Here is a 42,143-nt window from a genome sequence, read left to right as displayed (position 1 = left end):
GGGCGTGTTTGGGGGGGGGGGGGTGCCTTTTTTGGGGGGGGGGGGCGGGGGGGGGGGGCGGGGGGGGGGGGGGGGTTTTTTTTTCCCCCCGGGGGCCCCCCCCCCGGGGGGCCCCCCGCCAACGGAATAGCGAGCAAAGCGATAAAGGCCCGCGGCACCTCCGCGAGCCACGTCCGCTTCCGACACGTTAAGCGAACAGAACCAATTGCATTACAACAAAGAGGAGCGCGTCATGAGCAACAAGCTTCCGCCTGGAGATTCCCACGACGCTACTCCGCAATCGGGCAGTGGAATGAAACGCCGCGATCTCTTGCTGAGCGGGAGTTCTCTTGTCGCCGCCTCGGCACTCGCCGCGGTCGGGCTGACAAGTTCCGCGCAGGCGCAGCAGCCAACACCGTCACCCGCGCCAGCGGGGCAGCGGCCGAACATCGTCGTCATCATGGGCGACGATATTGGGATGTGGAATATCGGCGCCTATCACCGCGGCCTGATGGCGGGGCGGACGCCCAATCTCGACAAGCTCGCCGCCGAAGGCATGCTGTTTACCGATTACTATGCCGAGGCAAGTTGCACGGCGGGTCGCGCCAACTTCATCACCGGTGAATTGCCAATCCGCACCGGCATGACCACGGTCGGCCAGGCCGGCGCAGCGATCGGGATACCCGCGCAGGCCGTGACCATCGCCACGGCGTTGAAAGGAATGGGCTACGCCACTGGCCAGTTTGGCAAGAATCACCTTGGCGACAAGAATGAATTCTTGCCGACGATGCACGGTTTCGACGAGTTCTTCGGTTATCTCTATCACCTCGATGCAATGGAAGACCCCGCGCACCCCAATTACCCGCAGGACCTGCTGAACGTCGTTGGTCCGCGCAACATGCTTCATACCTATGCGACCAACGTGGATGACCCGGCGGTCGATCCGCGCTGGGGCAAGGTCGGTAAACAGAGGATCGAGGATGCCGGAACGCTCTATCCCAAGAGGATGGAAACCGTAGATGACGAAATTCGCGACCTGGCGATCAAGTTCATCGAGAAGGCCAAGGCCGACAACAAGCCGTTCTTCCTGTGGCTCAATCCCACCCGGATGCACATCGTCACCCACCTCGCCCCCAAATACCAGGCCCTACGAAACTCCAAGAACGGCTGGTCGATACATGAAGCCGGCATGGCGCAGCTCGATGACGACGTCGGCCTCGTGATGCAGAAGCTCAAGGATATGGGCGTGGACGACAACACCATCGTGGTCTTCACCACCGACAACGGCACCGAGGTCTTCACCTGGCCTGATGGCGGACAGACGCCCTTCGCGCAGAGCAAAGGCACCGTCATGGAAGGTGGCTTCCGCGTACCCTGCATGATCCGTTGGCCGGGCAAGGTGCCGGCCGGCAAGGTCGAAAACGGCATCATTTCCGGTCTGGACTGGTTTCCGACTTTCCTGGCGGCGGCCGGCAACCCGAACATTGCAGAGGAACTGAAGAAGGGCAAACAGATCGGTGACACGACCTATAAGTGCTATCTGGACGGCTATAACCAGATGGACATGATTACCGGCAAGGGACCGTCGAACCGGCACGAAATCTTTTACTTCGGCGAGAGCGAACTCGGTGCCGTTCGCATCGACGACTTCAAGTATCGTTTCATCGACCAGCCCAGAGGCTGGCTCGGCGAAAAGACCAAGGCTGACGTGCCGTACCTGACCAACCTTCGCCTCGATCCGTTCGAGCGCACGGGCTGGCCCGACAATGGGACCAAAGAAGGCGCGCAACAGTACTTCGACTGGTTCAAATACGAATTTTGGCGCTTTGTGTTTGTTCAGCAGCAGGTGGAAAAGCTGGCGATGACGGCGATCGAGTTTCCGCCGATGCAAAAGGGCGCGAGCTTCAACCTCGATGCCGTGAAGGCGAAAATCGAGGCGGCCCGGGCGGCAGTGAGTAGGTAGTCGCCAGGGCTTCGACTGATTTATGGCCGGCGCGCCGAATTTCCGTGCGCCCGCTGGGCAATGGAAAGGTGTCGACCATGAAGCCGATCATCCGTTTACCTGCTATCGATCGTCGCGTCCTTCTCTCGTCCCTGGCGATGCTTCCGGTACTGTCCGTTTCACTCCGTTCCACCTCCGCGGTGGCACAAGGGCAGAGCGATCCTCTGCCGTCCTGGAACGAGGGAGCGACCAAGGCTTCGATTCTTGACTTCGTCGCCCGCATCACGATGCAAGGCGGGCCCTTCTTCGTACCGGTCGACCAACGCATCGCGACCTTCGACAACGACGGGACGCTTTGGATCGAGCAGCCGATGTACGTGCAACTGGCCTTCGTACTCGACCGCGTAAAGGCTATGGCGCCAATGAATCCGGAATGGAAGACCAAGCAACCGTTCGCGGGGGTGCTGGACGGTGATCTGAAGGCGGTGATGGCATCCGGCGAAAAGGGATTGGTCGAACTGATTGCGGTGACGCATGCTGGCATGACCACGGCGGAGTTTGAGAAGATTGTCACGGATTGGCTGGCGACCGCGCACGATCACCGCTTCAAGCGGCCGTATACCGAACTGGTCTATCAGCCGATGCTCGAACTGCTCGCTTATCTCCGGGCCAGCGGCTTCAAGACCTTCATTGTGTCAGGAGGCGGCATCGAATTCATGCGGCCCTGGACCGAGCGGATCTACGGAATACCGCCGGAACAGGTTGTCGGATCGTCGATCAAGACCCGATTTGAGATCAAGGACGGTGCGCCAACGCTCTTCCGGCTGCCCGACATCAATTTTATCGATGACAAGACGGGAAAGCCGATCGGCATCAACGAGCACATCGGCCGGCGTCCGATCGCCGCCTTCGGCAATTCCGACGGCGATCTCGAAATGCTGCAATGGACGACGCTCGGCGCCAGTGGCGCGCGGTTCGGCCTGATCGTCCACCATACCGATGCGGAACGCGAATATGCCTACGACCGCGACTCGCATTTCGGGAAACTCGACGTCGCGCTGGACGCCGCGGCCGTCAACAAGTGGACCGTCGTCGACATGAAGAAGGACTGGAAGCGCATCTTTGCCTTCGACTGACATCCTCTAAGGACCCATAAGCGCTATCTGGACGGCTATAGCCAGTGGACATGGTTGCCGGCATGAGGCACGCAACGCATTCCGGATTTGCACACCGACCATCTTTGTCGCCTGCGGCACCGCGTTCGAGGCGCGGACGTCCGCTGTTAACGCAAGGCGGACATCAGCAGGACGTTGGGCGCCCCTTGGGCGGCACCACGGTCGGTGGCCAATAGGGTTTGGAATCCTTGGCATCCATATTGATCGTTCCGCCGAACGGCGCGGGCGGGTTTGGGATATATTTGCCGTCTATCGTCGTCGTGGCGCTGGGTGAGCCCGGCGCTCCCGAGGTCTGCTGGGCGAAGGTCGGACCAATTTTGAGAGCCAGAACGGAGGTCGACCATACCAATGCGCGCATGGTGGGAGTGATGTTCATGGTCAGACTCCCTCGAATTGACTATTCGAAGCTAAACCTGCGAACAGCATTCGTCATACGCTTCAGGATGGCCGCATCGTCATCGACCACAATCACGAAGCGCCATCATGTCCGTGTCGCCCCGGTACGGGCGCGCGTCAAGGGTCTTGGCCGACCGTTGATCCAGATCAATGGAAGAGTCCACCGTGAGCACAATGAAGGGTCGTTGTTAGAAAGGCGGGCTTTGCCGACGGGCGCTGAGAATGTCTGGTGATCGGGACCGACCGGACGCGGCTGGCCCGGCGGTGGGTTGCTGACGAGGCGACGACGTCTTCTTCTAAAAGCGAACATTTCCGGACTAGTGATCAAAGAAGTCTGCACGATGTCGGTTCGCGAACCCATTCTCAAGCCCGTTGCGATCGCAGACCTGCGCCCGACCCAGATGACGGTCGGCATTCGGGAGGTCAAGGAGAAGCGCAAGCGCTGGCGTGACGAGAGTAAAAACAAAGGAGCCGAGTTCTTGGGCAAGCACATGATCCCGGTCGTGCTTGGCCCGAAGGACCGCCACTACGTCATCGATCATCACCACCTGGCGCGTGCGCTCCATGAAGAAGGGGTCGAAGAGGTACTGGTTACCGTGGTGAAAAACCTCAGGACGCTGGAGCCCGATTCGTTCTGGTTCGTCCTGGACAATCACAGCTGGATGCATTCGTACGACGACGAGGGCCGTCTGCGCCCTTACAAGGATTTACCGAAGACCGTGGCCGGGCTTGTTGACGATCCGTTCCGCTCGTTGGCGGGAGAACTGCGGCGCGCCGGGGGGTACGCCAAAGACACGACGCCGTTCAGCGAGTTCTTGTGGGCGGACTTTTTGCGTCGACGGGTCAAGCGCAAAACCGTAGAGACCCACTTCGAGGCCGCGCTCGAGCAAGCCCTGGAATTGTCCAAAAACGAGGAGGCGAGCTACCTGCCCGGCTGGTGTGGTCCCGTCCTGGAGGATTGAAGGCATGCCTGGCCCGCTCGAAAAATCCGCAAGCCCGCCGAGGACCCGAGGAGCCGTGCTGGCCCGGTGCGAGAGGCTAACGGACAGCGGCATCGACCAGAGGAAAGAGCAATCATGGCGCAAGCAGAGGCCGACAGAGCACTGAGCCATCTGGATCACGAGCTTGTCGCATCGCTAAACGACTTCCACGATCCGAGCCAAGAGTGGCGCCGCCTCTTCTCGGAGCTGCTCGGAACGTTCTTCCTCGTCCTCGTGGCCGCCGGTGGCGGCATGATGGGGCAGGCCTTTCCCGGCACGATCAGCCGTGCCGCTGCGGTCGTCGCACCCGGTCTGATGGTGATGGCGATCATCCTCTTCATGGGCAAGGTGTCCGGCGCTCACCTCAATCCCGCGGTCAGTATCGCGTTCTCGCTGCGTGGCGACTTCCCGTGGCGTCGCGTGCCGGGATACATCGCCGTGCAGTTGATCGGGGCGACGCTCGCGGCACTGTTCCTGCACGCCGTGATCAACGTGTCGGCCAGCTACGGGTCGAACTATCCCGCGTCGGGATACTCGGCGTCCGATGCGTTCCTGATGGAGGCCGTGCTGACCTTCGGTCTCGTCAGCGTCATTCTCGGCACGGCGTCCGGCGCCCAGAACATCGGGATATTGGGCGCGATCGGCGTCGGCGCGTACATTGCGCTCGCCGGGCTGTGGGGGAGCCCTATCTCGGGAGCGTCGATGAACCCCGCGCGCACGTTCGGCCCGAACTTAGTCGCAACCGACTTCATGAGCTACTGGGTGTATGTCGCAGGCCCACTCGTGGGTGCAGTTCTCGCAGTGGGTGCGGCATGGGTGCTCCGCGGTGCCGGCGGCGGCCGCGCAGGCTCAGGCGCCGCCCAGGGAAGCCTTTTCACCGAAGTCGAACACCCGGGGAAGGGGTGAGGCGCAGGCATAATGGGTCATGAACTCTCGCTGTTCGTGGGTACGTTCGCGACATTGCTCGCGATAATAAATCCGTTCGAGGTCCTGCCGGTCTATCTGAAGATGTTGGAAGGCAAGGACGCCGCCACGCATCGCCAAGTGGCATGGAAAGCCTGCCTCTATGCGCTGCTCCTATCGCTCTTTTTTCTGATCTTCGGAACGCTGATCCTACGCTTGTTCGGCGTGCCGCTGAGCATGGTCCGCATCGTCGGCGGGATCATCCTGATGAAGATCGGCTTTGAGCTATTTTCACCATCCGCTTCCGGTGGCGTGATTCCAGCCAGCGGTGCGGATCAAAGCGGCAACATAGCTTTCGTGCCGCTTGCGATGCCGCTCATGTGCGGACCAGGCGCCATCGCCACCATCCTCGGCATGACTGCCACGATTAAGCGATCATCAGCGGAACTGGCCTCTTTCGTAGCGATCGTCGTGGCTATTTTCGCGACGATGGTCGTCACCTACCTGTGTCTGGCATATGCCGGGAAACTTTTCGACAAGCTCGGCGCAATGGGGATCGATGCTATCACCCGAATAGTTGGCTTCTTCGTCTCTGCGATGGGCGTTGCGCTGATCTTCGACGGTATCATCGAGGCATTGCAGACGCATGGTGTGACGATTCTGCGTTGAACTAGCTGTTGGTGGCGCCACGCAAATTCCGGGGCGATCTTGACCTCGGATGTATTCTGCCAATCGGAGATTTGTTCTGAACCGAACCGAGTCCGAGGTGGACCGTATTACGCGGCGTCGGGAAGTTGTCGGCCCACAGTACAAAGGACGCGATCATCCACTTCGGACACCGAGACACAAGTCTCGTTGCGCGCCAGGTTGCCGTGTCAATTAACCGGGAACAGCAACGCGACAGTAGTTCGCAGGGACCAGGCCGGAGCGCCGGTCGGACGTATCACGTTGTAATAGGCTTGAATCGATGCGTTGATCGGTTGATCACCCACTCTGAAAACCCGACCGATACCGCCGCCGACCGGCACTGTCCACCGCTCCCCCGACGCCGCGAGCCAATCCGCGGTGATGATGGGTGATGTGTTCAGGTACCAGCCGTGCGCCATGTTGTAGTTGGCGAAGGGCTGGGCGAGGAAGGCGTTGACGGGCGGTCGCAGTGGATTGCCGCCGACCGACCACTGGTTATTTAGCAATACACCGATCACCCAATGTGGCGGCGTGACCACTAACACGGCCGTTGGGCCGAACAAGAATTTACCGGTCCCGAGGATGGGATCGTTTGCGGACGGAACGGTGAAGACTGGTCCCACGCCCCAGATCAGCGGCCCGGGATGCACGGGGGACACAAACAACGATTGAGTAATGTCGCCAATCCCGTTGGTGCTACTGTCGAAGAACGGACTCGGCTGGCTCACCAACGGAATGATGGTACGTGAGATTACGTTCCAGTCATCGTTTAAATGCATGGGCACGACGGGTTGAATGTTGAGTACTTCCTGGGTGCGATTGAATGGTCCGGTATTGAAATTGGTGTTGCTCTGAAACGGCACGCTGACCAAATCCGCGATCGGGTTTTGTGATTTCTTCTGTAGATCTTCGTCGTCTGAAGGCTCGTGGGAATGCTTCGGCGCCTCGGCCACCGCAGGAAGGCCGCTTTCGAATTTATAATTGATGCCAGCTTTGACCATTTGTAGGTCGCGGTTCAAAGCGACCGAGGGGACGGTGGGAGAACTCCAGTTCGATAGCCCAAGATAATCGTATTCGAGTTTGACGGTCCAATGCGACTTGAAGCCGTATTCGATGCCAGCGCCCGCCAACCAGCCGGTGTTCGTGCTGGTCCCGTTCCAAGCGGCGCCGGGGAGGTTCAAAGTAGCGCTGCTGTTGACCCAGCCGCCGCCAAGCTTGGCGAATACGAGCCATCGATCATCCACGAGGCCGACACGGCCCGCCACGGTGCCGATCCAGTGTTGATCTACAAAGGCTAATGTCGGAGCAGGAAAGACCGGATGACCGAAGCCGGCTCCATCGAACTCACCTTCGACACCAAACAGAAAGTGGCCGGCCTGGAAGTTATAGCCCGCCTGCACGCCTCCAACGAATTCGGTCAGGCCGCCATACAGATTGTTGCCGGGAATGTTCAGGCTGCCGTTGGACCATCCCCCACCGAAGTTGGCACCAACATAAAACCCTCCCCAATTATACAAAGGTGCCGCGATTGGTGCTTTGTATATCGGAGCTTTGACAGGCAGGTCGGACGCAAGAGCGGGTCCGCTCAACAATCCTGCCGCGATGCAAATGAGGAAAACTCTCTGCACTGTCGCCTCCTCAAGGTCGGCCACAACTCGCAAACATATGACCAAGAAGGTCTCTGACCAATCAACTTGTTTGATCTGCATCAAGCCTAGCTTGCAATGTCGATGCAGGTGACATTTCGGTCACAACGAAATTGAGGATCTTCGTGCCGCTTCGTGTTCTTTAAGTGAACATTGTTGTCTGACTTTGCGATCGTCTCCTGTTTGAGAACGCGCTGGGCGATCTGGCAGTGAAGCATCGGAATTTGTGCCCATGGCGGTCATCAGCACCGCAATAGAAGTTTCGGCTAGCGGGGAGGTTGCTGCGTAGCCGGCTTCCCCATGCCTTGGCCGTACAGGGCCTTGGCGTAATCGCCTCTGGCGTGAGCATCGACGGCATCCTCGAATAGGCCAGCGGCCACAGGTGCGGCGAAGACTGACGCTAGAACGACGCCGACGAGCGTGAGTTTGAGGTTCATCGTCTGGCAACTTTGCTCTTGGTCACACTCGATTACCAATAAGCAGTCGTGAGGCTTATGCGACCTAACAACGGTTGGCATCGCGTTGCAGCAAGAGACGCCGGCGAACGGCGATGCGAGCTTGCTTTTCTCACTCGTTGTTGGGGTCCGAAAATAGAATCAGTGGCACAAAATGCATACTCAACAATTCCAGCTATGAGAGGGTTGCAGTAGGTCTGCCGTGGCGCCCGATCGGACTTGGGTTACCGAATGTGGCTCTTTGGTCGCAGCATTGATCTTTCTTGCGATAGATCTATCCCCGTTGAATTTTACATGATGAGCCCCGATCGCCTCGGGGGTACGCTGTCGCCGGATTGTATTCGGAGGTAACACATCTTACGAGGCACGACATGACAGTGAGCATTGCACTGGCGGCGGGGCAGAGTGAGCGATCGAAATCAGCACGTCGACGCAGACTTGGCGTTGCTGCATTCGTCCTGACGTCCGCGATCGTTGGTTTTTCCCATTGTGCGTTGGCCGATGAAGGCGGCGTCAGCTTCTGGGTCCCCGGTTTCTTTGGAAGTCTGGCGGCCACGCCGCAGCAGCCGGGTTGGTCGCTGGCAAACATCTACTATCACACCTCTGTCTCCGCCGGCGCCGACGTCGCGCGTGCGCGCGAGTTCACGCTCAACAGGGTTCCGGCCAATGTTACCCTCGACGCAAAACTGAATTTGAACGTCAACGCCACGGGCGATCTTGGCTTTGTGATCCCAACCTATGTATTCGCGACGCCGGTTCTCGGCGGCCAGGCGTCGGTGTCCCTGTTAGCAGCCTACGGCGTCGTCGGCACCAGCCTGGCAGGCACCTTGTCAGGCGTGCTCACGGGCCCTCTCGGCAACAACGTCCCCTTCGCGCGGTCCGACACCATCAGCGACACCACATGGGGCTTTGGGGATGTAGCGCCGGTATTCCAATTGCGCTGGAACGCCGGGGTCCACAACTACATGACCTATATCATGGGCGACATCCCGGTTGGCGCTTACCAATCCGATCGCCTGTCGAATATAGGCATCGGACACAGCGCGATCGACGTCGGCGGCGGCTACACCTATTTCAATCCGCAGACCGGCCACGAATTCTCCGGCGTGCTCGGCTTCACCTACAATTTCAAGAACACTGCAACGCAGTATCAGAATGGCGTCGACATGCACTTCGACTGGGGTGCATCGCAATTCCTGTCGAAGCAGGTCATGGTTGGCCTCGTGGGCTATGTCTATAAGGAGCTCGGCTGCGACAGCGGTTCAGGCGACCGCGTCGGCTGCTTCCAGTCCCAAGTGGTCGGCATCGGCCCCCAGATTGGATTCCTGTTTCCGGTCGGCGACATGCAGGGCTATCTCAATTTAAAGGCTTACGGTGAGTTCGCTGCGGAAAACCGGCCATCAGGCTGGAATACCTGGGTCACCTTCTCTATCTCGCCGCCCGCGCCCGGAGCACCTCCGACGACAAAGCCCATCGTTAGAAAATATTAGCAGCAACCAAGCTGCGGCTTGTCAGTTTGCTGATCATTCTTTGCAACACGCGGGCAACCGGTGGCACCTGGTCCCCGTCGAAGCTCGTTCCGGTGACCACCAGCGAGGCCGTAGTGCCTGCGCGTAGCAGGCGTCGCCTTCGCGCGCGATTTGCGATCTCGCCCGCCGCGCCTGAAAGTACCGTCACGCCGACCCGGCACATGGTGACGAAGCGAGGCACGCGCCCTTGACCCTCCGCCTTCGGGGAAGGGCGGCACGTAGCCAGGTTGCGATCCGACCGCTAATTCACCGTCAGTTTCACGCCGAGCCGCCCCGCAAGCTCCTGCACGAACTGCCAGGCGACGCGGCCCGAGCGGGAGCCGCGCGTGGTCGACCATTCCAGCGCCTCGCGCTCCAGCGCCTCGTCATCGACCTCAATGCCGAAATGGCTGCAATAGCCTCGCACCATGGCGAGATATTCGTCCTGGCTGCAGCGGTGGAAGCCGAGCCACAGGCCGAAGCGATCGGACAACGAGACCTTCTCCTCGACCGCTTCGCCAGGATTGATCGCGGTCGAGCGCTCGTTCTCGATCATCTCGCGCGCCAGCAGATGGCGGCGGTTGGAAGTGGCGTAGAGGATGACGTTCTCGGGCCGGCCCTCGATGCCGCCTTCGAGCACGGCCTTGAGCGACTTGTAGGACGCATCATTGCCGTCGAAGGAGAGGTCGTCGCAGAACACGATGAAGTAGAAGGACGAGGCGCGAAGCTGTTCCATCAGCGCGGGCAGGCTCTCGATGTCCTCGCGATGGATCTCGATCAGCTTCAGCTTATCGGCGGCCTTGCGCTCCGCGTTGATGCTGGCATGCGCCGCCTTCACGAGCGACGACTTGCCCATGCCGCGCGCGCCCCAGAGCAGGGCATTGTTGGCCGGCAGGCCGTTGGCGAAACGCTCGGTGTTCTCCATAAGGATGTCGCGCATCCGGTCGACGCCCTTCAGCAGGAACAGCTCGACGCGGCTGACCCGCGGCACTGCAGCGAGGCGGCCGTCGGGGTGCCAGACATAGGCGTCCGCCCGCTCGAACGATTCGCGTTCGGCGGCCGGCTTGCCCTGGGCGGCGAGGTGCGCCGCGATCGTCTCCAGCGCGCGGACGATACGATCCTGGGAGAGGTCCGGGGCTGCCTTATCGACTGCCTTGGGGGTTGCCTTGGGACGTTTTGCCGCGACGCGGGCAGGCGTCCTGGCAGGGGTGCGGGGGCCTTTGCCGGCCGGGCTTTTGCTTGGTTTTTTGGGCATGTCCGAAGTTCCTGAGAATGCAGCCTTATCGGGCCTGACGGCGCGCCGCAAGATGGCCAAATCGACGGTCTGGCAGCGTTGCAATTGGGGCAATGGCCGCTATAGTCCGCGCGAATTTGACCGAACCGGTCGCCTTTGAGGGCCTGACCGGTTTTCCCCCGTTTCCACGAGGATCGTCCGAATGTTCATTACCCCTGCGTATGCCCAGGCCGCGGGCGCCGGCGACACCAACAGCATGTTGATGTCGCTGCTGCCGTTCGCCCTGATCTTCGTGATCATGTACTTCCTGATTCTGCGCCCGCAGCAGAAGAAGGTGCGCGACCATGCCGACCTCGTGAAGAACATCCGCCGCGGCGACACCGTCGTGACCTCGGGCGGCCTCGTCGGCAAGGTCACCAAGGTCGTCGACGACGACCAGATCGAGTTCGAGATTTCCGACGGCGTGCGCGTGCGGCAGATGCGCCAGATGATCTCGGGCGTGCGCGCGAAGGGCGAGCCGGCCAAGGAATCCAAGGATAGCAAGGAAGCAGCCAAGGACGACGCCGCGTCGAAGTGAGCGCTTCCGCGAGCATCCCAATCTCCTGATCTGACAGGTCCAGTCGATGTTGTATTTCACGCGGTGGAAGGCGCTCGGGATTATCCTGACGGCGCTGATCGTGTGCCTCTGCGCGGTGCCGAACTTCTTCCCCGAAGCGCAGGTCAAGACCTGGCCCGCCTGGGCGCAGCGCCGGCTCGTGCTCGGCCTCGACCTCCAGGGCGGCTCCTATCTGCTGCTCGAGGTCGATTCCAGCTATGTGAAGAAGGAGAGGCTGGACCAGGTCCGCGACGACGTCCGCCGGACGCTGCGCGATGCCAAGATCGGATTCACCGGCGGCGTGACCGTGCGCAACGACGCGGCCGAGGTTCGCATCACCAAGGAATCCGACGTGCAGCCGGCGCTCGCCAAGCTGCGCGAGCTGTCCCAGCCACTGGGCGGACTGATGGGATCCAGCGGTCAGCGCGACCTTGAGGTGACCGATGCCGGCGGCGGCGTGATCCGCCTGGCGATTCCGCAGGCTGCGATGCTCGACCGCATGCGCAAGACCATCGAGCAGTCGATTCAGATCGTCGAGCGCCGCGTCAACGAGCTCGGCACCGTCGAGCCGGTCATCCAGCGCCAGGGCAACGACCGAATCCTGGTGCAGGTCCCAGGTCTTCAGGATCCGACCCGCCTGAAGGAATTGCTCGGCAAGACCGCGAAGATGGAATTCCGCATGGTCGATGCGTCCGTGCCGCCGGATCAGGCGCAGCAGGGACGGTTGCCGCCGGAATCCGAGCTGCTGATGAGCGCCTCGCCGCCGCCCACGCCCTATGTAGTCAAGAAGCAGGTGCTGGTCGCCGGTGGCGACCTGACCGACGCCCAGGCGAGCTTCGACCAGCGGACCGGTGAGCCGGTCGTCAGCTTCAAGTTCAACACCTCGGGCGCGCGCAAGTTCGCGCAGGCCACGCAGGAAAACGTCGGGCTGCCCTTCGCGATCGTGCTCGACAACAAGGTGATCTCGGCGCCCGTCATCCGCGAGCCCATCACCGGTGGTCAGGGCCAGATCTCCGGCAATTTCACGGTGCAATCGGCCAACGATCTCGCGATCCTGTTGCGCGCCGGCGCGCTTCCGGCCCCGCTCACGGTGGTCGAGGAGCGCACCGTCGGTCCGGGCCTCGGCCAGGACTCGATCGAGAAGGGTGAGCTTGCGGCTTACGTCGGCTCGATCCTGGTCATCATCTTCATGCTTCTGACCTACCGGCTGTTCGGGGTGTTCGCGAACATCGCGGTGGCGATCAACGTCGCCATGATCTTCGGCCTGTTGTCGCTGCTCAACGCCACGCTGACGCTGCCCGGTATCGCCGGCATCGTGCTCACCGTCGGCATCGCGGTCGACTCCAACGTGCTGATCTACGAGCGCATCCGTGAGGAGCTGCGGGGTGGCCGCAATGCGATTTCGGCGATCGACGCCGGCTTCAAGCGGGCGCTTGCGACCATCCTCGATTCCAACATCACCACCTTCATTGCCGCCGCCGTGTTGTTCTACATCGGCACCGGCCCGGTGCGCGGCTTTGCCGTGACGCTCGGCATCGGCATCATCACCACGGTGTTCACCGCCTTCACGCTGACCCGGCTGATCGTAGCCTGGTGGGTGCGGTGGAAGCGGCCGCAGAGCGTGCCGATCTAGGAGCTAAGACCGTGACTCACTACGTTCTCATCGGGCTTGGCATTCTCATTGCCGTTCTCACCGTGGTCGCAGCGCTCGGGCTGCTGCCGTCGCTGCGTATCGTCCCGGACGATACGCATTTCGACTTCACGCGCTTCCGCCGGATCAGCTTCCCGATCTCGGCGGCGCTGTCGATCGTCGCGATCACGCTGTTCTTCACCCATGGCCTGAATTTCGGCATCGACTTCCGCGGCGGCACGCTGCTGGAAGTGCAGGCCAAGTCCGGCGCCGCCGACATCGCCGCGATGCGCACGACGCTCGATGCCTTGCATCTCGGCGAAGTCCAGTTGCAGCAGTTCGGCGGCCCCGAGAACGTCCTGATCCGCGTCGCGGAGCAGCCGGGCGGCGACGCCGCCCAGCAGGAAGCCGTGCAGAAGGTGCGCGGCGCGCTCGGCGATTCCGTCGAATATCGCCGCGTCGAGGTCGTTGGACCGCGCGTGTCCGGCGAGCTGCTGGCCTACGGCATGCTCGGCCTGATGCTCGCGATCGTCTCGATCCTGATCTACCTCTGGTTCCGCTTCGAATGGCAGTTCGCGCTGGGCGCCATGATCGCCAACGTGCACGACATCGTGCTGACGATCGGCTTCATGTCGATCAGCCAGGTCGATTTCGACCTGACCAGCATCGCGGCCCTTCTGACCATTCTGGGCTATTCGCTCAACGACACCGTCGTCATCTACGACCGTATCCGCGAAATGCTGCGCCGCTACAAGAAGATGCCGATGCCGCAGCTGCTCAACGAGTCGATCAACTCGACCCTGTCGCGTTCGATCATCACCCACTTCACCGTGACGCTGGCGCTGTTGGCTTTGCTGCTGTTTGGCGGCCATGCCATCCACAGCTTCACCGCGGTGATGATGTTCGGCGTGGTGCTGGTCGGCACCTATACCTCGATCTTCATCGCGGCCCCGATCCTGATCTATCTCGGCGTCGGCGAGCATCGCGAAGATGCGCCCGATACGGCTACGCCGGCGAAGAAAAACAAGGCATGATCCGAACCGCGTGCCCTCGCAGCCGTTTGCGAGGGCAGTAAGCTCATTCGGACGAAGCACATGGCCGGCGATCCCAACGCACCGCATTTTCCCCGCTCGGCGCCGATCGAAGCCTATGGCAAGGGCGGCTTCGCCTTTGCCGGCATGTCGCATCGGGGATCGCTGCTCTGCCTGCCCGACGCGATCTGGGCCTGGGACGTGACGGACCCGACGAAGATCGACCGCTATTCGCTGGATCGCGTCTTCACGGCGGCCAACAGCATCGACACGCTCCTGATCGGCACCGGAACCGGCGTCTGGCTGCCGCCGCCGGACCTGCGGCAAGCGCTGAAGGCGGTGAGGGTGGTGCTGGATACGATGCAGACCGGTCCCGCCGTGCGCACCTACAACATCATGATCGGCGAGCGGCGCCGCGTCGCGGCCGCGCTGATCGCCGTGCCATGAGCAGCGCTGCGCCTCCGGCCGATTCCGTCGCCTTCTGCGCCGGCCTCGTGCGCAGCCATGACTTTCCGCGCTATGCCGCAACGCTGTTTGCGCCGGCCGCCGAGCGCCAGGCGCTGCTGGCGCTCTATGCCTTCAATGTCGAGATCGTCCGCGTCCGCGACCAGGTGAGCCAGCCCTTGCCCGGCGAAATCCGCCTGCAATGGTGGACCGACATGCTGTCGGGCCACGTCCACGGCAGCGCCGAGGGCAACCCGGTGGCGGCGGAGCTATTGCGTGCGATCAGTGATTTCGACCTGCCGGTCGAGCCTTTGTCGCTGCTCGCCGACGAGCATCAGTTCGATCTCTACAACGATCCGATGCCGACCATGGCGGCTCTGGAGGGTTATCTGGACGCGACCTGTTCGGCATTGTTTGCCCTCGCGGCGCGGGTCATGGCGCTGCCTTCGGAGGCGGCCGAGCATGTCGCAAGGCATGCCGGGCTCGCCCAGGGCATCGCGCAGGTGATTGCGAATCTGCCGCGCGACTCGGCGCACCGGCAACTGTTCCTGCCGCAGCAGCTGCTGGCGGCCCATGGCTGCCAGATGGAGGACGTGTTCGCCGGCAAGGAGACGCCAAATCTGCATGCGGTGCTCAGCCAGCTCGTGGGCGAAGCCGAGCAGCATTTGACGACGGCCTTGTCGTTGTTGCCGGAGGTGCCGGCGCCGGCACGGCCAGCGTTTCTGCTGCTGAGCCAAGTGCGGGGTGACCTCAAGCGCCTGTCGCAACCCGGGCGCAATCCGTTTGCGCCGCAGCCCCCGTCGCGGCTGCGCACGCTATGGACGCTGTGGCGGGCTTCACGTTCCCGGGAATTTACCAAATAGCGGCCGGCTTATCGCCTCAAACGGCCAAATGCTCTATGCTGTCCTATGGCTGAATTGTCCGAAAATACGTCCTCCAATCTCAGCGGCTTGCCGGTCGCTCTGGGCGACATTCATGCCGCCGCCGACACCATCCGCGGCGCCGTCGTCGAGACGCCGTGTAGCTACAGCCGCACGCTGAGCAACATCTGCGGTTGCGACATCTGGCTGAAATTCGAAAACCTCCAGTTCACCTCCTCGTTCAAGGAGCGGGGTGCGCTCAACCGGCTCACCGCGCTGACGCCGGAGGAGCGTGCGCGCGGCGTCATCGCGATGTCGGCGGGCAACCATGCGCAGGGCGTCGCCTATCACGCCAAGCGGCTCGGCATTCCCGCCACCATCGTCATGCCGGTCGGCACGCCCATGGTGAAGGTCGAGAACACCAAGCACCACGGCGCCGAAGTGGTGGTGACGGGCGCGACGCTGGAGGAGGCGGCCGCGTATGCGCGCAGCCATGGCGAGGCCCGCGGCATGATCTTCGTGCACCCCTACGACGACCCGCTCGTCATCGCGGGGCAGGGCACTGTCGGGCTCGAGATGCTGAAGGCGGTGCCGGAGCTCGATACGCTGGTGGTCCCGATCGGCGGCGGCGGCCTGATCAGCGGCATCGGCATTGCCGCGAAATCGATCAAGCCGACAGTGCGGATTCTTGGCGTCGAGGCCTGGCTCTACCCCTCGATGTACAACGCCATCCATGACGGCAATCTGCCGGCGCGCGGCGACACGCTCGCCGAAGGCATCGCGGTGAAATCGCCGGGCAAGATCACGACCGAGATCGTCCGCCGCCTCGTCGATGACATCGCGCTGGTGAACGAAGCCGAACTCGAGCGTGCGGTCGCGACCCTGATCTCGATCGAGAAGACCGTCGTCGAGGGCGCCGGCGCCGCCGGGCTTGCCGCGCTGATGTCCGATACGTCCCGCTTTGCCGGCCAGAAGGTCGGCCTCGTCCTGAGTGGCGGCAACATCGACACGCGGCTAATCGCCTCCGTTCTGACGCGTGAGCTGGCGCGCGAGGGGCGGCTGACCCAGCTGTCGCTCGACATCCCCGACAGGCCCGGACAATTGGCTGCCGTCGCCTCACTGCTGGCCGAGGCCGGCGCCAACATCATCGAGGTCTCGCATCAGCGGACCTTCTCCGACCTGCCGGCCAAGGCAACGCTGCTCCAGCTCGTCATCGAGACCCGCGACAGCGCGCATCTCGACGAGGTCATGGCCAAGCTCGGCGCATCCGGCTTGAGCGCGCGCTGTACCTGAGTGGCGCGCGCCGCTATCGCGGCGCCAAACCCGCGAGGTGGCCGATCAGCCGATCGATCTCGGCTTCCGTATTGTAGTAATGCGGGGAGGCCCGCACGACCGGCGGCAGCGAGCGGATTTCGGCATCGATACGGGTGCTCCCCGGATCTGAAGCGCCGATGGTGATGCCCGCCGCAGCGGCGCTGCTGACGATGGCGTCCGCCCCATATCCATCCAGCGTGAAGCTGACGATGGCGCCCGGTGCGCGTCCGAGGTCGCGAATGGTCACTCCGCGAACGGAGGCGAGGCCGCCGCGAAGACGGTCCGCAAGCAGTCGGCAGCGCTGCGCGATCGGGCCGAGGCCGATCGCGAGGGCATAATCGATGGCAGTGCCGAGACCGAGACGTGCCGCGTAATTGTTCTCCCATGTCTCGAAACGGCGCGCGTCGTCACGCAACCGATATTCATCGCGCGAGACCCAGGGCGCGGCGAAGTGATCGATCATCGGCGGCTCGAACCGTTGCAGCATCTCGCGGCGGACGTAGAGAAAGCCCGTGCCACGCGGGCCGCGGAGGAATTTGCGCCCCGTCGCCGACAGCATGTCACAGCCGATGGCGTCGACGTCGACCGTCATCTGGCCGACCGCCTGACAGGCGTCGAGCAGATAGGGAATCCCGTGCGCCCGCGCGATCTTGCCGATCGCCGCCGCGGGATTGACCAATCCGCCATTGGTCGGAACCCAGGTGATGGCGATCAGCTTCACGCGCTCGTCGATCATGCGCTCGAGCGCGTGGACGTCGAGCTCGCCGCTGGCATCGCTCGGCACCACATCGATGATCGCGCCCGTGCGCCTTGCGACCTGAAGAAACGCGACGTAGTTCGCAGCGTATTCCGCTTCGGCGGTCAGGATCCGATCGCCCTGGCGAAACGGAAGCGCGTAGAACGCCATCTGCCAGGCAATTGTCGCGTTCTCCATGAGGGCGATCTCGTCGGGGCCGGCATTCAGCAGGCGCGCTACGGAGCCGTAGACCGCATCGAGCCGGTCGGACTCGCGGTCGGCAGCGGCATAACCTCCGATCTCGCTCTCCAGGTCGATGTGGTCCTTCATTGCCGCGACGACGGCAGTTGGCATGAGGGCCGCGCCGGCATTGTGGAGATAAGCGAGGCGGAAGGCGGCCGGGGTGTCGGAACGTATCCGGTCGATGTCGATCAAGTGCTGGTCTCCGCCTCTGCTGTCCCGATCCCAAGAATTAGGCGCGTTGACGAGCGCGAGCAAGTTCATGTGAAGCTTGGAACAAAATGCCTGATTATTGCCTCGTCTTGGTATCGGATTCCAAATCGGCGGCCTTTCTCCCCGGATTTTGAGAAACCCGGTGACTTCGAACGCTATATCTTCCCGGATCGGGAAACAGACCATGCAAGAGAAGACGCAATCCCGCTCAATGACCGGGACGCTCAGGACCAACATCACCCGACGGATCGACCTCACGACGCTCAGGTTGTTCATCGCCATCTGTGAGGAAGGCAATTTGACGCGCGCCTCACAGCGCGAGGCGATCGCGCCCTCTGCTGTCAGCAAGCGCATGCATGATCTCGAGGAGGTGCTCGAGGTCGCGCTGTTCGAGCGGCATCCGAACGGCATGGCGCTGACGCCGGCCGGTGAATCGCTGCTGCATCATGCGCGCGTGACGCTGCTCAACGTCGAGAAGATCGCCGTCGACATGGCCGAGCATGCGCGCGGCGTGCGCGGGCATGTGCGGATGCTGGCCAATCTGTCGTCGATCGTCGAATTCCTTCCCGACGATCTGCCCGGCTTCTTTCGCTCACACGAGCTGGTGCGGCTCGATCTGCAGGAGCGCCCCAGCGCCGATGTCGTTCGCGGCGTCGAGGAGGGCGTCGCCGAAATCGGCATCTGCTCGGCAGACGTTTCGACGCGCGGGCTGGAGCGGTTCTCCTATCGGCGAGACCGCCTCGTCATCGTGGTGCGCACGGATCATCCGCTTGCGTCGGCAAGAGACGTTTCGTTCGCCGACACACTCGACTACGACCATGTCGGCCTGTTTGCGACCAGCTCGATCTATCTGCGCTCGCAATACACCGCGCAGCAGATCGGCAAGTCGATCCGGTTGCGAGTCCACGTCCCGGGTTTTGATGCGGTGTGCCGGATGGTGCAGGCCGGCATGGGCATCGGCCTCATTCCCGACCGTGCGTTCCAGGTTCTCAGTCACGGCATGAATCTGACGGCCGTCGAGTTGAGCGACGACTGGGCCGATCGCGAACTGGTGCTGGTAGCCAGGGATCCCGCGGGATTGTCGGCGACGAGCCAGTTGATGCTCGATCATCTGCGATCGCCCGGAACCAAACCTCACTGATGCCGCCCTTCGTGTCGTTCGTCATCCGCGAACGCGTGTTCATCAAAGGGTATTGGACTTAGGGCCCTGCGCTCGGCGACACCACGATCAAAGACGATCGAGGAGCGCCAGACGTGGACGGACCATTATCCGGAATACGAGTCGTCGAACTCGGAACTTTGATCGCGGCACCATTTGCCGCGCGGCTCTTTGCTGAGTTCGGCGCCGAAGTCATCAAGATCGAACAGCCGGGCAGCGGGGATCCGTTGCGCAGATGGCGTAAGCTGCATCAGGGCACCTCGCTCTGGTGGTACCTGCAATCCCGCAACAAGAAGTCGATCGCGATCGATCTGAAATCGCCTGACGGGCGGGACGTGGCGCTTCGGCTGGCCGCGCAAGCCGACGTCGTGATCGAGAATTTCAAGCCAGGGAGCCTCGAGAAACTCGGCCTCGGCTGGGACGTGCTCTCAAAGCTCAATCCGGACCTGACACTGGTCCGCATCTCCGGCTACGGGCAGACCGGCCCTTACCGCGATCGCTCCGGGTTCGGCGCGATCGGCGAGGCCATGGGCGGGCTGCGCTTCACCACCGGCGATCCCGACAGCCCGCCGGCCCGGGTCGGCATCAGTATCGGCGACAGCCTTGCGTCGCTTCATGGCGTGATCGGCGCGCTGATGTCGCTGCTCCGAGTCAAGACAGGGCAGGGGCGAGGGCAGGTGGTCGACGTCTCGCTCTACGAGAGCGTGTTCAACCTGATGGAGAGTCTCGTCCCCGAATATGACCTCATGGGTCATGTCAGGACCCGCACCGGCGGCGCCCTGCCGGGCATCAGTCCATCCAATACATATCCCAGCTCCGACGGGCGCCATGTCGTGATCGCCGGCAACAGCGACGCGATCTTCAAGCGCTTGATGCTGGTCATCGGGCGTCCGGACCTTGCCGACGATCCGGCCCTTGCCAGCAATGACGGACGTGTCCGCGGCAACGACTTGCTCGATGCTGCCATCGCGGCATGGACCTCGGAGCGAACGATGGACGAGATCCTCGCACGTCTCGATGCGGCGGATGTTCCTGCAGGCCGGATCTATTCTGTCGCGGACATCGTCGAGGACCCCCATTACGCCGCCCGCGACATGATCCTGTCGACCGAGCTGCCGGGCGACGTCACCGTAAAGATGCCGGGCATCGCGCCGAAGCTCTCCGACACCCCGGGCGTAGTCAAATGGCCTGGCCCCACGCTGGGACAGCATACCGACGAGGTGCTCGCGGGCCTCGGCTTGCAGGCAGGCGATATCGCGCAGCTGCGCCGCAGCGGAGCGGTGCAATGACGGCAACGCCACCGGACATCCTGATCCAGGAGGTCGCTCCGCGCGACGGCCTTCAGATCGAAGCGAAATTGGTCGAAACCAGCGAAAAAATCCGGCTGATCAATTCGCTCTCTGCGATCGGCTTCAGTCGCATTGAGGTCTCGTCGTTCGTGTCAGCGGCGGCCGTGCCGTCGCTGCGCGACGCCGCGGACGTCTTCGCTGGCATCGAGCGGCGGCCCGGTACGATCTATGCGGCGCTGATCCCGAACCGGAAGGGCGCCGAGCTGGCGCTGGCCGCACGCGCCGACGAGCTCAATTTCGTGATGTCGGCGAGTGAAACGCACAACCGCGCGAACATGAACATGACGCATGCGGTGTCGCTGGCGTCGCTCGGCGAGATCGTGAAGCCGGCCCATGCAGGCGGCGCGTTGGTCAACGCGACGGTTGCGACCGCGTTCGGCTGTCCGTTCGAAGGCCTGCAGCCTCTCGAGAAGGTGCTCGATATCGTCAAGCGCTATCTCGATCTCGGGGTCGACGGCGTCACGCTCGCCGATACCACGGGCATGGCCAATCCCAAGCAGGTTTCGCAGCTGGTTGCCGAGGTCTTGATGCTGGTCCATGCGGACATGCTCACGCTTCACTTCCACAACACGCGCGGTCTTGGGCTGGTTAACGTCCTCGCGGCCTATGACACCGGCGCGCGCCGCTTTGACGCCGCGCTGGGCGGCCTCGGCGGATGTCCATTTGCGCCGGGCGCCACCGGCAATGTCTGTACCGAAGACCTCGTCAATCTCTGCCACGAGACGGGCCTGCGAACCGGTCTCGATCTGCAGCGCTTGATCGATCTCTCGTTCCGATTGCCTGGACTGGTCGGACACGAGGTGCCGGGGCAGGTCGCCAAGGCCGGCCGTCCCCTCGATCTGCATCCCATACCCGAGCGGCTGCGACGCTCGGGCTGAGCGACCACGATCAAAATTCAAAACACATTGGAGGAAACCATGACGATTGCCACGGCGGCGACTGCCGACCTCGATACTGGACTCACAGAGCATCAGGTTATCAAGAAGATTGCGTGGCGGCTGATGCCGCTGATCATCGTCTGCTACTTCTTTGCGTTCTTCGACCGCGTCAACATCAGCTTCGCCAAGGCTGCGCTCCAGGCCGATCTCGGCCTCAGCAACACAGCCTACGGATTTGGCGCCAGCCTGTTCGTCGTTGGTTACGTCCTGCTGGAAGTGCCGAGCAACATGCTGCTCTACCGCTTCGGCGCGCGGCGCTGGATCGCCCGCATCATGATTTCCTGGGGGCTGGCGACGGCAGCGATGGTCTTCGTTCATAGCGAGTGGCAGTTCTATGCGCTGCGCTTCGTGATCGGCGCCATGGAGGCGGGATTTGCGCCCGGCATTCTCTATTACCTGACACTCTGGTTTCCAAAATCGCATCGCGGCCGCATGACGTCCGTGTTTTTTCTCGCCACTGCATTCTCGGGGATCATCGGCGCACCGATCTCGGGTCTCATCCTCAACTACCTGAACGGGCTGCACGGTCTGGCCGGTTGGCAATGGCTGTTTCTGGCCGGCGGCATTCCCTGCGTTGCGCTGGGCTTCGTCGTGCTGCTGCGCTTCGACGACGGGATCGAGCACGCCGAATGGTTGAGCGACGACGAGCGCCGGTTGATCTCGGTTCAGCTGGACCGCCAGAAGAACGAGATCGGCGAGCATTCGGCATGGCGATCGCTGCTCATGCCCGGCGTGCTGCTGCTCGGATTCATCTACTTCCTGATCCAGATCGCCTCCTACGGCCTCAATTTCTGGGCGCCCGACCTGATCAAGGCGGCTGGGGGCGGAAGCGCGGCTGCGATCGGCTTCCTGACCGCCGTTCCCTACATCTGCGGCGCCATCTGCATGATCATCGTGGGGCGATTGTCGGATGCATCGGGTGAGCGCCCGAAATTTGTCGCAGCCTTGATTCTGACCGCGGCCGTGGGCTTCTTCGCGTCTGGTGCATTCGACAGGAATGTCGTCACGCTGGTTGGCGCGCTTGCCATTCTTGGTGCGGCGTGGTTGCGGCCATTCCGACATTCTGGACGCTGCCTCCGAAAATTCTCACCGGTGCGGGGGCGGCGAGCGGGATCGCACTCATCAATACGCTGGGGCAGGTCGGCGGCATCGTCAGCCCGGTCATGGTTGGCTCGGTCAAGGATGTGACCGGCAGCACGACGCCGGCGCTCTATGTCATTGGCGGCTTGTGCGTGCTCTGTGCGTTGCTGCTGCTGACGGTGCTTCCGCGAGACCTGAAAGCCAGGGACGTGGCGGAACCCCGGGTCGCATAGGCCGCGGCATTGGCGCGCCTTGGTGAGGCGCATTCAAGAGGGTATCTAGGCGAAAGACATCACACCGCCGTCCATTCTCAATGGATGGCGGTGTGATGGCCCGGAACCGAAGGGGACGCGCAATGGCGAAGAACACGATTTGCCTCTGGTACGACAAAGACGCCGAGGCGGCTGCCCGCTTCTATGCCGAGACGTTCCCCGACAGCGCAGTGAGCGCCGTCCATCACGCGCCCAGCGATTACCCCTCCGGCAGGGCGGGCGATGTGCTGACCGTCGAGTTCACCGTGGCCGGCGTCGCCTGTCTCGGCCTCAACGGCGGTCCGATTTTCAAGCATAACGAGGCCTTCTCGTTCCAGATCGGCACCGACGATCAGGAGGAGACCGACCGCTACTGGAACGCCATCATCGGCAATGGCGGGCAGGAGAGCGCCTGCGGCTGGTGCAAGGACAGATGGGGCCTCTCTTGGCAGATCACGCCGCGGGTGTTGACCGAGGCACTGGCGGCCGGCGGTGCCGAGGCAAAGCGCGCCTTCGATGCAATGATGGGGATGACGAAGATCGATGTCGCCGCGATCGAGGCCGCGCGCCGCGGCTGAAATTATCTCGCCTCAGATACAGAGGCCGAGCAGCTTGACGTGGCAGCCGCTGGATTTGGGCTTGCTGGCGGGCGCGGCCTCGCGCTTCACGGCAACCAGCGGCTCCTCGTCCTTCTTGCCTTTACCTTTGCCCTTGCCCTTCGGCTCGTAGTCGCCCGCGATCACCATGGCCCAATAGGTTCGCTTGCCGCTGGCATTCTTCGCGCTGGCGATGCCAACGCGCGAGGCGTTGTGCAGCAGCAGGTTCTTGCGATGCCCGGACGAGTCGATCCACTGTCCCAGCGTTTTCTCGAAATTGTCGTAGCCATAGGCGATGTTCTCGGCGGCGCGGCCCGCGCCGGCCGGTGCGACGCGCCGGTTGAACGGGCCGAGCGCGTCGTGGCTGAGGTCGTCCTTCGCCGCCATCGCGCGGGCCTGGTCCATGGCGATGCGGTCGAGGGTTGAATCGCGGACGACGCGGACCTCGCCGTTCTTGAGGCGAAAGCCGGAGATCAGCTCGGCCGGGGAGTCGGCCATCGCGGGTGCAGCTGCAAGCAGCAGAAGGCCAGCGATCACGCCGCCAACCACACGATGCATCATCATCCCCCGAATGCCCATGACCCGCCGCCCGAATGATCCGATCGGTTCTCTATCGCCAATGTGGACGCTTCAAGGCGCGCGCAGCCCGTCAGCTCGCCGGCAGGTCCGCCTCGAAATTGAAGCGGTCGCGCAGGTTTTTCCGTTGTTCCAAGATGTCCTTGAGGAAGGCGCGGTCCTGGTCATTCTTCATCATCGGCTCGATCAGGTCGAGCTGGTTCATGGCGACCAGTTGCAGGATCTCGGTCCGCGGCTTGCCGCTGGTATCGCGGGGCAGCGCGTGCACGACCTGGATGTGCTCCGGCGGCTTGGGACCCTTGGCGGCCGAAAGCTGGCTGCGAAGCTCGCCTTCAAGCGTGGCCTGATCGGCCTCGACGAAGGCATAGAGCCCGACGCCGGAGCGGCGGTCGGCGAAGGCGACGATGGCGGTGTCGCGCACGGCCGGGTTCTTGCGGATCAGCTCGGCCAGCACCGGCGCGTCGTTGACCAGCCGGCGGCCGCCGCCCTCGCGGTCGGTGAAGTTGAACAGGCCGCGCGTGATCGCGCGATAGACCTTCTTGCCGGTCGCGAGCCACAGGCTGGCGGCGAATGATTTCTTCGCCAGGATTTTTCGCTCGCGCGGCGTCAGCGCCTCGGGTGCATAGGAACGCTTGTGCTTGAGCAGATGCCGCAGGTCCTCGTAGGCGAGGATGCGGTAGAGCCGGCCACGTCGGTTGAAGCAGGCCGCGAGCTGGAAGTCGGTCACGTAGGCGCGGCCGTCGCGGCCGACCAGCCAGTTCTGCTCCTTGGCGAGATCGTTGTGGCAGATGCCGGCGCGGCGCAGCCGGCGTAGCGCCGCCTTGGCCGAGCGGAAATAGGCGAGGTCGCCATGCGGCTTGGCGAGATGGAGCGCGACGCCGTCGACAAAGCCGCGCACGAGCGCCCGGCGACCGGCCCACAGCAAATCGGGGCCGACATTGAGACCTTTGGCCAGCGCCAGCGCGTGCTTCTCACGCGCGAACAGGTGGCGCGCCAGGGGAAATGACCACCACGGCACTTCGTCGAGCCGGCGCAGCACGGCGTCGACCTCGCCGCTGTCCCCGCGGAAGCGGCCGCGCTCGACGGTCGAGAACACGTCGCGCTTGAGCAGCACGCCCTCGGTCCAGCGCGCCGACAGTGTCGCGGCGTCGTCTTTGGGAAGACTCATCGGAAACTCACGCGGCTGCGGCGATGCGCAGGTGATCGGCGATCCAGCGATCGAGATCGGCGAGTGCCAGCGCGCTCATCGCCTGCTTCTTGGCCACCGTCTTCTCGTTGCCGCGCAGGCGCGTGCCGTCGGGCTTCTTCGTCGGCGCGCTCGCGAGCGGCGGGAACAGGCCGAAATTGATGTTCATCGGCTGGAACGAGCGCGTACCGGGCTCGATGGTCTCGATATGGCCGCCGGTGATGTGACCGAGCAGCGATCCCAGTGCCGTCGTAGCAGGCGGGCTCGCCAGTGTTTCGTCGCGCGCATCCGCTGCCGCATAGAGACCGGCGATCAGGCCGACGCTGGCGGATTCCACATAGCCCTCGCAGCCGGTCATCTGACCGGCAAAGCGCAGCCGCGGCTGCGCGCGCAACCGCAGCTGGCCGTCGAGCAGCTTTGGCGAGTTGAGGAAGGTGTTGCGATGCAGGCCGCCGAGGCGGGCGAATTCGGCCTTCTGCAGCCCCGGAATGCTGCGGAAGATGCGTTGCTGCTCGCCGTATTTCAGCTTCGTCTGGAATCCGACGATGTTGTAGAGTGTGCCGAGCTTGTTGTCCTGGCGCAGCTGCACGATCGCGTAGGCCTTCGTGGTGGGATCGTGCGGATTGGTGAGGCCGACCGGCTTCATCGGGCCGTGGCGCAACGTCTCGGGGCCGCGCTCCGCCATCACCTCGATCGGCAGGCAGCCGTCGAAATAGGGCGTGTTGGTCTCCCATTCCTTGAACTCGGTCTTCTCGCCCGCGATCAGCGCGGCGACGAAGCCGTCATACTGCTCCTTGGTCATGGGGCAGTTGATGTAGTCGGCGCCGGTGCCACCGGGGCCGACCTTGTCATAGCGCGACTGGAACCAGGCCACCGACATGTCGATCGACTCGCGATGCACGATCGGCGCGATCGCGTCGAAGAAAGCGAGCGCGTTCTCGTCGGTGAGCTCGCGAATGGCGTCGGCGAGTGGCGCGGAGGTGAGGGGCCCGGTCGCAACGATGACGTTGCTCCAATCGGCCGGCGGCAGGCCTGAAACTTCGCCGCGGGCGATCTCGATCAGGGGGTGGTCGTTGAGCGCCTTGGTGACGGCCGCCGAAAAACCGTCGCGGTCGACCGCGAGTGCGCCGCCGGCGGGCACCTGGTTGGCGTCGGCCGCGCGCATGATCAGCGAGCCGAGCCGGCGCATTTCGGCGTGCAGCAGGCCAACGGCGTTGTTGGCGGCGTCGTCCGAGCGGAACGAATTGGAGCAGACGAGCTCGGCGAGCCCATCGGTGCGGTGCGCCTCGGTCATGCGGTCCGGTCGCATCTCGTGCAGCACCACGGGCACGCCGGATTTGGCGACCTGCCAGGCGGCTTCGGAACCGGCAAGGCCAGCGCCGATCACGTGGACAATGTTGGATTGGGGTCCTGTCATGGGGCGGACAGGTAGCGCTTTTCGGCGGTCAGTGGAATCGCCGAGATGGAGTTTTCTGCCATCAGAAACGACAACGCCCGCACGAGGCGGGCGCTATCGGTTCGTCCGGTGAAGGGCTGAACGAAATCAGCCCTGGTACTGACCGGCGGCAACGCGCGGGATGTCCGAGCGATCGAGGCCGATGTCGGCCAGTTCGCGATCGCTGAGCTGGGACAGCTCGGCAACATTGCGCTGATAGTCCCGGAAAGCCTGGATCATGCGGATGAGCGAGAGCAGCATTGGTAGTCTCCTGTAGTTCGATTCAGCCCTTGCCCGGGCCTCATCGTTGAAATGAATATAGGTGAGGGTGGTGCAGTGCGAAAGTTCCGATGTTGCGATGCAGCTAAGCGCGAGGTGCATAGCGGTGGTAACGGACGATTAACCCGGGAGCACTCTCGCCCAAAGGGTAGGCGAAATAGGGAATGCTTTGCCATAAATCACCGTGAATTCACGGGTTTACTGCAAACAATCTCGTTACCGGTGAAATGGAAATAGGTAGGGTTCCAACTGTTCTCAAGGCGATCAGTCAGCGTCTGCACCCAAGTCTCGCATGCGCGAATCGCATGATAGTGGAACTATAGAGATGAATATAAATTCATTTATATGAGAGATACCACGCGACCGGATCCCACCGATCCGACTCGCTCAGGGTTGGCGGATCACCAGGCGACCGGGCATGGAGCCTGCCGAAACTCACCCTGCCTCGTTTCAGACCGCAGCCGCCTCCTTGGTGCGGTGCACACACGCCGAACGTGTGGCGTTCATTACAAGGGTGTAATGAAAATCAGAAATTTCGCATGGTGCCTCTGCGCCGCGCGCAACATCACGCAATTCTCGCGAGAAATTTATTGCGGCAAGTTGCCGCGCCCGGAGGAAAGTCATGTCGCAGATTCTGGCAATGTCGCTGGTTCTGTCACAAGAACAAGAGAAGGAAAGTAACATCATGACGAAGTTACTCGGGGTTATCGCAATTGCCGCCGTCGCGTTCGCCGTCGCGCCGGCCCAGGCTGCCAAGCACGCCATGGGCGGCTGCAGCTCGCCCAACCTGGAGAAGACGGAGACCGCGATCGAGAATATGGCCGACGGCGACAGCAAGTTCGTGGCGCAGAAGGAGATCGCGGCTGCGCAGGACGCGCTGCTCAACGGCAAAATGGGTGTGTGCGGCGCGCACCTGAACAAGGCGATGAACGCCACCATGGGGAAGTAAACGCACCAAAAGAGGGCCGATCGCCGGGCGATCGGCCCTACGCGTCCTGTCGGGCGCTATTTAAGGGGCACGTGCGAGCTGGGTCGCGAAATAGGCGACGGTCTTGGAGTAGACTTCGCTCTTGTTCCACTGCTGCAATACCGCAAAATTCGGACTGCCCGGCTGCCAATCCTTGCCGCGCTGCCAGCCGTAGCCCGCGAGATAATTGGCGGTGGAGGCGAGCACGTCGGGCGCGTTGTGCAAGAGGTCGCGTTTGCCATTGCCGTCGAAATCGACGGCGTATTTCATCCAGGACGACGGCATGAACTGGGTCTGGCCGAGCTCGCCGGCCCATGCGCCCTTCATGTCGGCGGGGGCGAGGTCGCCGCGCTGGACGATGCGCAGCGCATCCAGCAGCTCGGCACGAAACTGGTCGGAGCGACGGCAATCATAGGCCAGCGTTGCCAGCGAGCGGATGGTGGCGAACTTACCGGTGTTGACGCCGAAATCGGTCTCGAGACCCCAAATCGCGACCAGCACCTCGCCGGGCACGCCATAAGTCTGTTCGATGCGGGACAGCACCGAGCCGTACTGCTTCATCATGTTGGAGCCGCGCTGCATGCGCGGCGGCACCATGCGGCCGGAGAACTCCTCGAAGGTCTGGGTGAAGACTTTTTGCGAGCGGTCCCGGTTGAGCACGCTCTGATCGAGCGTCACGCCGGCAAGCCCGGCGGCAACGGCCTGCTGCGAGACGCCCTTGGCCGTGGCGTCGGCTTTGAAGTCCGTGAGCCAGGCGTCGAAATTGCCCGAGCCGCAGGCAACAGCGGCGAGGGCTGGCTGGGCGGTTAGGATTGACGCGGAGAGGGCGAGGGCTGCGAGAGCGAGACGAGAAATCGTCGGGGTCATCAGATGAAATGGATTCCGTGAAGTGATCTGACCGGCGGGCGCAATTTCGATTGTAACCGCGGCCAAAGCAAGGCGTATGACAAGCACGCAATCCTGCCCGAGCCGAGCCCGGGCAGGATCGCATGTCACGATATCGTCAGGCGTCCGTCCGATTGCGCCAGGGGAAGAGGTTGGCGGGGAAGTCGGCGGCCGGCTTGCGCGGGCGATGCGGCGGGGGCGGCACCGGACGTGCACCGGGCTCCGAGACGATCACCTTGCGGTAGAGGTGCCAGGTGGCGTGGCCGAGCAGGGGGATCACCACGGCAAGGCCAAGGAACGCCGGAATCGTCCCGAGCGCCAGCAGCACCGCGACGATCAGGCCCCAGGCCGCCATCGGCACCGGGTTCTTGGCGACGACGCGCAGCGACGTCACCATCGCCTCGAACGCGCCGGCATGGCGGTCGAGCATCAAGGGGAACGACACGGCGCTGATGCAGAGCGCGGCGAGCGCAAACAGGAAGCCGGTGCCGCAGCCGACCACGATCAGCCACCAGCCTTGCTGGGTCGTCAGCACGCGCGTCATGAAATCAGAGATCCCGGTCGCGCCCTCATAGCCGAACGCTGCGACATAGATCGCCTGAGCGGTCGCAACCCAGGTCACGAACAGAGCGAACAGCAGGGTGCCGAGACCGAGCATGGCGCCGAACGAAGGCGAGCGCAGCACCTCCATGGCATTCCAGGCGCTGGCCTCCTCATAACGTTCGCGCCGGCTGGAGAGCTCATAGAGACCGAGCGCGGCGAACGGGCCGATCAGCGCGAAGCCTGCGGCCAGTGGGAACAACAGCGGCAGCACCGAATAGCCCATCACCGCACGGGCGAGCACGAGGCCCAGCACCGGATAGATCACGCAGAGGATGATGGCGTGGCTCGGCACCGCCTTGAAATCTTCCCAGCCGCGCCTGAGCGCGTCGTGCAGATCGGACAGTTGGATGGTTCGGATCACCGGTCCAGCCGCATCCGCGGGCTGGGCCACAGTGGGGACATTGCCCGGGTAGAGTGTGGCCATGGTCGCTAGCTCCCTTGCCATGCAGCCGAATTCGGCGCCGGCAACGGCGCAAGCGGCCGCTTTTCTGAGTTTCGCGATTCCGGCCAGACGCGAATTCCGGACGTCATCGCGAACTGAAAGTGGAGCGTACGCCCATTTCCGAGTCCTGTCCCACACGCTTGGTTGAGATTCGATGCCGCACCGCAACCTCAACGATGTCATTCGGTCGTCATTTCGCCGCAGATAAGCTGATGCTGGTTGTCGGTTCGCAGAACTTCGCGGGCGTAACGCCGTAACTTCGTTTATAAGTGCCACTCAAGGCCCTTCCAACGGATCCTTTTCGGGGAGAAGACATGAGCATTTTCGGGAAAATCATGGGCGCGATCTTCGGCAGCCATCCGGCTTCCGCCGCGCCCGCAGGTGGCGCACCCTCGGGTAGCGCACCCGCCAGCGCCGCGCCGGGCGGATCGGCGCCTGCTGCCGCGCCGATGGCAACCGTGGACGTTGCGGCCATCGTCGACAAGCTGGTCGCTGCCCAGAAGGAGAAGCTGGAATGGCGCACCTCGATCGTCGACCTCATGAAGGCGCTCGACATCGACTCCAGCCTTGCCGCGCGTAAGGACCTCGCCAAGGAGCTCGGCTACAGCGGTGACATGAACGACTCGGCGAGCATGAACGTCTGGCTGCACAAGCAGGTGATGTCCAAGCTGGCCGCCAATGGCGGCAAGCTGCCGCCGGAGATCAAGCACTGACCGATTGCTCGGTCGTAAGCCAGGGGGGCCCGCGATCTCGCGGGCCCCTTTTGCATTCAGGCGACGAGGTCTGCTTCCTCCGGATGCCTGTCGAGATAGTCGACGACGAAGCCACAGCCGGCGATCACCTTCTTGCCGTCGCGGCGGATCAAGTCCAGCGCACCCTTGATCAGCTCGGACGCAATGCCGCGGCCGCGTAGCGCGCGCGGCGTCTCGGTATGGGTGATGATCACGGCCGACGGCGTCAGCCGGTAATTGGCGAAGGCGATTTCGTTGCCCGCATCGAGCTCGAAGCGACTCCTGTCCTTGTTGTCCCGTACCGCCATGCCAGATCCCTTCGAAGCGCTGCGTGTTCTCTGATCTAGGCGCCTGAACCGGCCCTTGCCAAGGTGCGACCAAGGGAGGTTGCCGCAGGGGAGATATCCGGAAAATGCGTGTCCCGCTCAGCCTCCTGGCGCTGCTTGCGGCGCTCGTCTCGACCGCGCCGGTGTCGGCTGCGGCCGAAGGCGCCCCGGCCTGGGAGGCCTGCGTCGGGCTGACCAGCACGCCGGACGAGCGGATCAAAGCCTGCTCGACCGTGATCGATACCAGGAGCGAGAGCGGGCAGAGACTCGCCGGCGCCTATTGCAATCGCGGCCATGGGCTCACCGAGAAACGCGAACTCGACGCCGCGCTGTCCGATCTCGACGAGGCAGTCCGGCTCGATCCCGGCTATGCCTGCGCCTACAACAATCGCGGCCGCGTCTACAGCTTCAAGCGCGATTACGATCGCGCCATCGCCGAATACGACCAGGCCATCAAGCTCGATCCGTCGCTGGCGCTGGCCTACAGCAATCGCGGGGAAGCCCGTTTCAACAAGGGCGACCTCGACGGCGCCATTGCCGATTTCGACGCGGCGATCAAGCGCGATCCCAACTATGTCACCGCCTACGCCGACCGCGGCTTCGTCTACGCCCGCAAGCACGACACGGCGCATGCGCTTGCCGACTACAGCATGCGGATCAAGCTTGCACCGGATCTGATTGCCTATATCGACCGCGGCAACGTCTACCGCGACAGCGAGCAGTTCGATCGGGCCGCCGCCGACTACGGCGAGGCGATCCGCGTCGCGCCGACCGACGCACGCGGCTGGCGCAATCGCGGCATGATCCGGCTCTATCGGGGCGACAACAAGGGCGGCCTCGCCGACTACGACAAGGCGCTGCAATACGATCCCTCCGACGTGTTCTCCTGGAACAACCGCGGCCAGGCCAGGCTGCGCCTCGGCGATAGGCAGGGCGCGATTGCCGATTTCCGGAAGGCGCTGGAATTGCGTCCAAGCCTGCCGTCCGCCCGTGATGCACTGCAGAAGCTCGGGGCGCTGACGCGTGAGCCATAATTGGCTCGCTGTTTCGCTTGCAAAAACACTGGTCAGTCTTGCAATCGTGCTCCCGGTTCCCCACGTGTTTCTTCAGGACATACGCCCGAATGCGGCCGGCACGGTCGCTAGACATTCGGAGTGTCATGATCGCCAGCCGCTGACGTATGCTTCTTTTGGAGGAGGGTACGATGTCGGACTTTAGTTTCATCAAGACTCATCGAACATGGGAAGATTGGTGCGGGATGCTGCTCGGCGCGCTGATTGTCGCATCGCCGTGGTTCCCCATCCAGGATCACTCGCCGATCGTCGAACGCCAGACGATGATCCTGAACACGGTCGCAATCGGCCTCGTCGTATTTGGCCTGAGCCAGCTCGAATATGTCGCGTTGCAGCGCTGGCAGGAGGTGGCGACGATCCTGGTCGGGCTCTGGCTCATCGTCTCGCCCTATGTGTTCGGCTATTCCGGCGAAGGTTTTCTCCGGATCTACCATACGAGTCTGGGAGCGGTGGCGGTGATCCTCGGCGTGCTCCAGCTGTGGCAGGACTGGGATCTGAGTGACCAGGATATGCTGAAGCATGGGCAATAGGCGGTAGATTTGAGCAGGCCTGCCGCGCGCTCGGCGGCCTGCGCTCGCTATCTCTTCACCAAATCCGCATACTCCGGATGTTTCTCGATCCACGCCTTCACGAACGGGCATTGCGGGATCAGTTGCAAGCCGGCCGCGCGGACCCGGTCGAGCGCGCCTTGCACCAGCTTCGAGCCGACGCCCTTGCCACCGAGCTCGTTCGGCACGTCGGTATGCTCGAAGGTGATGACGTTGCCGTCGAGCTTGTAGTGTTCAGTCGCGAGATGGCCCTCCACCTCCAGCTCGAAGCGATGATCGGCCTTGTTATCGATGACGTCGCTCATGGTGTCTCCCGTCAGGTCTTCAACGAGTCCGTCAGCATCTTGCGGATCGACCAGGCCTCGCCGTCGGACGATCCCTTGATGTCGTCAATCCGCCAGCTGTTGGCCTCGCGCACGAAGTCATAGCGCACGATCTGGTCGGCGGGTTTGCGGTCGTTGCGGTGGCCGGTGATGGTCACCGCGATCGTCGCCTTGTCGGCCTCCACCTTCTCCGCATCAACCTTGAAGGATTTCACGTCCGGTTCCTGCGAGTTGGTGACGGGATCGAAATCGACCGGCCCGACATCGCCCTTCGGCGTATGCGCATCCGCCTTGGCCCACAGCGCGACCAGCGCCCTCGAGAGATATTTTGTTTTGGCCGCCTTGTTCTCGATGACGAAGGCGCCGCCGCCATCGCCTTTGCCCTTGGCTGCGCGCGTGTAGATGGCGGTCAGGATCGCGACGGGGTCGCTGGAGGCAGGCATCACGGCGAACGCCGGGGAGGCGGTGGCAAGCAGAGAGGCGGCGACGAAGGTCCGACGGGTGACCATGAAATGTCCCTGAGATAGTGACGTGCGACCGCAGGGCCGGCGCGGCCGGCGTCAGCGCGTATCTCTGTAGACCGATGGAGCGGCCGCTCGGTTCAATCGGTCGCTTTGGCGAGCCTGGAATCTTCAGATTGCGGCTGCGGGCGGAGGCAACCCTGGCAGATGACGAGGGAGCGGGTGACCTTGGCGTCCTGCTCGGCCTCGATGCCGTCCTGGGCCTGCCACCATTCCTTCGAATAGGGCTGAAGTCCGGCTTGCGACCTGTTGCGCTCGGAGCCAGCGTCGGCGCGGGTGGCACGCGGAGCCCCGGAACGTGGCTGGTTGGGATCCTCGCCGGCGCCGTCCCAGGCATAGCGCGCAGGCTTGAAGGCGGGGTCAGCGGAGAGGTGCGCCTGAGGCGCCACGGCACATCCGGCGAGCGCCAGCGACAACAGGAGGAAGGCGGGCGCTTTGACCATGATGCGGCACTCTGTACGCGAGAACTGGCTGAGGTTGCGCCGATCATGTTTAAAATTCCCTGAACGGTCGCGGCCGCCGGCGACAAACGCGAATGCGATATCGGATCCTCCTGCTCACACTGCTCGCCACCGCTGCGCGCGCCGACGATGCAAAGCCGTTCAATCCCTCCGATTATCCGCCCGGCGTGCAGCAGGCTCTGCGCTACGCCAATGAGGAATGCGACAGCCAGGATGGTGGCCTGGTGACCTTCGCGCCGGACACCGTGCGCAAGATCGATCTGACTGGCGACGGCCGCGAGGACTACATCGTCGATTTCCGCGACACCAAATGCGGGGAGCGCGAGACCACCTATTGCGGAACCGGCGGCTGCGTCATGCACGTCCTGGTGACTCTGCCCGATGGCGGCGTGCGCCCCGTGTTCGACGGTTATGTCCGCAGCTACAAGATTTTGCCGCAGCCGATGAAGCGCGGCGCGGCGCGCACCATTCGCTTCGATCTGCACGGCAGCTATTGCGGCGGTTTCGGTGCGCAGGCCTGCTGGAAGGAGAAGGCCATCACGGCGACGCCGTTTGCGTTCAAGCAGCCGTAGGGCAGATGCGCGACCGGCGGCCTTGCTACACCGCATTCGATGGCGATAAATGGGCTGCAAGGAGCGGGCGGCTCGTGCGCCGTCCGCCGTCGAAGAGGAAGCCCGATGCAGCCCCTGCGCATGTCCCGCCGCGTCATGAATCTCGCTCACATGCTGACCCAGAATGCGCGGCGGCATGGGTCGCGTCCTGGTTTCGTCTGGGGTGACAAATCCTGGACCTGGCACGAGATCGATGCACAGGTCTCGGCGCTGGCCGCCGCACTCGCCGCGCGCGGCATCGCCAAGGGCGACCGCATCCTCGTCCATTCCAAGAACGGCGACGAGATGTTCTTCTCGATGTTCGCCGCGTTCCGGCTCGGTGCGGTCTGGGTGCCCACCAATTTCCGCCTGATGCCGGATGAGGTCACCTATCTCGCGCAGGCCTCCGGCGCGAAGGCGTTCCTGTGCCACGTCGATTTTCCCGAGCACGCTGCAGCCGTGAAGGGCGGTGCGCTGGAGTTCACCTGGAGCGTCGACGGCAAGGGCTCGTTCGGCGAGCGCTCGGTGGCGGAAGCCATCGCCTCGCAGGCCGGTGCAAGCGTTGCGAACGTCGCCGTCGAGCACGACGATCCCTGCTGGTTCTTCTTCACCTCCGGCACCACCGGCCGCTCCAAGGCTGCGGTGCTGACCCACGGCCAGATGGGTTTCGTCGTCACCAACCATCTCGCCGATCTCACCCCCGGCGTCACGGAAGCGGATGCGTCGCTGGTGGTGGCGCCACTATCGCATGGCGCCGGCGTGCATCAGCTGGTGCAGACCGCCCGCGGCGTATGCACCGTCCTGCTGCCGACGGAGAAATTCGACATCGACGAGGCGTTCCGCCTGATCGAGGCGCATCGGGTCAGCAATCTCTTCACGGTGCCGACGATCCTGAAGATGATGGTCGAGCATCCGGCCGCCGACAAATACGATCATTCCTCACTGCGTCACGTGATCTATGCCGGCGCGCCGATGTACCGCGAGGACCAGAAGGCCGCGCTGAAGAAGCTCGGCAAGGTCATCGTGCAGTATTTTGGCCTCGGCGAGGTCACCGGCAACATCACCGTGCTACCGGCGGCGCTGCATGATCCCGAGGACGGGCCCTATGCGAAGATCGGCACTTGCGGCTTCGAGCGCACGGCCATGCAGGTCTCGATCCAGGACGACGAGGGCCGCGAGCTGGCCGCCAACCAGAGTGGCGAGATCTGCGTGATCGGGCCTGCTGTGCTCGCCGGCTACTACGACAACCCCGAGGCCAATGCGAAGGCGTTTCGCGACGGCTGGTTCCGCACCGGCGACCTCGGGCACATGGACGAGGAGGGGTTCGTCTACATCACGGGACGCGCCTCCGACATGTACATCTCCGGCGGCTCCAACATCTATCCACGCGAGATCGAGGAGAAGATCTTGACGCATCCCGCGGTCGGCGAGGTCGCCGTGCTCGGCGTGCCCGATGCGACCTGGGGCGAGGTCGGCGTCGCCGTCTGCGTCGCGCGCGAAGGCGAGAAGCCGGTGAGCGAAGCTGAGATGGCGGCGTTCCTCCTGCCGAAGGTGCCGCGCTACAAGATGCCGAAGCGGTTCTTCTTCTGGGAGGCCTTGCCGAAGTCCGGCTATGGCAAGATCCCGAAGCGCATGGTGCGCGATGAGCTCGAGGCGCGCGGGCTGCTCGATCTCGACAACAAGCAGGCGGGCTGAGCATACGCGATGCGAAGTATCAAGCAGCCGGGCGCGCCTGTCGCCGAACGCATCCAATGGGTCGAGGCGAGGGGGCGCGCGTTCTCGTTCAGGCTCGAAGCGGGTCTGCCGCTGCTCGAAGCCGCGCGGCGTGGTTTTGCGGCAGAGGGATTTGCCAGTGGCGTGCTGAATTTTGGCAGCGCCGCACTCGGACCGTTCGCATACGTGATGCCGGCGCTGTCGAAGACAAGTGAGAACGCGGCGTTCTACAGTGACACTTTTCGCCCCAGCGGCGTGACGCGGACGAAACTCGGCAGCATGACGCTCGGTATGCGCGATGGCGCCTCGTTCTTTCATTGCCACGGGCTCTGGACGGAGGCGGACGGCAAGGCAAGCGGCGGCCACATGCTGCCGGACGAGACTGTTGTCGCCGAGCCGTTCGAGGTCGAAGCGTTCGGCATCGACGGTGCCATGTTCACCGCGGAGCCCGATCCCGAAACCAATTTCAAGCTGTTCGGGCCGGTGCCCGCTGCGAGCACCGGCGCGCGCACGACTAGCCGCGCCTTCGCGCTGCGGCTGCGGCCCAACCAGGATTTTGCCGGCTGCCTCGAAGCGTTCTGCCGCGCGCATGGCATCGCGCGTGCGAAGATCCACGGCGGCGTCGGCTCGACCATCGGCGCGCGCTTCACCCATGGTGGGGTGACCGAACCGTTCGCGACCGAGCTCGCCGTGACAGCGGGGACGATTGTACAGGGCAGTTCGGGTGCACCGGAGGCGGCGCTCGACATTGCCTTGATCGACTACACTGGCGGCATCGCGGAGGGCCGTCTGATCCGTGGGCACAATCCCGTGCTGATGACCATGGAGCTGGCGCTCGAGGTGTTGGGCTAGTATCGGCGAGCGATCATCAGTGAGCACGTAGCTTGGCGATGGCCAAGAACGTGGATTCACTTATCCCTGATATGCCCGAGCTCGATCCTTGAAAGAGGTTGAGCAATGGAGATTGACCCTGGCCGATGCTCTCGCCGTTTCTGACGTCATACATGGCGGAGAACCGGCTCAACAGTTTTTCAACCTTCGCCGGATCGGAAAGATCCTTGATCTTCATGAATTTGTCCACGACCTTGGCTTGCTGATCGATCTGCATCGAGGCCATCGAGTCAGGCAAATCGAAGGTGGTCCTGAACACCTCCGAAAGAGCCTTGTCGGCAAGGATGTCGTATGCGGACGTGATTTCTCCCGCCTTTCGCTGGAAATAGAGCGCAAGGCGTACGCCGGGATTCGTATCCCCCTGCTGCTGCTCCAGGCTTTGCTGGAGATAGTTCGCCTGTGTTTCCCGGAATTGATCTCTCTTCTGAGGACCCATCATCGGGAGGCGCGCGACGTTACCCTTGCTGTCGAAGTTGAACGATGCCACGATTTCGGCAAAGCGAGGATCGCTCTGCGTGTTCGCGAAGCTCTTTGGGTTGTTCAGGTCGGAGCTGAAGATCTTCTTGAGAAATTCGGTGCTGACCTTCTTAGGGTCCAAACCCTTGGCCAAGAGAATGAAATCGACCATCGGCCTGTTTGCGAGAAGCTCGGAAACGCTGTCGATGCCTGCGATTGCCTCTTGATAAGCCGTCGCATCTTTCGTGGCTAGTGCCCGAATTGCCTTCTCCTGCTGAGGGCTTGCCTGTTTCAGCGCGGCAATGACGTATTCCCTCGCGATCTGGAGGACCTGAGCCGAGTCTTGAGCCACCAAGGGGGTCGTCAGATTGCCTTTTGCGTCGAAGTTGAAGGCGCGTGCGAGCTCTACGTACCGATTGTCCTTGAGGGTATAGACGTAGCTCTTGGGGTCGTTGACGTCGCTTTCGAGGACTGCCTTGATCGTCGCCTTCGAGACCATTCCGGGATCGAGGCCGACGGCGCCCAGCGCAAAATCATACACGCCAGGTGTCGATACGAACGCCTGGACTGAATTGATCTTGCTGAGGTCCGTTCTGAATTGCTTGATCGCCAAAGCTTCGTATATCGGGCTTGCCGCCGAATAGACGGCGGCCTTGCTGTCGTCGAACCGCTTTTTCGTGATCGCGACATTTGCGGCAGTCTGGGCGGACACGCCTGACGGAAGCGACCCGTCGGGCGAGAACTCGAACGCGCCGGCCAGGTCTACAAACCCGCCAATCGTCGCTATCTGGTCACTGAGGCTGGAAATGCTTTTCGTATATGACTCCAGGTGACTTTTTTCGACCAGGATCTGGATGTTCAACTGGGTCACGTCGGCGCCCGGTTGCGATAGTTGGGCCTTGTAACCGGTTATCTTTAGATCAGCGGCGCTGGCGTCCGATTTGGCTTGAGCAAGCTGGGCGTTGAGGCCGGTCAACTGAGAAGTGAAGGTGGTGTTGACGTAGCTATTTGGATCGGACGGATCGCTGCGCAAGACCTGACTTATCGTGTCACCCGGCCACTTGCTTTGATCGATCCCGTATGCCGAGTAGACATAGTTGCGAAGACGGTCGTTGTTCAGGAGTTGGTCTGCACTGCTGATCTTGCCGATTTCAGCGCTGTAGTAATTCGAGTCTGCGGCAAGCGCATCGACCTGGCTCTTCTTGGTCGTCGTGTACAGACCGATCATCTCGTCGGTCTGGTCTCCCGATTGCGCAACTGGCGTGGCACTGCCATTGAAGGAGAATGCCGCGGCAAACTCCCGGTAGCGCTTGTCTACCAACTTGTTGACGAAGCTCTTTGGGTCGGAGAGGTCGCTCTCCAGCACCTTCTTCATGAAAGCCTTGGCGTAGGCCATGTCTTCCAGGCCATATGCCTTCATCGCATAATGATACAGGCGATAATCTTTCATAAGATCATCGACGGTCCGCACCTTGCCGATGTTGGCTTTGTAATAGGCGGATTCTCGCGCGACATCGGGTTGCTGTTCAACCCGCGTCAGGGACTGCTTGAGATGGTGCGCAATGTAGTTGTAGCTGAAATACGTTGATACCATCGCGCATTCCTCGCGGCTCTACGGTCCTGGACTTCCGTCAATCATTGCCGGGTCGCGGGGTGGGGGCTGGCCTCATGCCAGCAAGCTGTCTCGCAGCAACGTTTTCTTAAGGCGATTCTTTGCTGCAATCTTAGGTTTTAATTTGCGTCCAAGTGACGCATGCCGGGTTTTGTTGCTGTATGTTTCTCAGGTGCTGCTTTCGCGAGGATTGTGTTCCTAGTATGTTCCAGTCGAAATATCGACCGGAGTGGGTTGGAAGCAGAGCATGAGCCGACGAAGCAATCGCACCATCAACCTGCCGGCGCCGTATCTGAAGCGGGTCTGGCTCGATCCGTCGCGAGTTCACGATCGCGAGGCATATCCGTTTTGCCTGCCCATCTTCCCGGATGATTTCGAGCTCAACTTCGACGCCGCCATCACGATCATCGTCGGAGAGAATGGCACCGGGAAGTCGACGATCCTCGAGGGTATCGCAGCGCTTGCCGGCTACGACGATGCGGGTGGAGGCAAGGGCTACATGCCCGTCGACCATTCCGAAGCGCGGGAGAAGATGGGCGGCCAGCTTTCCAGGGCCTTGCGCGCAAGCTGGCTGCCGAAGATCACCAACGGCTGTTTTTTTCGCGCCGAGAGTTTTTTCTCGGTCGCGCGATATCTCGACAAGGCCGCACGTGATGCCGGCCAGGCCGGCCCCGACTTCCTGTCGCATTCTCATGGCGAAGGTTTTATGCGCTTCTTCGAAGAGCGCTGCCAGCGCCAGGGCATCTTCATCTTCGACGAACCGGAATCGGCGCTGTCGCCGGCGCGTCAGATCGAATTCCTGAAGCTCTTGCGACGCATGGACGAGTCCCGCATCTGCCAGGTCATCATGGCAACCCATGCGCCTCTGCTGATGGCCTATCCAAACGCGAGACTGTTGCGGTTGGGCAAATACGGCCTGGAGCCGACGACGGTGGAGCAAACCGATCATTACCGGGTGATGCGCGAATTCTGTGACGATCCGCGCGGGTTCGTGGAGGCGACACTGGCGGAGTAGGCGAGGGTGCGCTCCCACGGCACTCGCTCTTCTCGTGTCCCGGACGCGCTGCAGCGCGTAGCGGTGCGGCGCAGAGCCGGGACCCACGCAGTCACACGCTCGCTGCAGCATGGGCCCCGGCTCTGCAGCGCATCGCCGCACTGGACGATGCTGCGCATCGCCAGGGAAGCGCTGCGCTGCGTCCGGGGCACGAGAGCAGATTCTAGCTTTGCATTCGAATTCAAATCGCACGCACGGTTTCGCATCCTCGCGGCAAGATCTGCCCGAGCTTTGCTGTAGTCACCACCCTCGAAAGTGCCGAGGGCGCAGGGAAGGCCGGGTGCCGGCTGGCACCCGCGGTCCACTGTGCGGAAATTGCGCTACGAAGTTTGCACAGCGGCGTACAGGTGAAGCCAAACATCCGGCCTTCCCTGCGCAGTGGTTTTACGGCTTATGCCGAGCTCTCCCCGGGGAGCGATGCACTATTGCCCCCGTCGCCTTGCGGATGACTGATGCGCGCGGCCCGGTCGGGCCGCCACATCACCGCGAGACTTGGCGCACAGGCTCCGGGCGCCAGGACGGCACGGTTTTACCGTACACAGGCTGCACCGGTCGTGTGCGCGCGGCGTTCGCTCACGGTTGCCCGCCCTGCAAACCACCTTCGCGCCGACGCCGCCTGCGTCCACCACGTCCCATCCCGCGTGTCGTGACGATCGCGATAACGCCCCTCGGCCCGGGGTGGGATGGCTTTCTATATGATAATCCGAAATGCGGATAAAGAGAATTATTTCTGCGTGGTGCGGTTGACCCGCCCATTGGGTGTTTTGCCCGACGGGCGGCGCAAGGGGTTCTGGGACGCGCGAGCGCGCGCCGCAACGCCGCCATGAACAGGTCTCCCCACGGCCGCAAAATGCGCTACCATGATCGCAGCGCGCCTCAAGTCGCGCACGATCCACGAGACGCATGAGGAAACGAGATGAGGGTGACGATTGGACGGCGCATGGTCATGGGCGCGGTGCTGACTGCCGCGGGCGCGGTGGCTTTGACGGCGGCGTTTGGCCCGGCTTGGGCACATGGGCCGACCCGGCAGAAGGTGCGCGAATCCATCGAGATCAACGCGCCGCCGGCCAAGGTGTGGGCCGCGATCGGCAATTTCCAGGAGATGAGCTGGCTGCCGCCTGTCACCAAGACCGAGGGCGAGAAGGGCAATGAGATCGAAGCGACGCGGCGGCTGACCCTGACGGGAGGCGCCACCGTCGATGAGGAACTCTACAAGTTCGACGCTGCCGCGATGACCTATTCCTACCGGATCACCAAGGTGGACGTGAAGGTGCTGCCGGTCACCAATTATTCCTCGACGCTGACGGTGACGCCGAGCGCCGACGGCAAGGGCGCGACGCTGGAATGGGCGGGCGCGTTCTACCGCGGCTTCCCCAACAACGATCCGCCGCCCGAGCTGAGCGACGAGGCCGCTGTGAAGGCGGTGAAGGGGCTCTATCAGGCCGGGCTCGAAGCGCTGAAGAAGAAGATCGAGAGCGGAAGCTGACCGTGCGGGCGCGGGTCCTGGCGGCGCTCGCCGCCAGCCTTTGCGCTGCCAGTATTGGCAGCGCGTCCGCCGAAGAGGCGTTCGTCACCAACCAGCTCAGTGACGATCTGATGGTCGTGGACCTCGCAACGTCGCGCAGCGTTGCGACCATTCCGATCGGCGGCAAGCCGGCCGGCGTGGCCGTCAGCGCGGACGGGCGCTTTGCCTATGTCACGAGCCCCGACGCCAAGGCGGTGACCGTGGTCGACGCGGCAACGCGGCAGGTCTCGGGGCGGATCGAGGTCGGCGGCGGGCCGCTCGGCATTGCCGTGACGCCCGATGGCAAGACGCTCTACGTCGCCGACTGGTATGCCGCCGCGGTGCGGGTGATCGATACGGCCACGCGCAGCGTCACCGCCAGCATTGCGGTCGGCGCCTCACCGTCGGGGCTCGCGGTGACGCCTGACGGCAGGCTGCTGCTCTCGGCGGACCGTGACGACGACAGCGTCTCGGTGGTGGATACCGCAACGCGTGAGCGCAAAGCGACCATCAAGGTCGGCACCCGTCCGTTCGGCGTCACCATCGATGCCGAGGGAAAACGCGCCTACACCGCCAATGTCGGCTCCAACGACGTCTCGGTGATCGACATCGCCGCGAGCCAAGAG

At 62.9% G+C, this 42,143-nt stretch carries 41 protein-coding genes and 1 pseudogene (1 of these 42 only partly in view); 27 read left to right on the top strand and 15 right to left on the bottom strand.

What is annotated here, in order from left to right; genetic code table 11:
* The first annotated feature begins 232 nt into the window (after window positions 1-232).
* Window positions 233-1,942, top strand: a complete 1,710-nt coding sequence (locus tag AC0L3X_RS05250) for an arylsulfatase (protein ID WP_428841227.1) — start codon at window positions 233-235, stop codon at window positions 1,940-1,942.
* Window positions 1,943-2,019: 77 nt separating this feature from the next.
* On the top strand, window positions 2,020-3,057 hold the full coding sequence (locus AC0L3X_RS05245; RefSeq protein ID WP_354102450.1) for an HAD family hydrolase: 1,038 nt from the start codon (window positions 2,020-2,022) through the stop codon (window positions 3,055-3,057).
* A gap of 175 nt (window positions 3,058-3,232) precedes the next feature.
* Here AC0L3X_RS05245 and AC0L3X_RS05240 read toward each other — a convergent pair.
* A pseudogene (locus tag AC0L3X_RS05240) lies at window positions 3,233-3,454 on the bottom strand (hypothetical protein); the annotation flags it as partial.
* 379 nt (window positions 3,455-3,833) lie between these two features.
* On the opposite strand from AC0L3X_RS05240, the gene AC0L3X_RS05235 reads away from it, so the two are divergent.
* The 3 genes from AC0L3X_RS05235 (at window position 3,834) to AC0L3X_RS05225 (ending at window position 6,044) form a co-directional block, all read left to right on the top strand.
* Complete coding sequence (locus AC0L3X_RS05235) at window positions 3,834-4,454, top strand: ParB-like protein (protein ID WP_283016602.1); 621 nt, start codon at window positions 3,834-3,836, stop codon at window positions 4,452-4,454.
* A 114-nt stretch (window positions 4,455-4,568) separates the two neighbouring features.
* Window positions 4,569-5,378 (top strand): MIP/aquaporin family protein, encoded by an 810-nt coding sequence (locus AC0L3X_RS05230; RefSeq protein ID WP_283016601.1) that lies wholly within the window; start codon window positions 4,569-4,571, stop codon window positions 5,376-5,378.
* Window positions 5,379-5,390: 12 nt separating this feature from the next.
* Entirely contained in the window at window positions 5,391-6,044 is a 654-nt protein-coding gene (locus AC0L3X_RS05225; protein WP_354102451.1) for a MarC family protein, read from the top strand.
* A 206-nt stretch (window positions 6,045-6,250) separates the two neighbouring features.
* Here AC0L3X_RS05225 and AC0L3X_RS05220 read toward each other — a convergent pair whose 3' ends face one another.
* Window positions 6,251-7,690, bottom strand: coding sequence for an outer membrane protein (locus tag AC0L3X_RS05220; RefSeq protein WP_354102452.1), 1,440 nt, complete (start codon window positions 7,688-7,690; stop codon window positions 6,251-6,253).
* A gap of 844 nt (window positions 7,691-8,534) precedes the next feature.
* On the opposite strand from AC0L3X_RS05220, the gene AC0L3X_RS05215 reads away from it, so the two are divergent.
* Window positions 8,535-9,653, top strand: a complete 1,119-nt coding sequence (locus AC0L3X_RS05215; protein WP_244623043.1) for a SphA family protein — start codon at window positions 8,535-8,537, stop codon at window positions 9,651-9,653.
* A gap of 280 nt (window positions 9,654-9,933) precedes the next feature.
* On the opposite strand, the gene AC0L3X_RS05210 is transcribed toward AC0L3X_RS05215, so the two are convergent.
* The gene (locus AC0L3X_RS05210) at window positions 9,934-10,926 is read right to left on the bottom strand and encodes an ATP-binding protein (protein WP_354131569.1); all 993 of its coding nucleotides are present in this window, start codon (window positions 10,924-10,926) and stop codon (window positions 9,934-9,936) included.
* Window positions 10,927-11,107: 181 nt separating this feature from the next.
* Between AC0L3X_RS05210 and yajC the strand changes: the two genes are divergently transcribed.
* Genes yajC through AC0L3X_RS05180 form a run of 6 tightly spaced genes read left to right on the top strand, consistent with a single transcriptional unit; the run spans window position 11,108 to window position 16,758 of the window.
* Window positions 11,108-11,482 (top strand): preprotein translocase subunit YajC, encoded by a 375-nt coding sequence (yajC, locus tag AC0L3X_RS05205; RefSeq protein WP_071913636.1) that lies wholly within the window; start codon window positions 11,108-11,110, stop codon window positions 11,480-11,482.
* A 46-nt stretch (window positions 11,483-11,528) separates the two neighbouring features.
* The gene (secD, locus tag AC0L3X_RS05200) at window positions 11,529-13,133 is read left to right on the top strand and encodes a protein translocase subunit SecD (protein WP_071913639.1); all 1,605 of its coding nucleotides are present in this window, start codon (window positions 11,529-11,531) and stop codon (window positions 13,131-13,133) included.
* A gap of 11 nt (window positions 13,134-13,144) precedes the next feature.
* Window positions 13,145-14,164, top strand: coding sequence for a protein translocase subunit SecF (gene secF, locus AC0L3X_RS05195; RefSeq protein WP_028152341.1), 1,020 nt, complete (start codon window positions 13,145-13,147; stop codon window positions 14,162-14,164).
* Window positions 14,165-14,224: 60 nt separating this feature from the next.
* Window positions 14,225-14,608, top strand: coding sequence for an Mth938-like domain-containing protein (locus tag AC0L3X_RS05190; protein WP_028152342.1), 384 nt, complete (start codon window positions 14,225-14,227; stop codon window positions 14,606-14,608).
* Window positions 14,605-15,468 carry a phytoene/squalene synthase family protein gene (locus AC0L3X_RS05185; RefSeq protein ID WP_354131568.1) on the top strand — a complete coding sequence of 288 codons (864 nt, stop codon included), beginning with the start codon at window positions 14,605-14,607 and terminating at the stop codon, window positions 15,466-15,468. The genes AC0L3X_RS05190 and AC0L3X_RS05185 overlap by 4 nt, the downstream gene beginning before the upstream one ends.
* Before the next feature lie 45 nt (window positions 15,469-15,513).
* Window positions 15,514-16,758: a threonine ammonia-lyase gene (locus AC0L3X_RS05180; RefSeq protein WP_354131567.1), complete on the top strand. Its 1,245-nt coding sequence runs from the start codon at window positions 15,514-15,516 to the stop codon at window positions 16,756-16,758.
* 13 nt (window positions 16,759-16,771) lie between these two features.
* Here the strand turns inward: AC0L3X_RS05180 and AC0L3X_RS05175 are convergent, their stop codons facing one another.
* Window positions 16,772-17,950 (bottom strand): aminotransferase class V-fold PLP-dependent enzyme, encoded by a 1,179-nt coding sequence (locus AC0L3X_RS05175; RefSeq protein ID WP_441256409.1) that lies wholly within the window; start codon window positions 17,948-17,950, stop codon window positions 16,772-16,774.
* Window positions 17,951-18,152: 202 nt separating this feature from the next.
* On the opposite strand from AC0L3X_RS05175, the gene AC0L3X_RS05170 reads away from it, so the two are divergent.
* The 5 genes from AC0L3X_RS05170 (at window position 18,153) to AC0L3X_RS05150 (ending at window position 23,323) form a co-directional block, all read left to right on the top strand.
* Window positions 18,153-19,109 (top strand): LysR family transcriptional regulator, encoded by a 957-nt coding sequence (locus AC0L3X_RS05170; RefSeq protein WP_354131565.1) that lies wholly within the window; start codon window positions 18,153-18,155, stop codon window positions 19,107-19,109.
* Window positions 19,110-19,222: 113 nt separating this feature from the next.
* Window positions 19,223-20,416: a CaiB/BaiF CoA transferase family protein gene (locus AC0L3X_RS05165; RefSeq protein ID WP_354131564.1), complete on the top strand. Its 1,194-nt coding sequence runs from the start codon at window positions 19,223-19,225 to the stop codon at window positions 20,414-20,416.
* Window positions 20,413-21,354: a hydroxymethylglutaryl-CoA lyase gene (locus AC0L3X_RS05160; RefSeq protein WP_354131563.1), complete on the top strand. Its 942-nt coding sequence runs from the start codon at window positions 20,413-20,415 to the stop codon at window positions 21,352-21,354. Before AC0L3X_RS05165 ends, AC0L3X_RS05160 begins: the two co-directional genes overlap by 4 nt.
* Before the next feature lie 39 nt (window positions 21,355-21,393).
* Window positions 21,394-22,602 carry an MFS transporter gene (locus AC0L3X_RS05155; protein ID WP_354131562.1) on the top strand — a complete coding sequence of 403 codons (1,209 nt, stop codon included), beginning with the start codon at window positions 21,394-21,396 and terminating at the stop codon, window positions 22,600-22,602.
* A 247-nt stretch (window positions 22,603-22,849) separates the two neighbouring features.
* Window positions 22,850-23,323 (top strand): VOC family protein, encoded by a 474-nt coding sequence (locus AC0L3X_RS05150; RefSeq protein ID WP_354131561.1) that lies wholly within the window; start codon window positions 22,850-22,852, stop codon window positions 23,321-23,323.
* Between the two features lie 12 nt (window positions 23,324-23,335).
* On the opposite strand, the gene AC0L3X_RS05145 is transcribed toward AC0L3X_RS05150, so the two are convergent.
* The 4 genes from AC0L3X_RS05145 to AC0L3X_RS05130 all read right to left on the bottom strand — a co-directional run bounded on the left by AC0L3X_RS05145 (window position 23,336) and on the right by AC0L3X_RS05130 (window position 26,799).
* A complete protein-coding gene (locus tag AC0L3X_RS05145; RefSeq protein ID WP_354131560.1) occupies window positions 23,336-23,899 on the bottom strand; it encodes a CAP domain-containing protein in 564 nt (187 codons plus the stop codon).
* 91 nt (window positions 23,900-23,990) lie between these two features.
* Complete coding sequence (locus AC0L3X_RS05140) at window positions 23,991-25,085, bottom strand: AMP-binding enzyme (RefSeq protein ID WP_354131559.1); 1,095 nt, start codon at window positions 25,083-25,085, stop codon at window positions 23,991-23,993.
* A 7-nt stretch (window positions 25,086-25,092) separates the two neighbouring features.
* On the bottom strand, window positions 25,093-26,520 hold the full coding sequence (trmFO, locus tag AC0L3X_RS05135) for a methylenetetrahydrofolate--tRNA-(uracil(54)-C(5))-methyltransferase (FADH(2)-oxidizing) TrmFO (protein WP_354131558.1): 1,428 nt from the start codon (window positions 26,518-26,520) through the stop codon (window positions 25,093-25,095).
* A 126-nt stretch (window positions 26,521-26,646) separates the two neighbouring features.
* Complete coding sequence (locus AC0L3X_RS05130; RefSeq protein ID WP_007590701.1) at window positions 26,647-26,799, bottom strand: DUF1127 domain-containing protein; 153 nt, start codon at window positions 26,797-26,799, stop codon at window positions 26,647-26,649.
* Window positions 26,800-27,439: 640 nt separating this feature from the next.
* On the opposite strand from AC0L3X_RS05130, the gene AC0L3X_RS05125 reads away from it, so the two are divergent.
* A complete protein-coding gene (locus AC0L3X_RS05125) occupies window positions 27,440-27,766 on the top strand; it encodes a hypothetical protein (RefSeq protein ID WP_354131557.1) in 327 nt (108 codons plus the stop codon).
* A gap of 60 nt (window positions 27,767-27,826) precedes the next feature.
* On the opposite strand, the gene AC0L3X_RS05120 is transcribed toward AC0L3X_RS05125, so the two are convergent.
* The gene (locus AC0L3X_RS05120; protein WP_354131556.1) at window positions 27,827-28,651 is read right to left on the bottom strand and encodes a lytic murein transglycosylase; all 825 of its coding nucleotides are present in this window, start codon (window positions 28,649-28,651) and stop codon (window positions 27,827-27,829) included.
* A 136-nt stretch (window positions 28,652-28,787) separates the two neighbouring features.
* Window positions 28,788-29,696 carry a DUF2189 domain-containing protein gene (locus AC0L3X_RS05115; RefSeq protein ID WP_354131555.1) on the bottom strand — a complete coding sequence of 303 codons (909 nt, stop codon included), beginning with the start codon at window positions 29,694-29,696 and terminating at the stop codon, window positions 28,788-28,790.
* Between the two features lie 332 nt (window positions 29,697-30,028).
* On the opposite strand from AC0L3X_RS05115, the gene AC0L3X_RS05110 reads away from it, so the two are divergent.
* Window positions 30,029-30,427 (top strand): DUF3597 domain-containing protein, encoded by a 399-nt coding sequence (locus AC0L3X_RS05110; RefSeq protein WP_028156132.1) that lies wholly within the window; start codon window positions 30,029-30,031, stop codon window positions 30,425-30,427.
* A 56-nt stretch (window positions 30,428-30,483) separates the two neighbouring features.
* On the opposite strand, the gene AC0L3X_RS05105 is transcribed toward AC0L3X_RS05110, so the two are convergent.
* Window positions 30,484-30,753, bottom strand: a complete 270-nt coding sequence (locus tag AC0L3X_RS05105; protein ID WP_028152356.1) for a GNAT family N-acetyltransferase — start codon at window positions 30,751-30,753, stop codon at window positions 30,484-30,486.
* 104 nt (window positions 30,754-30,857) lie between these two features.
* Between AC0L3X_RS05105 and AC0L3X_RS05100 the strand changes: the two genes are divergently transcribed.
* Together AC0L3X_RS05100 and AC0L3X_RS05095 are read left to right on the top strand one after the other, a co-directional pair.
* Window positions 30,858-31,805, top strand: a complete 948-nt coding sequence (locus AC0L3X_RS05100; protein ID WP_354131554.1) for a tetratricopeptide repeat protein — start codon at window positions 30,858-30,860, stop codon at window positions 31,803-31,805.
* Between the two features lie 170 nt (window positions 31,806-31,975).
* Entirely contained in the window at window positions 31,976-32,374 is a 399-nt protein-coding gene (locus AC0L3X_RS05095; protein WP_063986354.1) for an SPW repeat protein, read from the top strand.
* Window positions 32,375-32,421: 47 nt separating this feature from the next.
* Here AC0L3X_RS05095 and AC0L3X_RS05090 read toward each other — a convergent pair whose 3' ends face one another.
* The 3 genes from AC0L3X_RS05090 to AC0L3X_RS05080 form a co-directional block, all read right to left on the bottom strand.
* Window positions 32,422-32,697 (bottom strand): GNAT family N-acetyltransferase, encoded by a 276-nt coding sequence (locus AC0L3X_RS05090; RefSeq protein WP_354131553.1) that lies wholly within the window; start codon window positions 32,695-32,697, stop codon window positions 32,422-32,424.
* An 11-nt stretch (window positions 32,698-32,708) separates the two neighbouring features.
* Window positions 32,709-33,224, bottom strand: a complete 516-nt coding sequence (locus AC0L3X_RS05085) for a DUF3828 domain-containing protein (RefSeq protein ID WP_354131552.1) — start codon at window positions 33,222-33,224, stop codon at window positions 32,709-32,711.
* A 92-nt stretch (window positions 33,225-33,316) separates the two neighbouring features.
* Window positions 33,317-33,679, bottom strand: coding sequence for a hypothetical protein (locus tag AC0L3X_RS05080; protein ID WP_014495092.1), 363 nt, complete (start codon window positions 33,677-33,679; stop codon window positions 33,317-33,319).
* Window positions 33,680-33,771: 92 nt separating this feature from the next.
* Here AC0L3X_RS05080 and AC0L3X_RS05075 point away from each other — a divergent pair, with 92 nt between their 5' ends.
* From AC0L3X_RS05075 to AC0L3X_RS05065, 3 genes are all read left to right on the top strand, one after another.
* On the top strand, window positions 33,772-34,269 hold the full coding sequence (locus AC0L3X_RS05075) for a hypothetical protein (protein ID WP_354131551.1): 498 nt from the start codon (window positions 33,772-33,774) through the stop codon (window positions 34,267-34,269).
* A 105-nt stretch (window positions 34,270-34,374) separates the two neighbouring features.
* Window positions 34,375-35,982 carry an acyl-CoA synthetase gene (locus AC0L3X_RS05070; protein WP_354131550.1) on the top strand — a complete coding sequence of 536 codons (1,608 nt, stop codon included), beginning with the start codon at window positions 34,375-34,377 and terminating at the stop codon, window positions 35,980-35,982.
* 9 nt (window positions 35,983-35,991) lie between these two features.
* Window positions 35,992-36,852: a PCC domain-containing protein gene (locus AC0L3X_RS05065; RefSeq protein ID WP_473316287.1), complete on the top strand. Its 861-nt coding sequence runs from the start codon at window positions 35,992-35,994 to the stop codon at window positions 36,850-36,852.
* A gap of 16 nt (window positions 36,853-36,868) precedes the next feature.
* Here the strand turns inward: AC0L3X_RS05065 and AC0L3X_RS05060 are convergent, their stop codons facing one another.
* On the bottom strand, window positions 36,869-38,941 hold the full coding sequence (locus AC0L3X_RS05060) for a DUF1217 domain-containing protein (protein ID WP_231142064.1): 2,073 nt from the start codon (window positions 38,939-38,941) through the stop codon (window positions 36,869-36,871).
* Between the two features lie 265 nt (window positions 38,942-39,206).
* Here AC0L3X_RS05060 and AC0L3X_RS05055 point away from each other — a divergent pair, with 265 nt between their 5' ends.
* From AC0L3X_RS05055 to AC0L3X_RS05045, 3 genes are all read left to right on the top strand, one after another.
* Window positions 39,207-39,974 carry an AAA family ATPase gene (locus tag AC0L3X_RS05055; protein WP_354131548.1) on the top strand — a complete coding sequence of 256 codons (768 nt, stop codon included), beginning with the start codon at window positions 39,207-39,209 and terminating at the stop codon, window positions 39,972-39,974.
* Between the two features lie 955 nt (window positions 39,975-40,929).
* Window positions 40,930-41,499, top strand: a complete 570-nt coding sequence (locus tag AC0L3X_RS05050; RefSeq protein ID WP_473316286.1) for an SRPBCC family protein — start codon at window positions 40,930-40,932, stop codon at window positions 41,497-41,499.
* A gap of 2 nt (window positions 41,500-41,501) precedes the next feature.
* On the top strand, window positions 41,502-42,143 hold the 5' portion of the coding sequence (locus AC0L3X_RS05045) for a YVTN family beta-propeller repeat protein (RefSeq protein ID WP_063983151.1). It continues 312 nt past the right edge of the window; only the first 642 of its 954 coding nucleotides appear in the window; it begins with the start codon at window positions 41,502-41,504; its stop codon lies beyond the right edge, outside the window.

The sequence above is a fragment of the Bradyrhizobium sp. MI1.7 genome, assembly GCF_055811795.1.
This window is presented reverse-complemented; position numbering and strand designations above follow the sequence as displayed.

Bases quoted from the DNA above. Each gene is read 5' to 3' on its own strand.
- AC0L3X_RS05250 (WP_428841227.1), top strand. From the start codon at position 233: ATGAGCAACAAGCTTCCGCCTGGAGATTCCCACGACGCTACTCCGCAA.
- AC0L3X_RS05245 (WP_354102450.1), top strand. From the start codon at position 2,020: ATGAAGCCGATCATCCGTTTACCTGCTATCGATCGTCGCGTCCTTCTC.
- AC0L3X_RS05235 (WP_283016602.1), top strand. From the start codon at position 3,834: ATGTCGGTTCGCGAACCCATTCTCAAGCCCGTTGCGATCGCAGACCTG.
- AC0L3X_RS05230 (WP_283016601.1), top strand. From the start codon at position 4,569: ATGGCGCAAGCAGAGGCCGACAGAGCACTGAGCCATCTGGATCACGAG.
- AC0L3X_RS05225 (WP_354102451.1), top strand. From the start codon at position 5,391: ATGGGTCATGAACTCTCGCTGTTCGTGGGTACGTTCGCGACATTGCTC.
- AC0L3X_RS05215 (WP_244623043.1), top strand. From the start codon at position 8,535: ATGACAGTGAGCATTGCACTGGCGGCGGGGCAGAGTGAGCGATCGAAA.
- AC0L3X_RS05210 (WP_354131569.1), bottom strand. From the start codon at position 10,926: ATGCCCAAAAAACCAAGCAAAAGCCCGGCCGGCAAAGGCCCCCGCACC.
- yajC (WP_071913636.1), top strand. From the start codon at position 11,108: ATGTTCATTACCCCTGCGTATGCCCAGGCCGCGGGCGCCGGCGACACC.
- secD (WP_071913639.1), top strand. From the start codon at position 11,529: ATGTTGTATTTCACGCGGTGGAAGGCGCTCGGGATTATCCTGACGGCG.
- AC0L3X_RS05190 (WP_028152342.1), top strand. From the start codon at position 14,225: ATGGCCGGCGATCCCAACGCACCGCATTTTCCCCGCTCGGCGCCGATC.
- AC0L3X_RS05185 (WP_354131568.1), top strand. From the start codon at position 14,605: ATGAGCAGCGCTGCGCCTCCGGCCGATTCCGTCGCCTTCTGCGCCGGC.
- AC0L3X_RS05180 (WP_354131567.1), top strand. From the start codon at position 15,514: ATGGCTGAATTGTCCGAAAATACGTCCTCCAATCTCAGCGGCTTGCCG.
- AC0L3X_RS05170 (WP_354131565.1), top strand. From the start codon at position 18,153: ATGCAAGAGAAGACGCAATCCCGCTCAATGACCGGGACGCTCAGGACC.
- AC0L3X_RS05160 (WP_354131563.1), top strand. From the start codon at position 20,413: ATGACGGCAACGCCACCGGACATCCTGATCCAGGAGGTCGCTCCGCGC.
- AC0L3X_RS05155 (WP_354131562.1), top strand. From the start codon at position 21,394: ATGACGATTGCCACGGCGGCGACTGCCGACCTCGATACTGGACTCACA.
- AC0L3X_RS05150 (WP_354131561.1), top strand. From the start codon at position 22,850: ATGGCGAAGAACACGATTTGCCTCTGGTACGACAAAGACGCCGAGGCG.
- AC0L3X_RS05145 (WP_354131560.1), bottom strand. From the start codon at position 23,899: ATGCATCGTGTGGTTGGCGGCGTGATCGCTGGCCTTCTGCTGCTTGCA.
- AC0L3X_RS05140 (WP_354131559.1), bottom strand. From the start codon at position 25,085: ATGAGTCTTCCCAAAGACGACGCCGCGACACTGTCGGCGCGCTGGACC.
- trmFO (WP_354131558.1), bottom strand. From the start codon at position 26,520: ATGACAGGACCCCAATCCAACATTGTCCACGTGATCGGCGCTGGCCTT.
- AC0L3X_RS05130 (WP_007590701.1), bottom strand. From the start codon at position 26,799: ATGCTGCTCTCGCTCATCCGCATGATCCAGGCTTTCCGGGACTATCAG.
- AC0L3X_RS05125 (WP_354131557.1), top strand. From the start codon at position 27,440: ATGTCGCAGATTCTGGCAATGTCGCTGGTTCTGTCACAAGAACAAGAG.
- AC0L3X_RS05120 (WP_354131556.1), bottom strand. From the start codon at position 28,651: ATGACCCCGACGATTTCTCGTCTCGCTCTCGCAGCCCTCGCCCTCTCC.
- AC0L3X_RS05115 (WP_354131555.1), bottom strand. From the start codon at position 29,696: ATGGCCACACTCTACCCGGGCAATGTCCCCACTGTGGCCCAGCCCGCG.
- AC0L3X_RS05110 (WP_028156132.1), top strand. From the start codon at position 30,029: ATGAGCATTTTCGGGAAAATCATGGGCGCGATCTTCGGCAGCCATCCG.
- AC0L3X_RS05105 (WP_028152356.1), bottom strand. From the start codon at position 30,753: ATGGCGGTACGGGACAACAAGGACAGGAGTCGCTTCGAGCTCGATGCG.
- AC0L3X_RS05100 (WP_354131554.1), top strand. From the start codon at position 30,858: ATGCGTGTCCCGCTCAGCCTCCTGGCGCTGCTTGCGGCGCTCGTCTCG.
- AC0L3X_RS05095 (WP_063986354.1), top strand. From the start codon at position 31,976: ATGTCGGACTTTAGTTTCATCAAGACTCATCGAACATGGGAAGATTGG.
- AC0L3X_RS05090 (WP_354131553.1), bottom strand. From the start codon at position 32,697: ATGAGCGACGTCATCGATAACAAGGCCGATCATCGCTTCGAGCTGGAG.
- AC0L3X_RS05085 (WP_354131552.1), bottom strand. From the start codon at position 33,224: ATGGTCACCCGTCGGACCTTCGTCGCCGCCTCTCTGCTTGCCACCGCC.
- AC0L3X_RS05080 (WP_014495092.1), bottom strand. From the start codon at position 33,679: ATGGTCAAAGCGCCCGCCTTCCTCCTGTTGTCGCTGGCGCTCGCCGGA.
- AC0L3X_RS05075 (WP_354131551.1), top strand. From the start codon at position 33,772: ATGCGATATCGGATCCTCCTGCTCACACTGCTCGCCACCGCTGCGCGC.
- AC0L3X_RS05070 (WP_354131550.1), top strand. From the start codon at position 34,375: ATGCAGCCCCTGCGCATGTCCCGCCGCGTCATGAATCTCGCTCACATG.
- AC0L3X_RS05065 (WP_473316287.1), top strand. From the start codon at position 35,992: ATGCGAAGTATCAAGCAGCCGGGCGCGCCTGTCGCCGAACGCATCCAA.
- AC0L3X_RS05060 (WP_231142064.1), bottom strand. From the start codon at position 38,941: ATGGTATCAACGTATTTCAGCTACAACTACATTGCGCACCATCTCAAG.
- AC0L3X_RS05055 (WP_354131548.1), top strand. From the start codon at position 39,207: ATGAGCCGACGAAGCAATCGCACCATCAACCTGCCGGCGCCGTATCTG.
- AC0L3X_RS05050 (WP_473316286.1), top strand. From the start codon at position 40,930: ATGAGGGTGACGATTGGACGGCGCATGGTCATGGGCGCGGTGCTGACT.